Raw genomic sequence first — 56,941 nt, forward strand, 5'->3', positions numbered from 1 at the left:
GGCTGGCACTGCTTCTCGCGCGTGCTCTTCACCTTGGCGGCGAGGGGCGAGATGATGGCGTAGGACGAGTAGATGCCGACAAAGGTGCCGATGAGCGCCGAGCCGATATAGTGGCCGAGGATTTCCGGCGACTGGTCGATGGCGCCCATGGCCTTCACGATGCCGAGCACCGCGGCGCAGATGCCGAGCGCGGGCAGCGCCTCCGCCACCGTGCCGAGGGCGCCGGCGGCCTTGGTCTTATGCTTCTTGATGGTGGAGATCTCCTGCTCCATCAGCGCCTCGATCTCGTGCGACTTGGCGTTACCGATGAGGATGAGGCGGGCGTAATCGCAGATGTACTGGGTCAGTTCCTTGTCCTTGAGCAGGCTCGGGAAATGGCCGAACAACGCCGAGCTTGCCGGGTCGTCGATATGCGCCTCGATCTCGTTGCGCGGCTTCTGGCGCATGTCGCGCATCAGCGCGTAGAGGAGGCTGAGGAGGGCGAGGAAATCCTTGCGCTTCGGCCCGGTCCCCATGGCCGCCTGCATGATGCCCGAGCCCGTGTCCTTGATGACGGACAGGGGGTTCGCGATGATGAAGGTGGAGAAGGCGATGCCGCCGATGATGAGATACTCGAACGGCTGCCACACCACTTCCGGGTGTCCGCCCATGGCCATGAAGCCACCGAAGGTAGCAGCCAACCCCAATATAATTCCTATGATGACGGCCACGGCTTCCCCCGTTCTGTCCGGTGTCCGGTGGTAGGGGGCGAGGATTGTGCGAGGCTGTGCTGTGTCGAGCTTGGCAATGCGCCCGCTTTCACTCCATAATCATCGCCAAAATGGAGTGGATTCTTCTGCCATCCATGGGTTGTGCATGCTACACAACTCGCGTCTTGGCTCGCAGGCCTTTCTGGTTGCACGTACGGCCTTTGCGAAGCCTTCGATATCCCGTGCCAAGCCCTGACCGGCACGGGGTGGCCGGACCGGGGGGTGTCAGCGATGACGTCTTCCGGTCCGCGCTGGGCTCGCCCTTAAAAAATCTCACATATTCAATCGTTTGACGTTGCAAAGCCGGCGCAGGCAAGGCTCGCGCAAGGCAGCGCGGGCGAAATGGGACAGCCCGCGCGGCTCCCGCCGCACGTGCCCCTGCTCCTTGCCGTTGCGGATGCTCCCATGGAAAGCACGCTCCTCACCTACCGCCTGCTGGCGCGCGACATGACGCGCTCCTTGTCGACCAAGGCGGCCGAGAAGCCGGTGGCTTTGGAGTCAAGCTATTACCTCAAGCACATCGGCAAGGTGACGAGCATCGACGGCTTCCTGAAGGACACCCGGCTCTTCACCTTTGCCATGAAGGCGTTCGGCCTCGAGGACATGGCCTATGCCAAGGGCTACATGCGCAAGGTGCTGAAGGAGGGCGTGACCGATCCCAAGAGCTTCGCCAACAAGCTCAACGACGATCGCTTCAAGGCTTTCGCCAAAGTGTTCGATTTCAAGGGCCTCGGCGCCGCCGCCACCCAATCGGCCGAGGCCGGACAGAAGGTGGTGGACCGCTATGTGCGCCAGGCGTTGGAGGCGGACCAGGGCGCCAGCAACGAAGGCGTGCAGCTCGCGCTCTATTTCCAGCGCCAGGCGCCCACCGTGAAATCCGTCTACGGCCTGCTCGCCGATCCCGCGCTCTGGAAGGTGATGAAGACCATCTACGACTTTCCCGACGCCATGGCGGCCGCCCCCATCGAGAAGCAGGCCAAGGCGGTGAAGGCGCAGTTCAACATCGCGGACCTGAAGGAGCCGGCGAAGCTCGATGCGCTGCTGCGCCGCTTCACCGCCAAATGGGACGTGGCGCAGGGCGTGGATGCCGCCCCGGTGCTGGATCTCTTCTCGGTCCGCACGTCGAGCGCGGCATCCTTCTCCATCCTCAATCTGAAGTACGGGGGCTGAGATGGGCTCGGGTCTCTACGTCTCGCTTTCGGCGCAGCTCGCCGCCGACAAGCGCCTGACCACCATCGCCAACAACGTGGCCAACCTCAACACCGCCGGATACCGCGCCGAAGAGGTGCGGTTCGAGGAGATGGTCTCCAAGGCGGGGGGGCAGGACGTGTCCTTCACCTCCACGGGCGAGACCTACACCTCGCGCAAGTCGGGGCCGATCAACCCCACCGGGAATCCGCTGGACATCGCGGTGGAGGGGAAGGGCTGGTTCGCGGTGCGCGACGGCGCGACCACGGCCTATACCCGCGACGGGCGCATGAACATGAGCCCGGAGGGCGAATTGCGCACCCTCTCCGGCCGGCCGATCCTCGATGCCTCCGGTGCGCCGGTGGTCATCGATCCCACCGGCGGAACCGTGCGTATCGGCACCGATGGCTCGATCTCCCAGAACCGGCGCGCCATCGGCCGCATCGGCCTGTTCCTGATCCCGGAGGACGCGAAGCTGACCCGCCGCGACGGCGCGCTGGTGGTGCCGGACAAGCCCGCAGCGCTGGTGCAGAACTACAACCGCAACGTGGTGCGGCAGGGTTTCGTGGAAGGCGCGAACGTGGATGCCATCACCGAGATGACGCGTCTCATCGCCCTCCAGCGCGCCTTCGAGATGGCGGCCTCCGCCGTGTCGCAGACCGAGGACTCCACCTCGCAGACCATCCGCGAGCTCGGTCCGGGATGAGTGCGGCCCAGGTGAACACGTCCCCGATGAACGCCCTCCAGCGCCTGCGTTCCGCCGTGGAAAGCGGGATGGAGGAACACCCCCTCGTGCGCGTCGGCGGCATCGTACGGGAGGTGGCGCCGACCCATGTGCGGGTCTCCGGCCTCTCCAGCTTCGTCACGCTGGGCGAGCGGGTGGGCTTCGAGCAGGCGTCGGGCACCAGCATCGGCGAGGTCGTGCGCATCGATGCCGCCGGCGCGGTGGTGAAGCCGTTCGACGAGCGGGTGTCGGTGGGCATCGGCACGCCGGCCTTCCGCATCGGCCCCCTCGCGCTCAGCCCGGATCGTTCCTGGAAAGGCCGCGTCATCGACGCGCTGGGCCGCCCGCTGGACCGGCCCGAAACGCTGGCACATGGCCCCCGCCGCATGCCGCTCGATGCCGAGCCGCCGCCGGCCATGGCGCGCGGGCGGGTGCATCGGCCCCTCGTCACCGGGGTGCGCGCGGTGGATATCTTCACCCCCATCTGCGAGGGCCAGCGCATCGGCATCTTCGCCGGCTCGGGCGTGGGCAAGTCCACGCTGCTCTCCATGTTCGCGCGCTCGGCCGGCTTCGACACCGTCGTGGTGGCGCTGGTGGGCGAACGTGGACGCGAGGTGCGCGAATTCCTCGAAGGCCCGCTCGCCGCCAGCCGTGATCGAGCGGTGGTCATCGTCTCCACCTCCGACCAGAGCCCGATGATGCGCCGCCTCGCCCCGCAGGCGGCGCTGGCGGTGGCGGAATATTTCCGCGATGCCGGGGAGAGCGTGCTGCTCATCGTCGATTCCGTCACCCGCTATGCCCATGCCGCGCGCGACGTGGCTCTGGCGGCGGGCGAGCCGGCGGTGGCGCGGGGCTATGCGCCGAGCGTCTTCTCCACGCTGCCGAAGCTGCTGGAGCGGGCCGGGCCGGGGATGGAGGGGGAGGGGTCGATCACCGGCATCTTTTCGGTGCTGGTGGATGGCGACGACCACAACGACCCCGTCGCCGATGCCATCCGCGGCACGCTGGACGGCCACATCGTGCTCGACCGCGCCATCGCGGACCAGGGGCGCTTTCCGGCCATCAATTTGCTCGGCTCCATCTCGCGGCTGGCCGGCGAGGTGTGGAGCGAGCCGGAGCGCGATCTGGTGCGGCGGCTGAAGGCCATGATCGCCCGCTTCGAGGACACCAGCGACCTGCGCCTGATGGGTGGCTACCAGCCCGGCGCCGATGGCGAGCTGGACCAGGCGGTGGCCATCGTGCCGCGCATCTACGACGCGCTCCGGCAGGACCCCGGCGACCCGCCGAGCCTTGCCGCCTTCTCCGATCTCGCGGCCGCGCTGAAGGCCTGACTCCAGCCCCGCGCAAGCCATCCGCCCTCAGATGCGCTGATGACACTGGCGCAGGCTCCGCCCTCCGGCGGACGGCGCGCCCCCTCCAGACCGCGATGAGGACCGAGCCATGAGCCTTTACGGAATGCTGCGCACCAGCGTGTCGGGGATGACCGCGCAATCCAACCTGCTCGGCACGGTCTCCGACAACATCGCCAATGCCGGCACCGCAGGCTACAAGCGCGCCGACACGCAATTCTCCTCGCTTCTCTTGGAGACCGGCGGCACGGAATATCAATCCGGCTCGGTCAATACGGACGTGCGCTATGCCATCAGCCAGCAGGGCGCGCTGAACTACACGTCGTCCTCTACCGATCTCGCGGTGCAGGGCTCGGGCTTCTTCCTCGTCACCGACCCCTCCGGCCAGACCCAATTGACCCGCGCGGGCTCGTTCCAGGTTGACGCCAGCACCGGCAATCTCGTGAACAGCGCCGGCCTCACCCTGATGGGCTATGACGTCTCGGCCGGCGACCCCAACGTGGTGCTCAACGGCACGGCCGGCCTCGTGCCCATCAATTTGCAGAACACCAAGCTGGCGGCGACGCCCTCCACCGAGGGCACGTTCGCGGCCAACTTGCCGTCCAATGCGGCGGTCGCCGCCGCCCCCACCGCCGGTGCCAACGTTGCGGGTGCGAGCTTTTCGGAGAAGTCCTCGCTCGTCGCCTACGACAATCTCGGCAATGCGGTGACGCTCGATCTCTACCTGACCAAGACCGCGGCGAGCCCCGACACCTGGCAGCTCGCGGTCTATGACCGCGCTGGCGCCCCCGCCACGGGCACGTTCCCCTATGCATCCGGGCCGCTGTTTACGCAGACGCTGAGCTTCGACGCCACCGGCAAGCTCGCCTCGGGCAACAGCATCTCGCTTGCCGTGCCGAACGGGGCGACGCTGACGCTGGATCTTGCCGGCATGTCGCAGCTCGCGGCGCCCTACACGCCGTTCACTGCCAGCGTGAACGGCAATGCGCCGAGCGCCATTTCCGACTTCTCCATCGCCAAGGACGGCACCGTCTACGCCACCGATGCCAATGGCCGGAAATCCGCCATCTACCGCATCCCGCTCGGCACCGTTCAGAGCGCCGACCGGCTGGAGCCACTCACCGGAAATGCCTACACCACCACGCTGGAATCCGGTGCCATCCAGATCGGCTTTCCCAACGAGGGCGGGGTCGGCACGCTGCTCTCCGGAGCCACCGAGCAGTCCAACGTGGACATGGCCTCCGAACTCACCCGCATGATCGTGGCGCAGCGCGACTACACCGCCAATTCCAAGGTTTTCCAGACCGGCACCGAGCTGCTCGACGTGCTGATGAACCTGAAGCGCTGATCTGACGCCGCCGCGCCGCGCACGGGTGCATCATGAGCCTTTCCCTCGCCTTCAACACGGCGCAGTCCTCGCTCTCCGCCAATGCGGCGAAGATCGCCCTGTCCAGCCGCAACGTGGCAGGAGCGGGCGAGGCCTCCGCTTCGCGCAAGATCGCCGTCACCACCACGGCGGCGGATGGATCGGTACGGGTGGTTTCCATCACCCGCGCCACCGGCAGCGCGCTGTTCGACCGGATGCTCGGCGCCACCTCCGACAGCGCCGCGCAGCAGGCCCTCGCCAGTGGCCTCGACCGTCTCGCCCAGACCGTGGGCGACCCGCAGGACCCGACGTCGCCCGTTGCCCGCCTCGGCACGCTGAAGGATGCCCTGACCCGCGCCGCCGATACGCCGGACGACATGACGCTCGCCCAGGCGGCCGTGACCGCCGCGCAGGACCTCGCCTCTTCCCTCAACACCGCCACCGACACGGTGCAGCAGGTGCGCACGGATGCGGACGCGGCCATCGCCACCTCTGTCGGCAACGTCAACGACCTGCTCCACCAGTTCGAGGCGGAGAACAGCGGCATCGTGAAGGGCACCGCCGCCGGCGCCGACATGACCGATGCGCTGGACCGGCGCGATGCCATCCTCGCCAGGCTCTCCGAGGAGATCGGCATCTCCACGGTGACGCGCGCCAACAACGACATCGTCATCTACACCGAGGGCGGCGCCACCCTGTTCGAGACCACAGCCCGCGCGGTGGGCTTCACTCCGTCCCATACGCTCGATGCGAAGACGGACGGCGGCAGCGTGTTCGTGGACGGCGTGTCGGTGACGGGGCGCGATGCCACAATGCCGGTGCGCAGCGGCCGCATCGCCGGCCTCACCCAATTGCGCGACACGGCCGCGAGCACCTACCAGACGCAGCTGGACGAACTGGCCCGCGGGCTGGTGGATGCCTTCGCCGAGACTGACGGCGCCGGCACTGTCCGCGCCGGCCTGTTCGTGCCGGCTGCGGCGAGCGCCACCGTGCCCGGCGGTCTCGCGCGCGGCCTTGCGGGAACGCTGGCGGTGAATGCGGCCGTGGACGTCGCGCAGGGCGGCGACATCCGCCTGCTGCGCGACGGCGGCATGAACGGTGCGGCCTTCGCCTCCAACACCACGGGCGCCGCGAGCTTCGCCGGCCGGCTCAAGGAGATGGTGGCGGCGGTCGACGCCCCCCGCACCTATGATGGCGCCGCGCAGCTCTCCGACAACCAGAGCCTCGTCTCCTTCGGCACCGCCTCGGTGAGCTGGCTGCAGGGCGCGCGCAAGGCGGCGGACGCGCGCCTCGATTCCGAAAAGACGGTGCTGGCGCAGGCGTCCAACGCGCTCTCCGCCGCCACCGGCGTGAACCTCGACGACGAATATGCCAGCCAGCTCGAACTGGAGCGCGGCTATCAGGCCACCTCCAAGCTGATGGGCGTCGTGAACCAGCTTTATGACAGCCTCTTCCAGATGATCGGCTAAGCCATGCGCAGCACCTACATCTCCACCCTCGCCTGGACCTCCCCGTCCCGCGCGGCGCTGCCGAAGCTGCAATCGGACATCTCGAAGGCTACGACGGAGATCGCCACCGGCCGTCAGGCGGACGTGGGCCTGGCGCTGGGTGTCGTGACGGGGGAGAGCGTGGCGCTGCATTTGGCGCGCGGGGCCATTCGCTCCCAGAAGGAGGGCAACGCGCTTGCCACCAGCCTCATTGGTCACAGCCAGGCGGCGCTCTCCCAGATCAGCGATGATGCCAACCTCTTCCTGAAAGACATCCTCGCCGGGCAGGCGGGCAATTCATCCGGCGCCATCCTCGCGGATCAGGCCAAGTCGGCGCTGGATGCACTGACCGCCCATCTCAACGCCACCGACGGGCAGCGCTACCTGTTCGCGGGCATCAACAGCGCCGAGCCACCCATGGCGGACTATGCCACCGGCCCCAAGGCGGCGGTGAATGCCGCCTTCGCCGGCGCCTTCGGCCTCGATCCCGCCGATCCGCAGGGGGACCCGAAGGTGGCGGATATCTCTGCTGCCGACATGTCGTCCTTCCTCGATGGCGCGTTCGCGGACCTGTTCGCCGATCCCGCGTGGGGCGCGAACTGGTCCGGCGCGTCGGACGAGGCGCTGACCAGCCAGATCTCCGACACCGCGCGCGTTCCCGTCACCACCACCGCCAACACGAAAGCCATGCGCAACCTTGCCATGGCATTCACGATGGTGTCGGAGCTTGGCACGGCCACCCTCTCGGAGGCGACCCGCAAGGTGGTGCTCGGCAAGGCCGTCACCGTCGCCGGAGCGGCCGTGAGCGGCGTCATCTCCCTGTCGGCTCAGCTCGGGGTGTCCAAGTCCCGCGTGGATGCGGCGGAGGAGGCCCTCGCCAAGGTTTCCGATCTCGTCGACCAGAGGATCAACGTCCTCGAAGGGGTCGATCCCGCCGAGGCGAAGACCCGCCTCGACACCCTGACGACGCAGTTGCAGATGTCCTACGCGACCACCTCGAAGGTGATGCAGCTGAGCATCCTGAACTACATCTGACATGAGGGTGCGTGATGTACCGTTTCTCCTACGCGGAAATACTTGACGAGTCCGCGACGCTCAACCGCGAGCGTGAACGCCTCGCCCTCGACCAGGCGGTGAATCTGCTCACCCTCGCGGCCAAGGCGGAACCCGGCTCGTGCGAGGTGCTGGCAGCGGTCGCCTATCTGCAGAAGCTCTGGGGCTTCTTCATCACCGATCTCGCCGATGCCAACAACGAGCTGCCGCGCGAGCTGCGCGCGACGCTCGCCTCACTCGGCCTGTGGGTGATCCAGGAGTGCGACCGGCTGATCTCCGGCACCGGTGGCGACATCCCCATGCTCATCGACGTCAATATTGCCATCCGGGATGGTCTGAAATGACGAAGCCCATGCACATTTCCCTCAAGGCCGGCGAAAAGCTGTTTCTCAACGGCGCCGTCTTCCAGGTGGACCGCAAGGTGACGCTGGAACTGCTCAACGACGCGACCTTCCTGCTGGAGAGCCACGTGATGCAGCCGGAAGACACCACCACGCCGCTCCGCCAGCTCTATTTCGTGGCGCAGTCGCTGCTGGTGGACCCGGCCAATGCCGAAGCCGCCCGCCGGCTGTTCTTTCGCCAGCTGGCGTCGCTGATGACGACCTTCACCAAGGCCACGATCCTGATGAACCTCGACGAAGCGGGCCGCCTCGTCGGCGAGGGCCGGACGTTCGAGGCCCTGAAGGCGCTCAGGGGCATGTTCCCGCAGGAGGACGCGATCCTGAACTGCGCCGTTCCGCCGAAAGTCGCCTGACGCGTTCCGCGCGGTTACCCACAAGGCCGCCCGCAAGGTCGGCTTCGCGCAATCCTCGCGGGCGAGAAGGGTGGGAAAGGAGATCGCAGCATGACCCAGGTCCAGAGCGTCGCGTCCGCGGCCGGCGCCGCCGCAACCAGCAAGACGGCCTCGGCCGGCAAGGCGAACAGCATCGACTACAACGCCTTCCTCCAGCTCCTGGTGGCGCAGTTGCAGAACCAGGACCCGACCCAGCCCATGGATTCCACCGCCTACATGTCCCAGCTCGCCTCCTTCTCCCAGGTGGAGCAGCAGGTGGCGAGCAATTCCAAGCTCGAGTCCCTGCTCGCCGCCAGCGCCTTGCAGACCGCTAACCTTGCCTTGGGCCACACCGTGACCTCCGCCGACGGCAGCATCAGCGGCAAGGTTTCCTCGGTGGAGATCACCAGCGACGGGCCGCTGGCGCAGCTCTCCAACGGCAAGAGCCTGCTCATCGGTCCCGGCGTGACGGTGAGCTGAGATGAACGAGGCAGATGCGCTCGGCATTGTCCATTCGGCCATCTGGACCATCCTCGTCGCCGCCGGGCCGGCGGTCGCCGCGGCCATGCTCATCGGCATCCTCGTCGCCCTGTTCCAGGCGCTGACGCAGATCCAGGAAGTCACCCTCACCTTCGTGCCGAAAATCGTCGCGGTGCTGGTGGTCGCGGCAGTGACGGGCTCCTTCATGGGCGCCCAGATCATGGCCTTCACCGAGGAAATCTACGGCCGCATCGCCAGCGGCTTCTGAGCCGACGTTTGCGGGGGAGCCTGACGCATGTCCGATATCACGGTGCGCGAGGCGGCGCAGGGTTCGCGCCGCGACATCGGCTTCGCCATGGGCATGGTGGGGATCCTCGCCATCCTGTTCCTGCCCATTCCGCCCGCCCTTATCGATATCGGCCTCGCGCTGTCCATCGCGCTGTCGGTGCTGATCCTGATGGTGGCGCTGTGGATCGACAAGCCGCTGGAATTCTCCGCCTTTCCCACCGTCCTCCTCATCGCGACGCTGCTGCGCCTCGGCCTCGGCGTGGCGACGACGCGCCTCATCCTCGCCCACGGCTCCGAGGGGGTGAGCGCGGCCGGGCACATCATCCACGGCTTCTCGCAGCTCGTCATGAGCGGCGATTTCGTCATCGGCATCGTGGTGTTCCTGATCCTGGTGACGGTGAACTTCCTGGTCATCACCAAGGGTGCCACCCGCATCGCGGAGGTGGGCGCGCGCTTCACGCTCGATGCCATCCCCGGCAAGCAGATGGCCATCGACGCCGATCTCAACGCCGGCCTCATCGACGACAAGGAGGCGCAGCGCCGCCGCGCCGAGCTGGAGGAGGAGAGCGCCTTCTTCGGCTCGATGGACGGCGCCTCCAAATTCGTGCGCGGCGAGGCGGTGGCGAGCCTCATCATTATCGCGGTGAACATCTTCGGCGGCATCATCATCGGCGTCACGCGGCACAAGATGCCCATCGCCGACGCCGCCGACATCTTCACCCGCCTCTCCGTGGGCGACGGCCTGGTGTCGCAGATCCCGGCCCTCGTCGTCTCCCTCTCCGCCGGCCTGCTCGTCTCCAAGGGCGGCACGCGGGGGCGGGCGGAAAAGGCGGTTCTGGGCCAGCTCGGCGCCTATCCGCGCGCGCTGTTCGTGGCGGCCGGCCTGCTCTTCGCCCTCGCGCTGGTGCCCGGCCTTCCGTTCCTGCCCTTCGCGCTCATCGGCGGCATGATGGCCTTCGTCGGCTGGTCGGTGCCGCGCCAGCTCGCCAAAGAGAAGGCGGATGCCGACGCGCGCGAGGCCGATGCGAAGCAGCTGGCGGACCGCGAGGCGCGGGAGTCGGTGAAGGAGCAGCTGAAGACCGCCGAGATCGAGGTGTGCGTCGGCAAGCAACTGGCGACACAGGTGCTGCGGACGCCCTCGGAGCTCGGCAACCGGCTCGGCAAGATGCGGCGCAAGTTCGCCTTGCGCTACGGCTTCGTGGTGCCGGACATCCGCATGTCGGAGAGCCTCGCCGCGCCGGCCAAGGGCTACCAGATCAAGATGCACGGCACGGTCTTGGCGGCGCAGGAGATGCGCATCGGCGAACTGCTCGTGGTGGTGGGCGACGGCGCGCCGCCGGACGTGCCGGGCGACGAGGCGCGCGAGCCGGCGTTCGGCATGAAGGCCATGTGGATTCCGGAGGCCTACGCCACCGAGGTGAAGCGCGAGGGCTTCGCGCCGGTGGACAATCTCACCGTCATCCTCACCCACCTCTCCGAGGCCATCGCCAACAACCTGCCGCAGCTTTTGTCCTACAAGAGCATGCGGGCGCTGATCGACCGGCTCGACCCCGAATACAAGCGCCTCGTGGAGGACATCTGCCCGGCGCAGATCTCCTATTCCGGCCTGCAGGCGGTGCTGAAGCTGTTGCTGGCGGAGCGCGTCTCCATCCGCAACCTGCATCTCATCCTGGAAGCGGTCGCGGAAATCGTGCCCCACGCGCGGCGCTCCGAGCAGGTGGCCGAGCATGTGCGCATGCGCATGGCGCAGCAGATCTGCGGCGATCTCGCCGAGGGCGGCGTCTTGAACGTGCTGCGCCTCGGCAGCCGCTGGGATCTCGCCTTCCACCAGAGCCTCAAGCGCGACGCCAAGGGCGAGGTCATCGAGTTCGACATCGACCCGCGCCTCGTGGAGCAGTTCGGCACGGAAGCGGCGACCGCCGTGCGCGAGCGCATGAAGGCGGGCGCGCCCTTCGTGCTCGTCACCGCGCCGGATGCGCGGCCTTATGTGCGGATGATCGTGGAGCGCATGTTCCCCTCGCTGCCCGTGCTCTCCCATGTGGAGATCGCGCGCGGGGTGGAGATCAAGGCGCTGGGCGCCATCTCGTGACCTCCGGCGCCGTGAGCCTGCTCGCGCGCGAGGCGGTGCTCGACGCCTTCCTCGTCTTCTGCCGGGTGGGCGGCGCGCTGATGCTGATGCCGGGCATCGGCGGCCGGCACATTCCCATGCGCGTCAAGGTGTTCCTGGCGCTTGCCCTCTCCTTCGCTTTCCTGCCGCTGGTGCTGGACCAGGTGGCGCCGCGGGTGCGGACGGCGGGTTCGGGAGATTTCGTCTTCATGATCGCCGGCGAGCTTCTCACCGGCCTCCTCATCGGGCTTCTGGCGCGGCTCTATGTGACGGGGCTGCAGTTCGCCACCAGCTTCATCGCCCAGGCGGTTGGGGTCTCGCCCATGCCGGGCGTATCGGTGGAGGAGGACGAGCAATTGCCCATCCTCGCCACCCTCATCGTCTTCGCCGCCACCGCCCTCATCTTCGTCGCCGACCTGCATCTGGAGCTGGTGAAGGGGCTGGTGGACAGCTTTTCCCGCGTGCCGCCGGGCAGCCTGCTCGCGGTGCGGCCGGCGCTGGTGGATCTCGTGGACCAGATGACGGCGGTGTTCCTGGTGGCGGTGCGGCTCTGCGGCCCCTTCATCCTCTATTCGGTGATGGTGAATTTCGCCGTGGGGCTCATCAACAAGTTCACTCCGCAGATCCCGGTCTATTTCGTGGCGACGCCCTTCGTCACCGCCGGCGGGCTGCTGCTGCTCTATGTGAGCGTGGAGCCGCTGCTCTCGGCCTTCCTCGTCGCCTTCTCCCAATGGCTGAAGGCGGGCTGAGCATGGTCAAGGAGCGACATCGCAAAGCCGAGCGCCTCGTTGCCGTGCAACGGCAACTGAAACGTGCCGCCGAGACACGCCATGCGGAGGCGGTGCGCGAGGGGGTGAGGCTCGATGGCGAAACGGCGGACCTTGTGGCCGCCCTCGATGACGGGCGGTTCGCCCCGCTGATGCTGGAAAACGTGGCGCGGCGGCTCGAGCGCGTCGCCCTCGCCCGCCAGCAGGCGCACGCCGCCGAGGTGGCCGCCGCCGGTCAGGTGAAGGCGGAAAGCTTCACCCTGAAGCGCGCCGAGCGCCATGCCGAGACCACCGGACGGCTCGCCCGCGCCGAAGCCGAGCGCACCGCCACCGACGAGATCGCCGAGGCGAGCCTCGTATCCAGCGGACGTGCAAGCCTCGCATAAGCATGGCGGGGCAGGGTGGCGTCCGAACCGTTCTCGATGGAAGCCGCACCATGGGCATCTCACCGCCGACCGACCTCGTCTTCGACGTGATGCAGGCCGCCGATGCCGCCCGCGCACGGCAGGTGATGGGCAAGCTTCAGTCGCTCGCGCCCGCCCCTGACGGTGCCTTCCGCACCGAGCTGGACACGGTGGCCGAGGCGAAAGCCATTGCGCGGGCGGACAAGGCCACCGCCCGAGGCGACAAGGATGCGGCCGCCGCCGCTGCGGCGCTGATCCCGCCCGGGGTCGCCTTTTCCGGCGCCAGTCTCACGGGGCTGAAGAATGCCCACGCCCTCGGCCCGCACCACGCGGCCGGTGCCACCGGCGCCGCGCCGCTTGCCGGCACGCCGGGCGCCGCCTCGCTGCAGAAGTTCGAGGCCATGGTGCTCTCCCAATTCCTCGACACCATGATGCCGGCCAAGGGCGCCACCTCGAAGTCGTCCATGTTCGGCGCCGGCACGGCCGGCGACACCTGGAAATCGCTGCTGACCCAGAAGGTGGGCGAGGAGGCCGCCCGCGCCGGCGGCATCGGCCTCGCCGCGCGCCTCGGCCAATCCTCCGCCGTCTTCGCCAGGGCGAAGGGAGGTGCGGCATGAGCTTCGACAGTGCGCTGCATTTCGCCCGCCCGCCGGCGGTCGTCGCACTCATCAGCGCCCTCGACCGGCTGGAAGAGACCATCGATCTGGAGAATGCCGCGTTCGAGGAGCGCGGCGCCCTCGATCTCGTGGAGATCAACCGGCGCAAGAGCCGCGCCTTGCTGGAACTGAGCCGTGTCGCCCGCGGCCTGCCGGACCGCCTCGATGCGGCGACCGCCGGACGGCTGGCGCGGCTGAAGGCGAAGCTCGATCGCAACCAGTATGTCATCGCCCTGCGCATCACCGCCGCGCGAGAGGTGGGCGCCATCCTCGACCGGGCCCTGGCCGAGGCGGAGTCGGACGGCACCTATTCGGCTCACCCCGCGCGGTCGGGAGCGGGCGCATGATCCGCTTCGTCATCATCGGCGTGTGGGCCTGCCTCGTGGGGCTCGGCTCCAGCTACGCCGCGGCCTGGTATGCCGCGGGCGCCCCGCGCAAGAGCGAGGACCCCTATCTCGCCGGCCTCGAATATCGCCGCCTGCCCGCCATCACCGTGCCCATGATCGTGGACGGCAAGCTGCAGGGCTATGTGCTGGCGAAGTTCGTCATCACCGCCGACGCGGCCGAGCTGCGCAAGCTGCCCATGGAGCCCACCGTGTTCGCGGTGAACGCCGCCTTCAGTGAGATCTATGTGAATGGCCGCATCGAGAGCGGAAAGATCACCAAGTATAATCTTCCCGAGATGATGGGCCGTATCAAGTCCAGCACCAATACGTATCTCAAGGGCGAGGTGATCCGTGAAGTGCTCGTGGATTCCCTCAATTATATTGACAAGACCGACATGCGCACCGGCATCGGCGTCAACGTCGCGAGTTCCTCGGGCGAGAAGCCGGCAGGCAAATCCGGCGACAAGTCCGGCGACAAGTCCGGCCACGGCGAGGCCGATGCCAAGCCGGCCAAGGGCGGGCATTGACCATGCGCGCCCTCACCCTCGCCCTTCGCGCCCCGCGCCTCATCCCTCACATCAGCCGCGGCCCCGCCGCATCGCCCCGGAGCCAGGATCATGGATGATCTCTTGCGCGAGTTCCTGACCGAGACCAGCGAGAGCCTCGACGTCGCCGACGTGGAGCTCGTGAAGTTCGAGCAGGACCCGAACAACGCGCAGATTCTGAACAACATCTTCCGCCTGGTGCACACCATCAAGGGCACCTGCGGCTTCATCGGCCTGCCGCGCCTCGCCTCCCTCGCGCACGCCGCCGAGACGCTGATGGACCGCTTCCGCGAGGGCCGGCCCGTCACCACCGATGCGGTGGGGCTGGTGCTTTCCACCATCGATCGCATCAAGCTCCTGCTCCAGCACGTGGAGGAGACCGAGGGTTCCGAGCCCGAGGGTGAGGACCGCGATCTCATCTCCCTCCTTGAGGCCATGGCGGAGGCCGTGGACGCCCCCGCAGCTCCGCCCCCACCGGCGCCGCCACCCCAGCCGGCGCAGACGCTGGAGCGCCCGCTGCTGCCCGGCGAGCTGCCGCTGGACGAGCTGGATCGCATCTTCCGCGAGACCAAGGTGGACCCGATCACGCCCGCGCCCGCCGCCCCGGCCGCACCGCCCAAGCCGGCACCGGCCATGCCCAAGGCCGACGCCGATGCCACCCACGCCGCGGCTCAGGCCGGCGAGGCCCATGGCGTCGCCGCCCAGTCCATCCGCGTCCATGTGGGGGTGCTGGAACAGCTGATGACCATGGTGTCCGAGCTGGTGCTGACCCGCAACCAGCTGATGGAGATCGCCCGTCGCCACGACGAGCCGGAATACAAGGTCTCCCTGCAGCGCCTGTCCAATGTCACGGGCGAGCTGCAGGAAGCGGTGATGCGCACGCGCATGCAGCCCATCGGCAACGCCTGGCAGAAGCTGCCGCGCATCGTGCGTGACCTCGCGCAGGAGCTGGGCAAGCAGATCGAGCTGGAGCAGGTGGGCGCCGACACGGAACTGGACCGGCAGGTGCTGGACCAGATCAAGGACCCGCTCACCCACATGGTCCGCAACTCCGCCGACCACGGCCTGGAGATGCCCGAGCAGCGCCGCGCCGCGGGCAAGTCCGAGCGCGGCCTCATCCGCCTCTCCGCCTATCACGAGGGCGGCCATGTCATCGTGGAGATTTCCGACAATGGCCGCGGCCTCGACGTCGCGCGGATCAAGCAGAAGGCGCTGGAGAATGGCCTCGCCACCGAGGCCGAACTGGCGAAGATGCCGGACTCTCAAGTGTTCCGCTTCATCTTCCACGCCGGCTTTTCCACCGCGCAGAAGGTGACCAATGTCTCCGGCCGCGGCGTCGGCATGGACGTGGTGCGCTCCAACCTCGAATCCATCGGCGGCACCGTCGATGTGCGCTCGCGGCAGGGCGAGGGCTCCACCTTCGTCATCAAGATCCCGCTGACGCTCGCCATCGTCCCCGCCCTCATCGTGCGCGCCGCCGGCGAGCGCTTTGCCCTGCCGCAGAGCGCGGTGGAGGAACTGGTGCGGGTGCAGGCGGGCTCGGACCACGAGATCACCTGGCTGAACAACTCCCCCGTGCTCGGCCTGCGCGATCGTCTCCTGCCCATCGTCAGCCTCGGCGCCCTGCTCGGCCTCTCGCCGGAGCGCGACGGGCGCGACGAGGCGCTGTGGGAGCGGGCGCTCATCGTGGTGATGAAGGTGGGCCACCAGACCTTCGGCGTGGTGGTCGAGGCGGTGTCCCACACCGAGGAAATCGTGGTGAAGCCCATGGCCTCGGCCCTGCGCCAGCTGCCCATGGTCTCCGGCAGCACCATTCTCGGCGACGGGCGGGTCATCATGATCCTCGATCCCGCGGGCTTGGCCCAGCATGCGGCGGCGCGCGGCGGCGCTGCCGAGGAGGTCAGCCATCACGGCGCCGGCCGGCAGTCGCGCGCCAGCCAGAAGCGCTCGTCCCTGCTCCTGTTCCGCGCCGGCTCGCGCGATCTCAAGGCGGTGCCGCTCGGCCTCGTCACCCGCATCGAGGAGCTTGAGGTGGCGCGCATCGAGCGCGTCAACGGCTACCCGGTGCTGCAGTATCGCGGCGCGCTGATCCCGGTGCTCTACGCCAACGAGGAGGTCCAGCGCGTGGCCGCCGGCACCCAGCCCATGCTGGTGTTCGCCGATGGCGGGCGGGTCATGGGCCTCGTGGTGGACGAGATCGTCGACATCGTGGAGGCCGAGCTCGACATGGAGCTGTCGCCGTCCAACATGCCCGAGGTGCTCGGCGCGGCGGTGCTGTCGGGGCAGGCCACTGAGATCCTCGACGTCGCCTTCTACGTCCAGGTGGCCTTCGGCGAGCGCTTCCGCCATCTGGTGCGCTCGTCCGAGCGGCCGCGCCTGCTCCTGGTGGACGAGAGCCCGTTCCACCGCGACCTCTTGGCGCCCATGCTCAACGGCAACGGTTACGAGGTCACGGCCTGTGCCTCCGGCGGCGAGGCGCTGGCGCGGCTCGGCACGGAGGACGGCTTCGACGCCATCGTCAGCGACGTGGACCTGCCCGACATGGACGGCTTCGCCCTCGCCGCCGCCGTGCGTGGCGACCCGCGCATCCGCGAGGTGCCGATCATCGCGCTCGCCACCGCGCAGGACCGCGATGCGCTGGAGCGGGGCCGCGCCGTCGGCTTCACCGACTGCGTTGCCAAGTTCGATCGCTCCGGCCTCATCGCCGCGCTGAAGGAATTCACCGGCCGACAGGGAATTGCCGCATGAACGCCCATACGCCCCTGACCCACGAGGCAGCGCCGACTGCCGCGCACGACGTCGTCCAGTACGTCACGGTACGCATCGGGCCGCAGCTGTTCGGCCTGCCCATCGCGCTGGTGCACGAGGTGTTCGTGCCGGAGGCCATCACCCGCGTGCCGCTCGCCCCCGGCGAGATCGCCGGCGTGCTGAACCTGCGGGGACGCATCGTCACCATGGTGGCCATGCGGCGCCTGCTGTCGCTGCCCGACGCGGAAGGCGCGCCCATGGCAGTGGGCATCGAGCACCACGGCGAGGCCTTCGGCCTCATCATCGACGAGGTGGGCGAGGTGCTCTCCCTCGATGCGGCCCGCCGCGAAGCCAACCCGGCCAACCTCGACCCGCGCTGGGCGCAGGTGGCCGCCGGCGTCCATCGCCTCTCCGGCGATCTGATGCTGATCCTCAATGTGGACCTGGTGCTCGATCGGGCCGGCTCGGCCGTCGCCCGCCAGGATGCCGGCAAACGCGCGGAGCTTTGAATGAAGACCTGTCTCGTGGTGGACGACTCCAGCGTCGTCCGCAAGGTTGCCCGCGGCATCCTCGAAGATCTCGGCTTCTGCGTGGAGGAGGCGGCAGACGGCGCCCCGGCGCTGGAGATGTGCGCCCGCGCCATGCCGGACGCCATCCTGCTCGACTGGTCCATGCCGGTGACGGATGGCCTCGCCGTGCTCGAACAGCTCAGGTCGAGCGAGGCCGGGCGTGCGCCGAAGGTCATCTTCTGCACCGCCAAGAACGACATGGAGCACATCGCCCGCGCCGTCTCTCTTGGCGCGGACGAATACATCATGAAGCCCTTCGATTCCGAAATCCTGCGCGAGAAGCTCGAGGCCGTCGGCCTCCTGGACAGGGTGGACTGATGCCGCAATCGATCTCCCCGCCGGCGACGTCCGCGCTCGGCTCCGCCATCCGCGTGATGGTGGTGGACGACAGCGTGTTCGTGCGCGGCATCGTCTCGCGCTGGTTGTCGGAAGACCCCGCCTTCGAGCTTGTCGGCACCTTTTCCAACGGGAAGGCGGCGCTCGGCGATCTCGATCGGGTGCAGCCCGACGTGGTCATTCTTGACCTTGAAATGCCGGAGATGGACGGCCTCACCGCCCTGCCGCTGATCCTGAAGCAGCGCCGCAACACCACCGTCATCGTCGCCTCGGCGCTCTCCCGACGCGGCGCCGAGGTGAGCCTCAAGGCGCTCACGCTGGGCGCCGCGGACTATCTGCCGAAGCCCGACGCCACTAAGGGCACGTTTGCCACCGACGACTTCAAGCGCGAGCTGATGGAGAAGGTCCGCAGCCTCGGCCTGAAGGTGCTGCGGCAGGCGGGCCGCGCCCCGCTCGCGCCGCCGCCCACCGCCCAGCCGCAGGCGGCGGCATTGCCCAGCCAGCCGAGGGGGCCGATCCGCTTGCGACCCTATTCCGTGTCCGACGTCTCGCTGATCGCCGTGGGCAGCTCCACCGGAGGGCCGCAGGCGCTGACGCGCCTGTTCGCGGTGCTCGGGCCCTATATCGACCGCATCCCTGTGGTCATCACCCAGCATATGCCGCCCACCTTCACCGCGCTCCTCGCCGAGCATGTCACCCGCGCCGCGGGGCGGCAGGCGGCGGAGGGGCAGGATGGCGAGGCGCTGCGCGCCGGGCGCATCTACATCGCCCCCGGCGGCAAGCACATGCTGCTGGAGCGCGACGGGCCGCGCACCCTCATCCGCCTGTCCGACGGGCCGGCGGTGAATTTCTGCAAGCCGGCGGTGGACCCCATGTTCGACACCGTGGCGCAGATCTACCGCCGCAACGCGCTGGCCCTCGTGCTCACCGGCATGGGCAGCGACGGCGCGCGCGGGGCCGGTATCATCGCCGATGCGGGCGGCAGCGTCATCGTGCAGGACGAGGAGACGAGCGTGGTCTGGGGCATGCCCGGCGCCACCGCCAGCGCAGGGAACGCCAGCGAGGTGCTCCCCCTCCAGGCCATCGGTCCCAAGGTCATCGCCATGCTTGCCAGGAGGCGCGGATGATCCGCCCCGCGGACTACGAGTTCTTCGCCCGGTTCCTGAAAGAGAAGTCGGGGCTCATCCTCACCGACGACAAGCACTATCTCCTGGAAAGTCGCCTCATCCCGTTGCTCAACCGCTTCGCGATTCCTGACTTCGCGCGCTTGGCGGAAATCCTGAAGAGCAACGAGGCGCCCATCATCGCGGAGGCGGTGGTGGAGGCGATGACCACGAATGAGTCCTTGTTCTTCCGCGACAAGGTGCCGTTCGAGGACATGGCTCGCTCGCTGTTGCCGGCCCTGTGCGCGGCGCGGCTGAAGACCCACACGCTGCGCATCTGGTGCGCCGCCGCCTCCACGGGACAGGAGCCCTATTCCATTGCCATGCTGCTGGCGGAGCGGCCGGAGCTGACCGGCGGGCGGCGGGTGCAGATCCTCGGCACGGATATCTCAAGCGACGTGCTGGAGCGGGCCCGCGCCGGCCGCTACAACCAGTTCGAGGTGCAGCGCGGCCTCTCGGTGCAGCAGCTGCTCAAGTATTTCGTGAAGTCGGGCGACTGGTGGGAGGTCATCCCGCAGCTCAAGTCCGTCGTCGAGTATCGCAAGTTCAACCTCCTCGAACCCTTCGGCGGGCTCGGCACCTTCGATCTCATCATGTGCCGGAACGTGCTGATCTATTTCGACGTGCCCACCAAGGCCGACATCCTGCTGCGCATGTCGCGCCAGCTCGCGCCCGACGGCTTCCTCCAGCTCGGCGGGGCGGAGACGGCGATCGGCATCTGCGATGCCTTCCGTCCGCTGCCGGACCATCGCGGCACCTACGTCCACACCCGCGCGCCCTCGACGATCGTCGCCGCCCGGCGGTAGCACGAGCTTTCGCCGGCCGCCCGCGCCCAGCCCGCGGCGGGGATCGTTCCGGATCGGAGCCAATCCGGAGCGAGAATGCCCTCAAAACTCCAGAGCCGGCGCCGCGGATGCAGAATCCGCCGCCGGCTTTCGTCTTTCGTAGGGTGGCGAGGCCGCGACCACTCCGATCTGGCAATCAATTCGCTTCCAAACCCGTTCCTCTTCAGATTGCTCGCTCTCCCGCCTCGTCATAGGGATTTTGTGTCGTTCGGCCCGTCAATAAGTCATTAAGACATCGACGCCGACCGCGCGGAAATGCTGTGACATGATGGAGGGTATCATGTATGTGGTCGTTGATGAGCGTGCGTCTGTTGCTGAAAGCTATGTGTCGGCCTTCTCTCGTGAAGGATTTTCTTCGCAGAGCTTCTCGGGCAGCGAGTTTCGGGACTGGATTGAGACCACCTCGGATCAGGACCTCGGCGCGGTCGAAAGCTTCCTGATCGGGGAATCCGACGCGCGGATCACCTATCCCGACCTCATCCGCTCCCACAGCCAGGCCCCCATCATCGCGCTGGAGGACGTGAAGTCCCTCACCCAGACGCTGGAACTCTTCACCGCCGGCATTGACGACGTGGTGCGCAAGCCCGTCCATGTGCGTGAGATCGTGGCCCGCGCCGATGCGGTGTGGCGGCGGGTGCGCTCGGGCGACATCCAGATGCCGCTCGACGAGCGCCTGCGCGTGTTCTTCGATGGCCGCGACCCGGAAGTGGATGGCGAGCCGCTGGCCCTGCCGCGCCGCGAGCGGCACATCCTCGAATATCTGGTGAAGAACTCGAAGCGCCGGGTCACCAAGACCCAGATCTTCAACACCATCTACGGCATCTTCAACGAGGACGTGGACGAGAGCGTGGTCGAGGGTCACATGAGCAAGCTGCGCAAGAAGCTGCGCCTGAAGCTCGGCCGCGACGTGATCGATGCCCGCCGCTATCTCGGATACCAGTACGTCGGCTGATGAGCTGAACAACTCCCTGGGGCCGCAAGCTACAACCCAGCTTGAACAGCTAAGACGGGCCGGATCTTTGTCTATCAAAGACGAGACAAGTTCAAAACAGCCCTTATTGGGGAGACAAAAATGCGTCTGACCGTCAAGAGTACATTGATCGGCCTATATCTTGTCCTGGTCGCTCTGGCGGCCGGACAGGGAGCCCTCGCCCTGATCAAGCTCAGCCACCTCAACGACAATACGACGGAAATCACCACCAACTGGCTTCCGAGCGTGCGTGCCGTGGGCGAGGTCAAGTATACGATGACCCGAGTTCGCGTCGCAGCCATGCGCATGCTTCTGGTGTCTGATCCGAAGGAAAGCGCCGCGCTGCAATCGCGTATGACACGCCTCCTCGCCGAGAACGGCAAGGCGATGACCAATTATGAGAAGCTCATTTCCAGCCAGGAGGAGCGCAACCTCTGGAACTCGGTGATGGTGCATTGGGCTGACTACACGCAGGCTCAGTCGGAATTCCTCGGCAAGCATCAGTCCGGCATGACGGAAGAGGCCGTCGATCTGGCGAGCAAGACCCTTGCATTGTTCGATTCGGTCATAACGGGCCTCGACAAGAACGTCGAACTCAACGACCGCTCTGCCGAGGCGGCCGCTGCTGCATCCGTCGCGGATTACAATGAGGCGCGCTTCGTCCTTCTCGTGTCGATCGGCGTGCAGTTCGCGCTCGGTCTTGCCGCGGTGGCCTTCATCGTCATCGGCATCACCCGCCCGCTCAATCGTGTCACCGCCGCCATGGGCAAGATCGCCGGCGGCGCCCTCGATACCGACGTGCCGAACCGCGAGACGAAGAACGAGATCGGCGACATCGCCCGCACCCTCGAGGTGTTCCGCGACGGCCTCGCCGACAATGAGCGCCTGCGCGTCGAGCAGAAGCGCAAGGAAGAGGAGATGGCGCAGCAGCTCGTCGCCGAGCGGGCCAGCATCGCCAACTCGTTCCAGAGCCGCATGGGTGCCCTCGCCGAGCGCTTCTCCGGCTCGTCCGGCGAGGTGGCCGACGCCGCCCGCAACCTCTCCGCCACGGCGGAGGAGACCTCCCGCCAGGCCCAGTCGGTGACGCTCGCCGCCGAGGGTGCCTCCGACAACGTGCAGACGGTCGCCGCCTCCGCCGAGGAGCTGTCCGCCTCCATCCGCGAGATGAGCGACCAGGTGTCGAACTCGGCGGTCATCGCCCGCTCGGCGGCCGAGGAAGCCGAGCGCACCAACGAAAACATCCGCCAGCTCTCCGAGGCGGCCCAGTCCATCGGGCAGGTGCTGAACCTCATCAAGGAGATCGCGGAGCAGACCAACCTGCTCGCCCTCAACGCCACCATCGAGGCGGCGCGGGCGGGTGATGCGGGCCGCGGCTTCGCGGTGGTCGCTTCCGAGGTGAAGGAACTCGCCGCCCAGACGGCGAAGGCCACCGACGAGATCTCCATGAAGATCGGCGAGATCCAGCACGCCACCTCGGCCACGGTGACCTCCATCCAGAGCATCGTGACCACCATCAACAATGTGCGCGACCTGACCGCCATCATCGCCGGCGCGGTGGAGGAGCAGCGGGCCGCCACCAGCGAGATCGCCGCCAACACCCACCGTGCGGCCCAGGGCGCCACGCAGGTGACGAGCAACATGTCGGGCGTCGGCCAGGCCGCCGGCATGACCGGCTCCGCCGCGACCCAGCTCATGAGCCTGTCCTCGGCCCTCTCCGAGCAGTCCCAGGATCTCCAGCGCGAGGTGACGAGCTTCGTCTCCACCCTCCGGGCGGCCTGATCCAAGGCACGAAAAAGAAGGGCCGGTGTCGCGAGACACCGGCCCTTTTCATTTGCGGAAGCGCGTCAGTCGAGCTTGATGCCGAAACGGTCGGCCTGGCGCTGCACGAAGGCCTCCATGCGGCTGCGGCCCAGCTCGGTCAGCACCACAAGAATGCGCCGCCGGTCGCGGGCGTCCGGCACGCGCTTCACCAGCTCCGCTTCCTCCAGATCGTCGATGCGGCGCAGCGCCGTGGTGGTGGGCGCGCCGGAGGCGATGCACAGGCTGGTGACGGAGATGGGCCGGGCGCTCGCCTCGGCCACCGCGAGGTCGAGCATCATCTCCCACGCGGGATCGGAGAACAGGCCAGCCTGGAAGATGGCGTCGCGGTCAGCACGGGCGGCGACCAGCGCCTTCATGTAATTGGGCCGGGCGATGGTGGCGGGTGGATCGTCCTCACCGTTCGCGGCCAGCGCCTCGTCCTCGACGATGGCCAGCGCGCGGTGGATGGCATGGGCCACCTCCTCGGCGGCGAGCGGCTTCTGCAGGAAGTCCACCGCCTGGAGGCGCAGCGCGCCCACGGCGCGGTCGAGGGAGGCATGGCCGGTGATGACGATGGCGGCCATGGGGTGTTTGCGGCGCCGCACCGAGAGCTTCTGCAGCAGCTCGATGCCGTCGATGCGGGGCATCTGCAAATCGGTGACGATCACCTTCAGGGGATCGTTGCGCTGCACGAGATCCAGCGCTTCCACGGCCGTGGTGGCGGTGAGGGAGGGGATGCCGAGCATCGAGAGGCCGTCGTGCAGCTCTTCCAGCACGTCGGGGTCATCATCGACCAGAAGCACCTGCGGCTCGGCCATGGACGCTTCGCCCAGGCCCTGCTTGGAGCTGTCATTGCGCATTATCTGGCTTGGCGTCCTCGCGTTGGGCTTCCTCAGCCTTGACGTCCCCGGTTGTGGTGTCCGGTTTGTTCCATTCCTTGAACATCGCGATCAGTTCGGCAAGGGCAAGTTTGCGCGATATCAGATAACCTTGGACCAGATCGGCCCCCATCGCCTTGACCCGTGACAAATCCTCTTCGGTCTCAACGCCTTCGGCTACCACCTTCAGGCCGAGGCGATGGCCGAGCTGGATCAGCGCCTCAAGGATGCTGCGCGACTTCTCCGTGCCCCGGGACTGCACGATCAGCGCGCGGTCGACCTTCAGCTCGGTGATGGGCAGGCGGGCCAGCTGGAGCAGCCCGCTCTGCCGCTGGCCCACATCGTCCAGGGCGATGCCAAATCCCGCCAGGCGCATCTGGGCGATCGCCATCATGGCATCGCTGGAGGAGCCATAGAGCGCGTCCTCGGTCAGCTCCAGAATGACGTCGGCGGGGGAGAGCCCGGCATTGCGAACCGTGGTGGCGAGAAGGCTGGCGGCCTGGCGCTCGGTCAGAACGTCGATGGGCATGTTGATGCTGACGGGGCCGCGAAGGCCGGCCGCCTGCCATGCCGCGGCGCCTCGCGCGGCGGTCTCGACCACGCGGAGCGTGAGCCGTCGCATCAGATCCTGATTCACGCTTGCGGCCGCGATCACGGCAGATGGCGATATCCGGCCGAGGCCGGGCCACACGTCGCCGAGCAGCGCCTCGGCTCCCGCGAAGGTGCGGTGGTCCGGGTGGCACTTGGGCTGGAACATCACCGGGACGGTGTCGGCTGCAAGGGAAGCTTCCACCGAGGCGATCACCTGCGCCTCAGACGGCGCGCCGCCGGGGGTGCCGCGATCGAACTCCTGGGCCGCATCACCCCCGATGAGAGTCAGCAGCTCTTCGGGATCGAACGGCTTGTGCAGCGTGCCAAGGACACGGATGTTGCTCATGCGCCCGGCCTCCGCGGCGGCCGCAATCACATCTACGTCACTTCCGCTGATGAGGACCACTTGAGGGCTCAGCACGCAGCGACAGAGATTGCGCAGCACGTCCACGCCATCGATGCCCGGCATGTTCAGATCCAGCAGGAGAAGGTCGATCTGGCACATGAGGGCCGGGGTCACAGTCTCCGGGTGGGAGGTATGATCCACTTTGTGACCGGCGAATGTGAGGTATTCGGCTAAGTCTTCCCGGAAGGCGTCGTCATCGTCGAGGATGAGGATCCGCCGAAGCTTCGCGCGTCCGGCACGATGATTGACCGGATCGCGTTCGGCCGACATGGAATCCCTCTTTCGCGGCGCCTGAATCTTTTAGATTGCCCAAGGCGTTCCGCTCTTGTCTTTTATATTTCACTCCGGTTGTCACAATGCAAGGCGGCAACTGGTCCGGATTTCGCTCCAAAACGGAATGAGTTGGCCTTGACGATGGGGCGGGCGAAGCGTGGAGTGCGGCGCAGTTCCGATAACCGCCAATCAATACCGTCCGAACAGGTCCGACGGCAGATGAATCACGTTCTTATCGTCGATGACGAACCGGAATATCTCGACGAACTTGTCGAGGCGCTGGCCTTTCGCGGCTTGTCCACCCGCTCGGTGGGGCGCGGGGCGGATGCGCTCGACGTGCTCGCCCACGATCCCGATATCCGCGTGGTGCTCACTGATATGCGGATGCCGGACATGGACGGCGTCGCGCTGGTTGAAACGGTGCTCGGGCGATTCCCCACCCGCGATCTGCGCTTTCTGATGATGACGGGTCATGCCGCCGAGGCCGACATGGCGCGGGCCCGGGAGGTGGGCGTGTTGCAGTGTTTCCCGAAGCCGCTGGCCTTCGATGCCTTGTGCGATGCGCTGGTCGAGCTTGGAGGCGTCGCCGATGCCAACGCCTGACCTCCTCTCGCGCCCGGTCGGCCGGGGCTTCAACCGCGTCACGCTGATGCTGGGGGGGCTCGTCTTCCTCGTCGGCGTCATTCCGCTCGTCGCGGCGCTGGTGCTGTTCCAACTGCACAGCCAGGCCGAGATGGAGAAGGCGGAGATCACGGCGCACCGCATGGCGACGTTGCTGATGCGCAGTTTCGAGCAGGCGGTGGAGCCCATCGACGCCCTGCTGCAGAATTTCGCCAGCGGCCACGACACCACCGCCGCACCCTACCAGATCTACGAGCAACTGAAGGATTTCAACGTCCCGGCCTCGCTGGTCCAGCTCGCCGTCACGGACAAGAACGGGGTCATGGTCGCGACCAGCCTTGCTCCGCCCGGGCCGGAGAAGGTGGATCTCTCCGATCGCGAGCATATCCGCGTGCACATGGGCAAGGACCCGGCGAAGGGACAGCTCTTCATCAGCAAGCCCGTGCTCGGTCGCGTCTCCAAGAAATGGACCATCCAGCTCACCCGGCCGCTGAGCGACGCCCAGGGCCAGTTCGCCGGTGTGGTGGTCGCCTCCTATGCCATCAGCGACTTCATCGACTTCTACAAGCAACTGCGCACCGAGGAGGGCGAGCTGATTGCCCTGATGGGCACGGACGGCATCGCCCGCGCCCGCGCCACCAGCAAGACCAGCTTCGGCGACGACATCTCCAAATCCGCGGCCTTCATCGCCGCCATGCAGAATGGTGGCGGAACCTATCATCAGGCGAGCACCATCGACGGCGTGGAACGGGTTGGCTACACCGTGCGATCCGGAAAGTATCCGATCCTCGTCTCCGTCGCCTATTCCACCGATTTTGTCCGTGGCCAGACGGCGGACTTCAAGGCGGCGATCTGGAGCACGGCGGCCGGCCTCTCCATCGCCCTCCTGGTGATGGTCGCGGTGGGCGGCAGTTACCTGAACCTGCAGAAGCGGCTGGAGGCGCAGGAGGTACAGGCGCTCGCCCGACTGCGCGAAGCCAACGTTCTCGATGCCATCAGCCGGGTGCCCGGTGTCTCGGTGATGCATGTCACCCCGGACGGCGCCACCGAGATCGGCTCGCCGCCCGATGGCGCGCTCGGGTGCCTCATGCGCAACTATTTGGGCAGCCGACGCTTCCGCAACCTCGTTGAAGACCTGAGCGAGCCCCGCCACATCAACGAGCATCTCTCGGACGGCGAGACCGATGTCGAGGCCGAGATCGTCGTTGCACCCCTGCAGGGCATGGACAGGGGTGGCTCCGGTAGCCAGGAGGTGGTGGTCGTTGCGGTCGACCAGACCCAGCGGCGGATGGAGGAGCACAAGCTCTACCAGATGTCCAAGCTCGCCTCGCTGGGCGAGGTGGCGACGGGGCTCGCCCACGAGATCAACCAGCCGCTCGGCGTCATCCGCCTTGCCGCGTCCAACGCGCTCACCGGCATGAAGATGGGGCTGCCGCCGGAGCATCTCGTCTCCAAGCTCGACCGCATCGTGCAGCAGACCGTCCGCATGAGCCGCATCATCGACCATATGCGCATCTTCGGCCGCAAGAGCGATGAGCACCTCCAGCCCTCCCGGCCGATCGATGCGGTCGAGGGCGCGCTGCAGGTGGTGGGGGCGCATCTGCGCCTCGACAATGTCGAGGTCCGGACCACGCAGGGGCCGGACATCCCGCAGGTGCTGTGCCGGCAGGACCAGCTGGAACAGGTCATCATCAACCTGATCCAGAATGCCCGCGATGCCATCGTCGAGCGCCGCGCCCGCACCGGCAAGGACTTCCCCGGCCTCATCCACCTCACCGTCGGCTCCGAGCCCGGCAAGGCGGGCCGGGTGCTGCGCATCCGCGTGGAAGACAATGGCGGCGGCATCCCCGACGACGTGCGGGAGCGCATCTTCCAGCCATTCTTCACCACAAAGCCGCCCGGCAAGGGCACGGGGCTCGGCCTTTCCGTGAGCTTCGGCATCATCCGCGACCATGGCGGCTCGCTCGGCGTGGAAAATGGTGAGGGCGGCGCGGTCTTCACCATCGAGCTGCCCGCGCTCGAGGAGGAGCAGGCGGCGAAGGCCGTCTGAGGCCGCCCGGCGTGCCCTGTGCCGGGCATCCATGCCGGGCTGCAAGTACCTTACCCCGAAAGCTCATCTCCGCCGCGCTTTGCCGCGGATCCGACGGGCACGCTGCGGCCTGATCTGCGCGCTGCGCTGCACCATCGAAACGTGCATAATTAATCAGTGTTACATCCTTTATGGATTTTCGCCGATCAGCGAGGCGGCACGAATCTGCGCGATTTGCCAGCATTCAGCCCATATCGACGCCATTTTGCGGAATTCTGATGTGGCGCATTGACGGCCGAATTAATCAGTGTACTCCTATTAATGGAGTCCGCCGCAGGCGGGCGTCGCTGGAGCAGGCGTCGTCGGTCGCGTTGCGGTCGGGCTTGCCGTCTCCAGACGAAGAAGGGAGACAGGAATGGCTCAGGAGCCGCTTGCCACCAAGGGCAACTACCTTCACATCTACGACTTCACCATCAATCCCGGTGTGGAGGAAGAGTTCATCCGCGAGTTCGAGGACTTCGACTATTCGGATGGAAACCCCATGCACAAGTCGTGGGCGCAGGTGAAGGACGGCGTTCTGCTTCGTGATGAAGAAAATCCGCTGCGCTTCTATCTGATCGCCGAGTGGAAGGACATCGAGGAGCACGCCAAGATCCGCAAGATCCTGGCCGAGGAGATCAAGCCCTCCTTCATCCGCCACATCGTCGGCGGCAAGTTCGTGCCGCGCTACGCCAAGGTCGTGTCGTCCACGCCTGACGAAATCCTGGCCAAGGCCGCCGGCTGACGTTTCCGGGCGGCTTTGTGCCGCCCTCTCTCCGGCGATGGCTCCGCGCCGTCGCCGTTCCTTGCGTGTGAAGAAAAAACAAAACTTCCAGAGTGCGCAGATGGAACTCTACGGTTTCTTCCGGTCGTCCGCGTCCTACAGGGTGCGCATCGCGCTCGCCTTCAAGGGGCTGTCCGCGACGCCGCGCGCCGTCAGCCTGCCGAAGATGGAGCACAAGGCCGACGCCTTCGTGCGCCTCAATCCGCAGGGGCTGGTGCCGGCTCTGGTGGATGGCGCGCTGGTGCTCACCCAGTCGCTCGCCATCATGGAATATCTGGAGGAGACGCAGCCCGAGCCTGCGCTGCTGCCGAAGGATCCCATCGAGCGGGCCTATGTCCGCGCCTTCAGCCAGGCCATCTGCTGCGACATCCATCCGCTCAACAATGTGCGTGTGCTCAAGCATCTCGACCGGCTCGGCCATGACGAGGCCGCGCGCAACGCCTGGTACGCCCACTGGATCGCGGAAGGCTTCCGCAGCCTCGAGGCGACGCTCGCGACGCGGGGCCTTGGCGGCCGGTTCGTGCTGGGGGATGCGCCCGGCATGGCGGACATCTGCCTCGTGCCGCAGGTGTTCAACGCCCAGCGCTTCAATTGCGACGTGACGCCCTATCCGCTGGTGATGGGCATTTACGAGAACTGCATGGCCCTCGATCGCTTCGAGGCCACGCACCCAAAGTATCTGTCTGACGTCGCTTAGATTAGAATAGTTCTTGTTCCAGTTATAAAATTAATCGCCACTCACGTCCCCCTGCCCCGGGAGTAGAGGCATGAAAGCTCTATTGTCCTTGTCGCGCTCCATCGACGCGCTCAATGTTTTCGTCGGCCGGGTGGCCTGCTGGGCCATCTTCGTCGCCATCCTCGTCTCGGCGGCCAATGCGGTGGTCCGCAAGATGTTCGGCGTGTCGTCCAATGCCTGGCTGGAACTGCAATGGTACCTGTTCGGCGCAGTCTTCATGCTTTGCGCGCCGTGGACGCTCCAGCTCAACGAGCACATCCGCATCGATATCGTGGCCTCGCGCCTCAGCCGGCGGGTGACCAACATCATCGAGATCGTCTGCATCGTCCTGTTCCTGATGGTGTTCTCCACGCTGATGGTGTGGCTCTCGGTGCCGTTCGTGTTCGACTCGCTGAAGTCGGGCGAGACCTCCACCAATGCCGGCGGGCTCATCCTGTGGCCGGCCAAGGCGCTGATCCTCATCGGCTTTGTGCTCTTGCTGCTGCAGGGCGTGAGCGAACTCATCAAGCGCATCGCCATCATGCGCGGCGACCTCGCCGAGGCGGCCGGGGCGGACCTGCACGAGGCCGAGGCGGAGCGCATCCTTCATGAACTCGCCAAGGTGGACCCGCGGATATCGGAAGGCGGCATGAGGCCCTGAGGCCGCCACCCGACACGCCACCACCTTTCGCCCGCCCCGCCCGAGGCCGCCCCGATGATCGAGTTCATTGCCCATAACCTCGCCCCCATCATGTTTGCGACGCTGGTCGTATTCATGCTGCTGGGCTATCCCGTCGCCTTCGCGCTGGCCGCCAACGGGCTGCTGTTCTTCTTCATTGCCGTCGAGCTTTCGCCTTACGCGCCGGATGCGATTACCTTGTCCTGGCCGCTCCTCCAGGCGCTGCCGGAGCGGGTGTTCGGCACCATGGCCAACGAGGTGCTGCTCGCCATCCCCTTCTTCACGTTCATGGGGCTGGTGCTGGAACGCTCCGGCATGGCGGAAGACCTGCTGGAGACCATCGGCCAATTGTTCGGCACGGTGCGCGGCGGCCTTGCCTATGCGGTGATTTTCGTTGGCGCGCTCCTCGCCGCGACCACGGGCGTGGTGGCTGCCTCGGTGATCTCCATGGGGCTCATCTCGCTGCCCATCATGCTGCGCTACGGCTACGATCGGCGCCTCGCCTCCGGCGTCATCGCCGCCTCCGGCACGCTTGCGCAGATCATCCCGCCCTCCCTCGTGTTGATCGTGATGGCCGACCAGCTCGGCCGCTCGGTGGGCGACATGTATGAGGGGGCCTTCCTGCCCGGGCTCGTGCTCTCCGGCCTCTACGCGCTGTTCGTGTTCGTGGTGACGATCGTGTCGCCCAAGTCGGCCCCCGGCCTGCCGCGGGAGGCGCTCACCTGCTGCGAGCCGTCCGGGGCGCGCGGCGTGTGGCAGCTCGGCGTTCTGGTCGCCTATTCGGCCGCCGTCGCCACGGTGGTGATGCGCGACACCGGCATCAAGGCGGGCGCGGACTATGCGATCCTCGCCATCTGCGTGGCGGTGGTGGTGGCCCTCGTCAGTGCCCTGCTCAACCGCTTCCTCGGTGCGCGCCGGCTGGTGCTCTCCGCCGTCCTCACCGCAGCCTTCGCCGGCGCCTATGTGATGCTGCGCGAGAGCGGACATCCGACGGCGGGGCTGATGGCGGACATCGTCGCCGCCGGTGCGCTCTACGCCTTCATCGCCGGCGGCGTCGAGCGCTTCACCGGCATGCCGCTGGTCTCGCGCATGGCCGAGCGCGTCACCTTCGTGATGGTGCCGCCGCTCCTGCTCATCTTCCTGGTGCTCGGCACCATCTTCCTCGGCGTGGCGACGCCGACGGAGGGCGGCGCCATGGGTGCGGTGGGCGCCATGGTGCTTGCCGCGCTGAAGCGCCGTCTGGAGAAGAACCCCGCGCGCTTTTCGCTCTCCATCCTCACCCAGGCGACGCAGACGACGGCCAAGCTCTCCGCCTTCGCCATCTTCATCGTGGTCGGCGCGCGTGTGTTCTCGCTCACCTTCTACGGCATCAACGGCCATCTGTGGGTGGAGCACCTGCTCACCAGCCTGCCGGGCGGGCAGATGGGCTTCCTGCTGTTCATCAACGCGCTGATCTTCGTCCTCGCCTTCTTCCTCGATTTCTTCGAGCTCGCCTTTATCGTAGTGCCCCTGCTGGCGCCGGCGGCGGACAAGCTCGGCATCGACCTCATCTGGCTCGGGGTGATGCTGGGGGTGAACATGCAGACCTCCTTCATGCACCCTCCCTTCGGCTTCGCCCTCTTCTATTTGCGCTCGGTGGCGCCGAAGACTGCCTATCTCGACCGCCTCACCGGCAAGCGCATGGAGCCGGTGACCTCGGCGCAGATCTACTGGGGCGCCATCCCCTTCGTGGTGATCCAGCTGGTGATGGTCGGCCTCATCGCCGCCTTCCCCGGAATGGTGATGCACTACAAGTCGTCGGCCCCCACAGCCGATCCCGCCGCCGCCCAGCGCCAGCTCGACAGCCTCGATGCTCCCGCCAGCGGCCTCGGCCTGCCCTCCATGCCCGGCCTCGACGATTTGCCGAAGCCCGGAGCCGGGCTCTGACCCCGATTTGCCGACCGACGCCGACCAGTCAAAAATAAGGGGAATGACAATGAAGAGACGGACCTTCCTGACCCAGATCGCCGCCGGCTCCGCGGCGACCATGGTGGCCGCGCCGGCCATCGCCCAGAGCCAGCCCACGGTGAAGTGGCGCATGGCGACGAGCTGGCCGAAGAGCCTCGACACCATCTACGGCTCGGCCGTCGCCATGTGCCAGCGCATCGGCGAGCTGACCGAAGGCAAGTTCGAGGTGATGCCCTTCGCCGGCGGCGAGATCGTCGGCGCGACGCAGGTGTTCGACGCCACCAAGAACAAGACGGTGGAGTGCTCCCACACCCTCACCTCCTTCTTCACCGGCAAGAACCCGGCCTATGCCTTCGACGGCGGCATCGCCTTCGGCACCAATGCCCGGCAGCAGAATGCGTGGTATTATTACGGTGGCGGCAAGGCGCTGATCCAGGAGCTGTTCGGCAAGGAGAACATGGTCTCCTTCCCCTGTGGCAACACCGGCGTGCAGATGGGCGGCTGGTATCGCAAGGAGATCAAGACCGTCGAGGATCTGCAGGGCCTCAAGATGCGCATCGCCGGCCTCGGCGGCCGCATTCTGAGCAAGCTCGGCGCGGTGCCGCAGCAGATCGCGCCCGGCGACATCTATCCCTCGCTGGAGCGTGGCACCATCGACGCGGCCGAGTGGATCGGCCCCTATGACGACGAGAAGCTCGGCTTCAACAAGGTTGCGAAATACTACTACACGCCCGGCTGGTGGGAGGGCAGCGCCCAGATCACCACGCTGACCAACAAGGAAGCCTGGGACGCGCTGCCGCCCGGCTTCAAGGCCGCCTTCGAGACCGCCGCCACCGAGCAGAACCTGATGATGCTCGCGAACTACGACACCAAGAACCCCGAGGCGCTGCGCCGCCTCCTGGCCGCCGGCGTCGAGCTGCGCGCCTTCCCGCAGCCGGTGATGGAGGCTGTCTACAAGGCGACCCTCGACACCTTCGCGGAACTCGCCGCCTCGAACCCCGATTTCAAGAAGATCTACGAGCCGTGGAAGACCTTCCTGAACGAATCCAACGCCTGGATGCGCGTGGCGGACTTCCGCCTCGACTCCTTCCGCTTCTCCGCCCCCAAGTGGCCGTGAGCGGAGCCGTCGCGACCTGAGAACGATGCGGGGCGGCGGTCTCTGCCGCCCTGCCAGCCCAAGATTGAGGGGACGCCATGTCCGTCGACCAGGACACTCGGGATCATGAAACCCATCCCGCCGTCAGCGGCGAAGGCATCGGCGCCCGCGTCCGCCGCAAGGAGGATGCGCGCCACCTGATGGGCCGCGGCCGCTTCGCCGGCGACATCCGCATGCCCGGCATGAGCGACGTCGCCTTCCTGCGCAGCCCGGTGGCCCACGCGCGCATTCTCTCCGTCACCAAGCCGCAGGGGCGGGAGGGGGAGGTGTTCACCTCGGCCGACTGCGCTGATGTCGCCGACATCATCACCCGCTCCACCATCCCCGGCTACAAGCTCTCCGCCCATCCGCCGCTGGCGCGCGACAAGGTGCGCTTTGTCGGCGACATCGTCGCCATGGCCTATGCGCCCACCCGCGCCGAGGCGGAAGACATCTGCGAAGCCACCCTCTTCGACTATGAGGAACTGCCCGCCATCGTCGATTGCGACAGCGGCCGCGCCCCCGGCGCCGCGCTTCTGCATGAGGCGTGGGGCGACAACCTGTTCCTTGAAACCAGTTTCGATTCCGGTGGCATCGAGGAGGTCGCCCGCACCGCCGCGGTGAAGGTGGAGAAGCGCTTCCGCACCGGCCGCCAGTGCATGCACCCGATGGAGGGCAAGGGGCTGGTGGCGTGGTGGGATTTCCAGAACGACACGCTGGTGGTGAACACCTCCACCCAGGTGCCGCACATGATCCGCGCCGGCCTTGCCGAGACGCTGGGCCTGCCGGAAGCGCAGATCCGCATCGCCCCGCCGGACGTGGGCGGCGGCTTCGGCTACAAGTGCCTGCTCCAGCCAGAGGAAGTGCTGGTGGCGTGGCTGGCGATGACGCTGAAGCGGCCCTTCCGCTGGATCGAGGACCGACGCGAGCATCTCACCGCCGGTGCCAATGCCCGCGAGCATGAATATGTCATCACCGCCTATGCGGACGCGCGCGGCAAGCTGCTCGCCCTCGATGCGGAAGTGGCGGTGAATGTGGGCGCCTATTCGGTGTGGCCCTTCACCGCGTGCCTGGAGGCGGCGCAGGCGGGCGGCAATCTGCCGGGGCCGTACATCTGGCCCCACTATCGCTGCAAGACCTTTTCGGTGGCCACCAACAAGCCGCCCTTCGCCCCCTATCGCGGCGTGGCGCGGCCGGGCGTGTGCTTCGCCATGGAGCTGACCATCGATGCGGTTGCCGCCGCCGTGGGCCGCGAGGCGGTGGACGTGCGGGCGGAGAACCTCGTGCCCGCCTCGGCAATGCCCTATCTGAACATCACCAAGAAATTCTACGACAGCGGCGACTATCCGGCCTCGCTCGCCACCGCCCGTGAGATGATCGGCTTCGACGCCATCCGCGCCCGGCAGCAGGCGGGGGAAAAGGACGGCCGGCGCATCGGCGTCGGCTTCTCCACCTATACCGAGCAGTCCGCCCACGGCACCAAGGTGTTCGCCTCCTGGGGCACGCCGCTCGTGCCCGGCTACGAGCAGGCCACCATCCGCCTGAACCCGGACGGCAGCGCCGACGTGAAGGCGGGCATCCACACCATCGGCCAGGGGCTTGAGACGACGCTGGCGCAGGTGGCGAGCGAGATCCTCACGCTGCCCATCGCGCAGATCCGCGTGACGCTGGGCGACACCGCGACCACGCCCTTCTCCACCGGCGCCTATGCCTCGCGCGGCATGGTCATGGCCGGCGGGGCCGTCTCCAAGGCGGCGCAGAAGCTGGCGGAGAAGGTGAAGGCGCTGGCCGCCCACCTCATGCAATGCGCGGCCGAACAGGTGCGGTTCGAGGGCGGCGCCATCCACGGGCCAACCGGATCCGTGACCTTCTCCGAGATCGCCCGCGCCTGGTATCGCACCCCCGAGGTTCTGCCCGATGCAGTGGATACCGGCGGCCTGGAAGTGACCGAGGGCTACAAACCGGACGTGGACACGGGCCTCTTCTCCTACGCCACCCACGCCGCCCTCGTGGCCGTGGACGTGAAGACCGGCGCCACGGAAATCCTCGACTATGTGGTGGTGGAGGATTGCGGGCGCATGGTGAACCCCATGATCGTCGAGGGGCAGGCCTATGGTGGCGTCGCCCAGGGAATCGGCACGGCGCTGTTCGAGGAAAGCACCTACGATTCCGAGGGCCAGCCGCTCGCTTCCACCCTCGTGGACTATCTGCTGCCCGGCCCCACCGAGCTGCCCAAGGTGCGCATCGCCCACACCGAGACGCTGTCGCCCTTCTCCGCCCACGGCATCAAGGGCGTGGGAGAGGGCGGCGCCATCGCCCCGGCCGGCGCCATCGTGAACGCCATCAACGATGCGCTGAAGGGGCTCGGCGCCACCCTGTGCGAGATTCCCGCGACGCCGGAGCGGGTGCTCGCGGCCCTCGCCGAGGCGCGACGCACCACCTCCGGACGGAGCGCCGCATGAAGCCCGCCGCCTTCGACCTCACCCTCGCGACCTCCCTCGATCAGGCGCTCTCCGTGCTGGCAGGGGAGGGGACAAAGCTCGTCTCCGGCGGCTGCTCGCTGGGGCCGATGCTGAACCTGCGGCTGGCCCGCCCCGCCGCGCTCGTGGACCTGCGCCGCGTCAGCGAGCTGCGTACCCTTGAGGGCAGCGCGACCCATCTCGACATCGGCGCCGGCTGGACCCATGCGGAGATCGAGGACGGCGTGGTGCCGGACGTGACGGCCGGCCTCATGCGCCGCGTCGCGCACGGCATCGCCTATCGCGCGGTGCGCAATCGCGGGACCATAGGGGGCAGCATCGCCCATGCGGACCCGGCGGCGGACTGGATCAGCACCATGACCGTGCTGGGCGCGACGCTCCTCATTCGCGGGCGCAGCGGCACGCGGGCCTGCGCCATGGCCGACTTCATGCTGGCGGCCTACACCACCACGCTGGGGGCGGACGAGATCATCACCGCCATCCGCGTGCCGGTGCTCTCCGCCGGGGCGAAGACGGGCTACCACAAGGTGTGCCGCAAGACCGGCGAGTTTGCCCAGGCCATCGGCGCCGTTGTGGTGGATGCCGAGCGGGGCCTCGTCCGGGTGGTGGCGGGCGCCGTGGAGGCGCCGCCGCTGGTGCTGGCCGGGGCCGGTGAACGCCTCAAGGCCGGGGACATTGCGGGGGCGCGCGCCGCCGCCCAGGACGAAATCGAGGCCGTGCTGGCGGGCCATCCGGAGGCGTTCCGCGCGCTCCATCAGGTGGCCGTGGACCGCGCCTTCAGCGATGCGGGGCTCGCATGAACGCCATCACCCTCACCGTCAACGGCCAGCGCCTGTCCCGTCAGGTAGAGCCGCGCACCCATCTCGCCGATTTCCTGCGCGAGGAACTGAACCTCACCGGCACGCACCTCGGCTGCGAGCAGGGGGTGTGCGGCGCCTGCACCGTGCTCATCGACGGCAAGCCCCAGCGCTCCTGCATCGCCTCCGCCGCCGCCTGCGACGGGGCGGACATCCGCACCATCGAGGGGTTCGATGCCGATCCGCTGATGGCGGAACTGCGCGAGGCCTTCTCCGCCCACCATGCCCTGCAATGCGGCTTCTGCACGCCAGGCATGCTCATCTCCTCGCGGGACATCGTGAGCCGCCTCGGCGAAAGCTCCGAGCGCACGGTGCGTGAGGAACTGAGCGGCAATCTCTGCCGCTGCACCGGCTATGTGGGCATCGTGAACGCCGTGTGCGCCGTCTCGGCCGGCAAGTCTCCGGCGGCGCAGGCGGAAGTGGTCGGCATCGCGGCGGCTGCCGCGCCCGCCCCGGTGGTCGCAGCGGCGTCCGCTGTGAAAGCGGCGTCGGCGCCGGCGGCGGTTGGTGCCGGCGGCAGCGAGATCCGCCAGAGCCTCACCGTGGATGCCGCGCCGGAGGTGGTCTGGCCGGCGCTGAAGGACATCCACCTCATCGCCCGCTGCCTGCCCGGTGCCGAGGTCACGGCCTTCGACGGGGAGCGGCTGGAGGGCCGCATGGTCGTCACCTTCGGCCCCATCAAGGCGGCCTTCGGCGGCGACGCGACGGTGGCCTTCGACGATGCCGCCCGCACCGGCCTCGTCAACGGCTCAGGTCGCGACACCGGCTCCGGCTCAAAAGCCCACGGCGAGATCGCCTTCGCCCTGAAGCCGGCCGGCACGGGCAGCGCCATCGACCTCTCCCTGCGCTACCGCATCTCCGGCCCCCTCGCCCAGTTCTCGCGGGGGGCGCTGGTGCAGAACCTGGTCGCGCACCTGACAGGGGTGTTCGCCACCAATCTCGCCGCCGCCCTGAAGGGCGAGGCGCCGACCGCTCCGGCGGGGCTTTCGGCACTGGGCATTTTTAAAGTGGTGCTGGCAACGTGGGGTGAACGGGTGAAAACCTGGGTGAAACGCCCCCCGAACTGATACCGAACGTTTGAATGCCGGGTGCCTTGTCGCCCGAAAATAGAAAGTATACTGATTAAATTCGCCGGAAACGGTGGGAGGACGCGATGGGCTTCAGGAAGGTGGCGGAACTCGACGCGCTGCGCGACGGCGGCGTCACCGGCGTCGAGGTGGACGGTGTTCCTATCGCCTTGTTTCGTATGGGAAATGAGGTCCACGCCACCCACGGCATCTGCACCCACGCGCTGGCTTTCCTGAAGGACGGCTATGTGGAGGACGGCACCATCGAGTGCCCCCTCCACCAGGGCGTCTTCGACATCCGCACGGGCCGCGCTTTGTGCGCCCCCCTGACCCGAGACCTCGCCACCTACGCCGCCAAGGTGGAGGGCGGCGCGGTGCTCGTCGATCTCGACAGAGCCAGCGACAGCCCCGCTGCGGAGGGTGAGGCGGATGCCGACCAAGTGATTGAAATCAAAAGTGTCGAGCCACTTCCTCTGGTGATCGCCGGCGCTGGGCAGGCGGCGGCCGCTGCCATCCGCGCGGCCCGGGCGGCCGGCTTTTCCGCGCCGATCCACCTCGTCGGCGCCGAGCCGCATCTGCCCTATGAACGGCCTCCGCTCTCCAAGGAAGCGCTGGGCGACGCCTTCGATCCCGCGTCCGCCTGCCGCCTCCCGCCCGCCGACGTGGCGGCGCTGGGCGTGACCTTCCATCCCGGCGTGCGTGTCGCCGCCGTCGATGCGGAGGGACGTATCGCAACCCTCTCGGATGGAACGGAAATTCCCTACGCCGCCCTCCTCATCGCCACCGGTGGTGCGGCCCGGCGGCTCGGTGTTCCCGTCGACGATCTGCCCGGCGTGCATCACCTCAGAACTCTTGAGGATGCACAATCCATCGCCGCCTCCCTTGCATCCGCACGCACCGTTGCCGTGGTCGGCGGCGGCTTCATCGGGCTGGAGCTCGCCTCCGCAGCGCGTGCCCGCGGCCTTAAGGTGGTGCTGCTGGAGCGTGAGGACGAACTGATGTCGCGCCTCCTGCCGCCGGCCCTTGGCGCGGCCTTCCGCCGGCTCGCGCAAGCCAATGGCGTCGATGTCCGGCGCGATGTCGCGGTCGAGGCCATCACTGCGCGGGACGGGGCTCTGGCTCTCGCGACCACGGCGGGCGAAATCGTCGCTGACACTGTTCTGGTGGGCGTCGGCCTTGTGCCGGAGACCGAGCTTGCGGCCCTTGCCGGCTGCGAGGTGGCGGGCGGCATCGTGGTGGATTCTGCCGGCCGCACCTCCGTCGAGGGCATATGGGCGGCTGGCGATTGCGCGCTCCATCATGCGCCGCTCAACGGCCGGCGCGGGCGGCTCGAAAGCTGGCAGAATGCCGAGGAGCAGGGCGCCGCCGCCGGCCGCAGCATCGCCGGCGACGACACCATCCGCGCAGAGAAGGCGCCCTGGTTCTGGACTGACCAGTTCGGCCTCAATATCCAGATGCTGGGCGTGCCGGCCACCAGCGACGAGGTGGCCCTGAGCGGCACCGACGGCGCTGCCGGCGCTGTCTACCGCACCCTCGCGGACGGGCGCGTCACCGCCGTGATCGCTTTCTCTGATGCCGCCGCCATCCGCGCCGCCCGCGCGGAATTGGCGTCCGACACCCCCTTCGACCTTGCCGCCCACGGCGCGCGTCTTCTTGCGCCGGGAGAATTCGAACCCACGCCGATCGATCCCGAGGAGGACGACATGAGCGCGAGCCCCGACTTCCAGTTCGCCAAGAAATACGTATGGCCGCAGGAAGGCCTCTCCATCATCCCGGATTGGGTCTACACGGACGAGACCGTGTACCAGCGCGAGGTGGAGCGCATCTTCCACGGTCGCACATGGAATTTCGTCGCGCTGGAATGCGAGATCGAGAATCCCGGCGACTTCATCCGGTCCAATGTTGGCCCCACCCCCGTGGTGGTGGCCCGTGCGGAAGATGGGACGATCCACGTCTTCGAGAACCGCTGCGCCCATCGCGCGGCCGAGTTCTGCCGGGATTTGTCGGGCAATGCGAAGGAGTTCGTCTGCCCCTATCACCAGTGGTCCTACGACCTGAAGGGCAACCTCGTGGGCGTGCCCTTCCGCCGTGGGGTGGACGGCAAGGGCGGCATGCCGAAGGACTTCAAGCCGGCCGACCATGGCCTGAAGCAGCTTCACGTCACCACCCATCGCGGCGTCGTCTTCGCCTCCTATGCGGACGGCATGGAGAGCTTCCCGGACTATCTCGGCCCCGAGGTGCTGCGCGAGTTCGAGGCCACCTTCGACGGCCGCAAGCCCAAGTTGCTCGGCCATTACCGCCATAGCCTGCCGGGCAACTGGAAGCTCTATCACGAGAACCTCAAGGACCCCTATCACGCGACCCTTCTGCACACCTTCCTGGTCACGTTCGGCCTGCTGGTGGCGGGCAACAAGTCGCTGATGCTGGCGGACCCTTCCGGCCGGCACGGGGTGATGGCCTCCGCCAAGTCGGACACCACCCATATCGACGCCGACAAGAAGAAGGAAATGCGCGCCTACAAGGAGGGAATGACCCTCGAGGAGCCGCGCTTCATGGACTTCATCGACGAGTTCGACAGTCCCTGGTCCGTCACCATGGCGACCATCTGGCCGAACCTCATCGTGCAGCGGGAGATGAACACGCTGGGCATCCGCCATATCGTGCCGACCGGTCCGAACGAGTTCATCATGAAATGGACCATGTTCGGCTTCGAAGGGGACGACGAGGAGATGACCCGCCATCGCCTGCGCCAGGGCAACCTCATGGGGCCGGCCGGCTTCCTTGGGCTGGAGGACAACGAGGCCATCAAGTTTGTGCAGGATGGCATGCTCGGCGTGCCGGGCGGCGAGCATCTCGTAAAGCTCGATCCCGGCACCGAGGCGGGCACCGCCGATACGCTCATTTCGGAAGCGGCCATCCGTGCCATGTACCGCCACTGGCGCGACGCCATGGGCATCGCCTGAGGAGGTGCGAACATGCTGAACCCTGCAAGCGCCAACGCGCCTTCCCGTGACGATCTTATCGATGCGCTGCTGCTGAAGGCCGAGGTGGAGGCCTTCAACGAGGCCTATGCCTCCGCGCTCGACGAGCAGCGCCTCGCGGACTGGGCCGAGATGTTCACCGTCAATGGCTTCTACAACATCATCTCGCGCGAGAACTACGACCGGAAGCTGCCGGTGGGCCTCATCTATTGCGAGAACCGCGGCATGATCCGCGACCGCGCCTTCGCGCTGGAAAAGACCGCCATGTTCGCGCCGCGCTACCTGCGGCACATGGTCGGCAACATCAAGGTCGCGGAGGCCGCGGACGGCAGCATCGATGCCACGGCGAACTACGTGGTGTTCCAGGTGCTGTTCGACCGGCCGGATGCGACCATCCATCAGGTGGGGCGCTACATCGACCGCTTCGTGCGGGAGGAGGGGGGCCTCAAGCTCGCCTCGCGCATCTGCATCTATGACAGCCTGCTCATCGACAACGCCTTGTGCATCCCGGTGTGAGCATGGAACGGAACCGGGGAGAAGGCGAAGTCGTGCGCCTTGCTGCAGCTCATTCGGCCGGCACGCGGCGGGTGACGGAAACCGTGGAAGGGGCGCTGGCACGTGCGGAGGCGGCCCAGGCGGGCTTCAACTGCTTCGCCGCCATTGATGGCGCTGGGGCCCGCGCCGCTGCGGCGGATATGGACGCCCGCATCGCTGCTGGACAGGTGCCGGGGCCGCTCACCGGTGTGCCGGTCTCGGTCAAGGACATCCTGGACTGTGCCGGCCTGCCGACACGCTGGGGCTCGCTGCTGTTCGCCGAGGCGCAGCCCGCGGCCTCGGACATCGCGGCCGTGTCGCGGCTCAGGGCGGCCGGCGCCATCATCATCGGCAAGACGACGACGACGGAATTTGCCCATTCGCCAATCGGCTCGTCGCCCCTGACTGGACTGACGCTCAACCCCTTCGCGTCGGGGCTGACCTGCGGTGGCTCCTCCTCCGGCGCCGGGACGAGCGTCGCTCTGGGGGTGACGCCTGTATCGCTCGCCACCGATGCCGGCTGCTCCAGCCGCCTGCCGGCCGCCGCGACGGGGACCTATGGCTTCAAGCCCACCCTCGGCCTCGTGCCCCACGAGCGGGTGCCGGATGCGTTCGGCAGCTTCATCCATCTCGGGCTGATCGCCCGCAGCGTGGCCGACATCGCGGCGACGCTGCCGGTGATCGCAGGACCGTCGCCGGCTGACCCCTGGAGTCTGCGGGCGCCGCCACTCGCCCCGGCCGCGGCAGGTCTGGAGGGCTCCCGCGTGCTCCTGTGGATGCGCGCCGGCAATGCCCGCGTCTCGCGCGAGGTCGAGGCCGCGACCCGGGTGGCGGCGCAGGCGCTGGAGCGTCTCGGCGCAGAGGTGGTCGAGGAGGACTACGCCCTCGCCGCGCCCGATCCGATCTGGAGCACCCTGCAGCAGACCAACTGGGCGCTGCGTTTCGCCTCGACCTCCGCAGACGATTTCGCGCGGCTGTCGCCGGCGTTGCGGGCCGGGATCGAGGCCGCGCGGGGCTTCAGCGCGCTCGATCTGATGCGGGCGCAGGTGGCCCGTGCCCAGTTGTTCCGGGGCGTTCAGGCGAAGTTCGCGCAGTACGACTTCATCCTGACCCCCTGCCTGTCAGCCCCGCTGGTGGCGGCGGACTTCGACCTTTCGGAGCCGCTGGTGATCGACGGCGAGGCGGTCGGTCCGCTTCGGGCGGAATGGACATCGGCCCTGTCCCTGTTCGACCTGTCCGGCCACCCCGCGCTCGCCGTTCCCGTCGGGCTTGCGGAAAATGGCGGTCCGCTCGCCGTCCAACTGGTGGGACGGTGGAACGCCGACATGGCGCTGCTTTCGGCTGCTGCGGGACTTGCGGCTCAGATCCCCGCTCCGGTCTGTCCCGCCGCGGCGCTTTCCGTCTGAGACGTCCCGCAGCCGGGTGGCCGGCTGCGGGAGATGCGTCCTATTTCCCGGATGCGATCCGGCTCGACAGATTGGTATCGATCAAGTCGTTGGTGAAATAGCTGGGCGCAGCCTGACCTGCAGGCACCAGCCCGCCTTCCGCCAGCACGTCCAGCGCCTTGGTCCAATCGGCCTCGGCCATGATGCCCATGGGCTTGTCCTGGGTGGCCGGGGTGGAGACGAAGCCCTTCAGCACGTCGATCTGCTGACGCAGGATGGCCGGATTGAGCTTGGCGTTGGGTCGCGCCTCCACGATGGCGGCAACGGCCTCATCCTCGTGTCCGTTCATGATGTAGGTCCACATGCCGGCAACGATGCTCGAGAAGCGGCGCAGGGCGTCGGCCTTGGCCGCGATGCTCTTCTCCGTCGCGAACAGGCCGAAGCTGGGGAAGGCCAGTCCATAGGTCGTGAAATTGATGGTGTTGGACGGGCGCTGCGCATTCACCACCGGCAGGATGAAGGGCACGGTGGAGAAGACCCCGTCCGAGCGTCCCGCCATGTAGGTGCCGCCCTTTGCGGACGCATCCACGGCCACCAGTTCCACGTCCGAGCGCTTCAGGCCGCCCGCGGCCAGGAAGCGATCGATGAAGGGGGCCTCCAGCGAGCCCGCGGTGAAGGCGAGCTTCTTGCCCTTCAGGTCGGCCGGACCGTTGATGCCGCTGTCTTTCGGAACGAGGAGGCCGATGTCGTTCTGGCGTATGAAGCCGGCGATGGCCTTCACCGGCAATCCCTTGGCGCGGGCGATCGCCATGGGGGCGAGAGACGCATGGCCCACGTCATATTCGCCATTGCCGACGATCTGCACGGTGGACACGGAGCCGATACCATCCACCAGCTCCACGTCGAGCCCGTTCGCGGCGAACAGGCCTTTCTTTGCGGCAAGGTGGAACGGGGCATGGTTACCCCATGGCGTCCAGTCGAGCCGTACGCGGATCACATCTGCTGCATGTGCTGGGAGGGTAATCAGCATACAGCTCATAATTGATGCAAGGAGGGCCGGGGCAGACAGTCCAAACATCGGATTGATCCTTTTCTGATAGCGCTTCCAGTGTTCTTGCCTCACGGGAAAAGCCCGTATCGAGCGTGATACAATGTGGTACACTGCACGAAACGTGCCCTTGGTGGGAAGGCTCTTCCAGAGCGGGATTCGACGAGAGGTGCTGGCGCTTGCCGGCGTGGCGGTGGTTGTGCTCCCATCCTTTCCGGCCAAGGCGTTATGCAGCGCAGTGCAGTCTCGCGCCGCCGTTCGAGAAAGATGGAAGGTGAGGCCTTGAAGGGGAAGGACATGACGGCTTCCGGCGCCTTGGACGCAACCGCCGCCCGTGGTCGGGATGCGGGACGCCGGCGAAGGGGGGCGCAGAAGGCCCAGGAGATCGGACAGTCCCCCGAGCAGGAGCCGGCACGTGCGCGGAACAGAGCGGCTTCGTCCGTTCGCGCGGATGCTGAGCCCCGGGAGATGCCTGCCGCTCGCGATGGTTCTTCGCCGACCATGCCGCTCTGGGAGCGCCCTGGCTATCTCGTGCGCCGGCTGCACCAGATCCACTCCGCCATCTTCCTGGAGGAGTGCAAGGCCTTCAACATCACGCCCGTGCAGTACGGCCTGATGACCACGTTGCTCCAGCATTCCGGCAGCGACCAGCGCACCATCGGCGTCGAGGTGGGCATCGACCGCACCAACGTCGCTGACGTGCTGGAACGGCTTTCCGAGCGCGGCCTCGTCCGCCGCGAGCGGTCGGAGACGGACCGGCGCGCCATGAACGCCTTCCTCACCGAGCAGGGGCGGGCGCTAGTGGGCGAGATGTACAGCGCCATGGTTCGCGCCCAGCAGCGCCTGCTGGAGCCGCTTGATCCGGAGTATCGCTCGGCCTTCCTCGCCATGCTGACCCAGCTGGTGGAGGGCAACAATCACTACAGCCGCGCGGAGCTGAAGGCCGATTTCAAGGTCCGCCGCCGTCGCGGCCGGGAAGAGGATTGAACGGCAGGCCGAGGTCTGACCCGTTCGTCCCAAGTCGGGCAATGAAATCAGTGGGCGGGCCTCGTGCCATCGGCTCTTCTTGACACACCCCGAACGCTCAGCCCTTCCGTCGTCCGATCATCAGGTCGGCGACGAAGCGGGCGAAGCGGCCGTAGGGCGGTCCCAGCCATTCCAGCACGTTGACCGGGCCCGCGACATGCACCGCCCGTGCATGGGAGAGGCGCAGGAAGCCGTCGCGGCCATGATAGGCGCCCATGCCGCTCGGTCCGACGCCGCCGAAGGGCAGCCCCTCCTGCGCCACGTGCAGCAATGTGCCGTTCACTGTCACGCCGCCCGATGTCGCGCCGCCGAGCAGCTTTTCGCGCATGGCGCGGTCATGGGTGAAGCAATAGAGCGCCAGAGGCCGCTCCCGCGCGACGATGAAGGCCAGGGCGTCGTCGAGGTTCTGGTAGGGGACGATGGGTAAGACCGGACCGAAGATCTCCTCCCGCAGGAGCACGCTGTCCGGCGGGGCATCCAGCACGATGCTGGGCGGAAAGCGCCCCCTCTCTCCCTCGATCCCATGCACGAAGGTGCGCGCCCCGCCCACGCGGGCCTCCTCGACGGCTGCAGCAAGCCACTGGAAGTGTCGCGGCTCGATGACGGCGGTATAGTCGGTATTGTCCTCGATGGCCGGCCAGGCGCGCCGGACCTCTGCGAGGATGGCCTCAGCGAGTTCCTCGGTCTTGTCGTGGGGTGCCAGCACATAGTCCGGCGCCACGCAGGTCTGGCCCGCGTTCAGGAACTTGCCGAGCGCGATGCTGCGCGCGGCGGCGGCGAGGGGATAGTCCGGGCAGACGATGGCCGGTGACTTGCCGCCCAGCTCCAGCGTTACGGGCGTGAGGTTCGGTGCCGCAGCGGCCAGAACCTTGCGGGCGACAGCGCCGGAGCCGGTGAAGACGATATGATCGAACGGCAGGGCGCAGAAGGCCGACGCAACCTCCGGCCCTCCGGTGACGACCGCGACGCGATCCGCGGGAAAGGCCTCGCCTATCAGGCGCGCCAGCAGGGCGGAGAAGCAGGGCGTCAGCTCGGACGGCTTCAGCAGCGCCCGGTTGCCGGCGGCGAGCGCATCCACCAGCGGCGAGAGCGTGAGCAGCAGGGGATAGTTCCAGGGCGACAGGATGCCGACGACCCCCAGCGGCTCGTGCCGCACATAGGCGCGGGACGGCAGGAACTGCCATGCCACAAGCCGCCGCTCCGGACGCATCCAGCGGGCGAGATGGCGCCGGGCGTGGCGCACGGCGCCGAGCAGCGGCACCGCTTCGAGAAGTTCCGTCTCGGCAACCGCCCGCCCGCCGAAATCCTGCGAGATGGCCTGGGCGATCTCGGAAAGATGGCTGCGCACCATCGTTTCCAGCGCCGACAAGGCCTGCCGGCGGGCCTCGGCCGGTGGGGGAGGCTCTTGCCGCGAGGCGTGTCGCTGGGCGGCGAAGAGCTGAGCCATAAGGGCCAGCGGGGTGTCGCCCTGCGGCGGATGGGGCTCCGTCCCTTCCGTCGGGGTCTGCTCCGCCGTTCGGCCTGGCCCGCTCACGCCATTCTCCGGATTCTCGCCCCCGCAGGGTGCAGATTGTAGGCCCACAAGGCTCGAGATCAGCGACAAAATTTGCAGGTACGATTTTCCGCACACCGCCGCCTCGGAAGGGCATTTGACAGGTCACGTGTCGGACGTAACTATATGGTTAGATAATCGAGGCCGAACCCCTCCGCACGGTGGGGCGGCCGCCCGTTCCAACCACCCGCCAAGGTGGTGGAACGGAGACAATCAACAAGGCTCGCCAAGATGCGAGCGCGTGAGCGGGAGGATAGAATGGCGCTTGGGAAGACATTCGGCGCATGGGCTCTGGGTGCCGCGAGCATATTGCTGTGCAGCACCCTCTCAGCTGCCGCAGCGGACAAGGTGACGCTGCTGCTGAACTGGTACAATTACGGCGAACACGCCCCCTTCTATCTCGGTATCGAGAAAGGCTATTTCCCAGCGGAAGGCATTGAGCTTTCCGTGGAGGAGGGGCGCGGCTCCGGGGCGACCGTGCAGGCGGTGGCGGCGGGGTCGGCGACGTTCGGCTATGCGGATTTCGGCACCATGGTGAAGGCGGCCGTCAAGGGCGCCCCCATCAAGGCCGTGGGCATCATGCTGCAGAAAAGCCCCATGGCCGTGCAAGGTTTTGCGGACAAGAACATCCGCACTCCCAAGGACATGATTGGTAAGACTGTCGTCTATACGCCAGGCGACAGCTTTTCCCAGCTGTGGCCGGCCCTTCTGAAGGTTAACGGCATCCAGGACAACCAGGTGAAGGTCATCACCGGTGATGCCGCCACCAAGCGCAATGCTGTGATTTCCGGCCAGGCCGACTTCCTCCTCGGCAACGTCAACGACCAGAAACCGCTGATCGAGGAAGCCACCGGAAAGCCTGTCTACGCAATGCTTTTCGCCGATTTCGGCGTCAATACGGTGAACGGCTCCGTCATCGTGCGGCCGGATCTTCTGGAGAAAAACCCCGACCTGGCCAAGCGTTTCCTGCGCGCGCTGCAGAAGTCCATCGCCGAAGCCAAGTCAAATCCGCAGGCTGCCGTGGATGCCATGCTGAAGGTGAACCCCAAGGCCGGCAAACGCGAGACTCTTCTTGCCAGCTGGACTGTGACCCTGCCGCTTCTCCACACCGCCCTCACCGAGAAGAAGCCGCCCCTGTGGACGGACCCCAAGGATATTTCCGGCACGCTGGATATACTCAGCAAATACTCCGGCGTGGAGCTTGATCCCGCCCAGGGCGGCAAGTTCTACACCAACGATTTCCTGCCGAACTGACCGCGATGTCGGTGCTGTCAGGCCCCCTTTCACCGGGGGAATCGGTGCCGTTCGGCAGCCTGTCAGCTGAATCGAAACGGCCCCCGCCCGCAAGGCGGGGGCAGGCGCGCCTCAAATCGCGCTCCGAAAACCACCTAACCGGATAGTTACTGCAGGAGCCCCCATGGTCGCCGGCACCGCCCGCCTCTATGCCATCATCGGCGATCCCGTCGGCCATGTGCGCACGCCGCTCGTGTTCAATGCGTATTTCGCCGAGCACGGCATCGATGCCGTCTGCGTGCCCATCCACATCCGCCCGGACCAACTCGAAACCGCCATGGCGGGTCTCAAGGCCATCGCCAATCTGGATGGCTTCATCGTCACGGCGCCGCACAAGGCGCGGGTGGCGGGCATTGTAGACCGGCTGGTGGGGGACGGGGATAAGGTGGGCGCGGTGAACACGGTACGGCGGGAGGCGGATGGCACCTTCACCGGCACCATGCTGGATGGACACGGCTTCGTCGCCGGCCTCGCCAAGGCGGGCTGGGGGCCGCAGGGCAAATCCGTCTACATCGCCGGTGCCGGCGGGGCGGCGAGCGCCATTGCCTTCGCGCTGGCGGGGGCGGGCATGGCGCGGCTCACGATCTTCGATCGCACGCCCGCCATGGGGCAGGCGCTGCTTAAGCGGGTGAAGGCGGCCTACCCGCACATCGAGACGGCCTTCGGCACGCGCGACCCCTCCGGCCATGATCTGGCGGTGAATGCGACGCCGCTGGGCCTTGAGCCCTCCGATCCCTTCTCCTTCGATGTGGAGAAGGCGGACCCGGAAACCCTCGTCGCCGAGGTGCTGATGAAGCCGGAGACGACGGCCCTGCTCCACGCCGCCGCCGCGCGCGGCTGCGCCATCCACCAAGGCAAGCACATGCTGGATGGCCAGCGCGACCTGATGATGGCCTATTTCGGCCTCGCCCCGCAGACCACGCCATGAAGACGGAAGACGCCGCCCGCCTCGCCGGCCTGCTGCACGCGGCGCGGCAGGACGCGCGCCTTGTGGACCTCTTGGCGGAGCTGCCCGCCGACACCCTTCTGCCCGCGACGCCGGAGGAGGCCTATCAGGTGCAGGCCGAGATCGTCCGCCTGTCCGGCGAGACCATCCGCGGCTGGAAGGTCACGGCGCTGAAGGAAGAAGACCGCGCGGCCTATGGCGGCACGCGGCCGGTGGCCGGGCCGCTGCTCTCCGGCTGGGTGTTTCCGTCGCCTGCGGAGGTGCCGCTCTCCCGCTTCGTCGCGCCTCTCTTGGAATGCGAATTCGCCTTCCTGCTGGGCCGAGACCTGCCCCCGCGCGAAACGCCCTACACGCAGGAGGAGATCGCGGATGCGGTGGCCGCGCTGCTCCCCGCCTTCGAGATCGCCGATGGCCGCGTGCCCCCGGATGCCCCCGGCGCCCTGCGCCTCGCCGACAGCATGGGCAACGGCGCCTTCATCCCCGGCCCGCCGGTGACCGACTGGCGCGCCCTCGACCGCGCCGGCCCCGTCACGCTCTTCATCGATGGCATCGAGATCGAGACCGGCAGCGGCGTCCGCATCCTCGGCGACCCGCTCAAGGCCGTCCAGCACCTCGCCAACGCCCAGCCCTTGTGCGCGCCCTTGCGGGCGGGGCAGATCGTGACCACCGGCACGGCGACGGCGCCGGTGCGGTTGGAGCGCGCGGGCCGGGTGGAGGCGGATTTCGGGGCGGTGGGGAGGGTGGGGGCTGGTCTATGGTCAACAACTTAGGCTTGTATTTACGCGCAGACTCGGGCAGTTTTTTGCGCCATCTTCTGCTCGGATTCACGATGACTGAACGCGCAAACCCACTTCGTCGACTTGAATTGCCCCGCCGGTGGGAATTTCTTGCGGAGCGGGCCGCGAAGGCGGAGGTGGACCCTAGCGAGGTTGTAGAGCGTGTCGACGACGCGGCTCTTCGGATTGACGCTCTGCTTCGGCGCACGCGCGATGGCGGAGGAGGTGTCATCGAAGTGATATACGGTCTGTCCGGGTCAGGGAAGACAACGTTTCTACAAACTCTTCCTCGTTTTTTTGAGGGTGTCAGAGTGGTTAGTTTCCCCAAAGAGAGCCCTCTGTCTGATCTTCCAAAATTCGTAAAAAATGGCGTGATTCCGGGAGATGATAAGAGCAGGATTGTGTTGATAGATCGGCGCGATAACCCTACGGCTGCCGAGCTCGCAATGGTTGAGGAGGTGTTTGGAGAGCTTCTGAACACTTTTCGTGAGCCGGGGGGTGATGCGGTGGTTCTTTGGCCGATCACTAAGCCTGAAAGTGCAGATCATATCTCCACTACAGCATGGTCAGTCGGACGAGATTCGATGGCTGACGCCGATTCGAGCGGTCAATTCCATTTCAAAGGAATTGGAAAGAATCGATATTTTGATCTTGCTGACAATACTAGCCGTACTTTAACAGGCGATGGATTGGAGGCGTTTGGTATAACGCGGGAGGCGGCGGTAGAGGTTATTCCAAAGTGCGATACGATCTCCGATTTTTATTCAAAAGTAACGGCAATATCGAATCAAAATAGAGACGAAACTTGGTCAATTCTCAAGAAAAAATCAGTATCTCATCTTTGGATTGTGTTGCCGGGTGATGACGTGAAGATACTGAATGCAACCGCAGATGCGCTCACACAAGGAATTAAAAGCAAAATAGATATAGATAAAGTCGGAGAAATGATCGATCGACCGGATCAGGAGGCGCTATATGTGGCAGATTGGAAAAGTAGGCGCGGGCAATTAGCCCATTTATTGCGCGCAATCGATGTTCGACTTTTTGGGTTGCCACCGAATGTTTCGCTGGCGGCTGTTCGTTCTTTCGGCGATGATGCGTTGAAGGCTCGGTTGAAGCAGCCCGCTACAAATCTTGAGCAGTCGAAGCAAGCCATGAAATCCTGCCGATTGTACAAATCAATTTTGGATCAAGTTGGAATAGAGACATCCCCATATGCCGGCCCACGACAATTGAGCAAGGAAACCGTTGACGAATTCCTTCGGATTCAGGTCGCTGCGTCTAAGGATGATAAGCCGCTAAACAAGGCTCTTGGTCAATTAATAGCGGTTTGTCTTTCGGAAGACGCTCCATCATTGAAGGTAATAAGCGAAAAAAAATCGCTTCCGGGAAGCTCGTTGCAGCCAGATATCCAAATTGAGTTGGGCGATGGCGAGTACATATGCCTAGAGCCAACTTGGCGAACGAGCGGTGTTGGCGTGGCTGGTGAAATCAAGCAGGCGCAAAATACCCTTTCGGAGGCGCACTTGAAGAAGTATGTTCTCGAAAAGGCCACGCAGTACGTTAAAGATATGGGGCTGTAATTCTGCAGTTTCGGTTGAGCCACTCCAAGTGGTTAATCGTTGTCGGTTGAATGGCGTCCGACTTGCCATCAAGGTGGTTTTTGAGGAACCCCACCCCTCAAAACCGCCCCTCCCGCCCCTCCTGAAACGCCGCAATCCCCTCCTGCCGGCCCCGGTCGCTCATGCAGATCACGTGCAGTTCGTTCTCGTGGCGGATGCCGGCCTCCAGCGGCATGGAGAGGGCGGCGCGGGTGGCGGCTTTGACGGCCTGGGTGGCGAGGGGGCTGAAGGTGGCGATGCGCTGGGCCAGCGCCGTGGCGTGCGCGTCGAGGGCGTCGTCTTCAATCACCTCCTCCACGAGGCCGATGGCGCGCGCGCGCTCCGCATCGATGGTGTCGCCGGAGAGCAGCAGGCGCATGGCCTGCCCGTAGCCCACGAGGCGCGGCAGCATCTGGGAGGCGCCGCCGCCGCCCACCCAGCCGCGCGTCACCTCCGGCGCGCCGAATTTCGCGGATGTGCCGGCGATGCGGATGTCCGCCCCAAGCGCGATCTCCAGCCCCCCGCCCAGCACCCAGCCGCGCAGCAGCGCGATGACGGGCTTGCGCATGTCGCGCACCACGGCGGCATATTCCACGCGGTTGCGGAAGGCCCAGAGGTCGGTGATCTCGCCGAGGGCGTTCATGTCCGAGCCGGCGGAAAACGCCTTCTCCCCGCCGCCGGTCAGCAGCACCACCCGCACCTGTTCGTCCGCATCCAGCGCCGCGCAGGCCGCCGCGAGGTCGCGGGCCATGGCGGGGGTGATGGCATTGTGCTTGCGCGGCCGGTCGATGACGAGGCGCGCCACCGCCCCCTCGTGGGTGACGCGGATGGCGCCGTCCGTGCCGGGGTCGCTCATGCTTCTTCTCCCATGCGCGCGGGCGGCGGAGCGGCGCTCCACCTCCTCGAAGATGGCGGAGACATCGCGGTCCGTGCCGCCATGGGCCATCATGTCCGTGAACAGGCCGGCGAGCGTGTCGAGCAAGGTGAGGCTCAGCCCCATCTCGCCCGCCAGCGCCTGCGCGGTCTTCAGGTCCTTCAGCTGATACTGCGCCGGGGAGCCGGGCACGAAATCCCGCGCCGCCATGCGCGCGCCGTGGAGGTTCAGCACCTTGGAGTCGCCGAAGCCGCCCATCAGCGCCGTGCGCAGGTTTTTAAGGTCCGCACCGCCCTTCGCGGCGAAGGCGAACGCCTCGGCGACGCCGGCCATGGCCGCGCCGACGATGATCTGGTTGGCGAGCTTGGCGAGCTGCCCCGTCCCCACCGGCCCGATGCGCGTCGCCCGCCCCATGGGGGCGAAGAGGGGGGAGAGGTCCGCGATGGTGGCTTCATCGCCCCCCGCGAGGATGGCGAGGGTGCCCTCCCGCGCCCCCACCTCGCCACCGGAGACGGGCGCATCCACGTAAGAGATGCCCCGCGCGGCGGCTTGCGCGGCCTGCGCCCGGCAGGTCTCCACGGGAATGGAGCTCATCACCACCAGCGACGCGCCCGGTTTCAGGGCATCGAGGACGGCGCCGGAGAACAGCACCTCGTCGATCACCGCGCCGGTGGAGAGCATCACCACCGCCGCCTCCGCCCCCTTGAGCGCTTGGGCGGGCGTCTCGGCGATGGTGGCGCCGCAGGCGAGCAGCGGCTCCGCCTTCGCCCGGCTGCGGTTCCAGGCGGCGACATGGAAGCCGGCCTGCGCGAGCCGCCGCGCCATGTGCCCGCCCATGATGCCGGTGCCGAGGAAGGCGATCCGCGCCCCCGGTGCGATCTCCGCCATGGCGTCCTCCCGGATGACTTAAGCGGTCTTCGCCGCCTTCTTCACCGCCGCGAGCTGCTTGAACTCTTCGGATTTCTTGTAGAACGCATCCAGCGGATAGCAGCCGGAGACGATGCCGTTGCGCGGCGCCGAGGTGCAGTCGGAGAAGGTGCGGCACACCTTCTTCTTCTGGAAGGCGCGGCCGTGCAGCACGTCCAGCGGCAGATCGGGATAGGAGAGCACCATGCGGCCGAGGCCGACGAAATCCGTCCAGCCCTGCCGCACAACCGCCTGCGCCACGTTGGGCAGGAATTCCTGCAGATAGGTGTAGCCGGAGCCGATGAGGGTAAAGTCCGGGAAGCGTCCCTTCAGCGCCCGCACCACCTCCAGATGGCGCATCACGCCCAGCAGCGGGTCTTCCGGCGGCTGGTAGCCGTCGGAGGGCGGATAGCTCGCCGGCCGCGTGACATGGGGATTGTAATAGGGGCTGCCGAGCGTGACGTTGACGAGGTGGATGTCCAGCGCCCGCAGCACCTCGAACATCTCGAAGGTTTCGTTGAGGTCGTAGGCCGTGGGGTCGCCCGCATCGGTGCCGAAGCCGTAGACATAGGGCAAAGCGCCGGCCGCGTTCTCCGGCACGCCGGGGCCGAGGATGCCCGGCACGCTCGCCGCCGGATCGGGCCGGTAGGCGATGAGGTCGATGGCCGAGAGGCGCACGCCGAACTTCAGCCCCGGGCAGGCGGCGCGGATGCCGGCGGCCAGTTCGCGCAGGAAGCGGGTGCGGTTCTCCAGCGATCCGCCGAAGACGCCGGGACGGGTGCGGGCGGAGAGGAATTCGTGGCCGAGATAGCCGTGGCAGTGCTTCAGGTCCACGAAGTCGAAGCCGCAGGCTTGGGCGCGCTTCGCGGCGGTGATGTAATCGTCGATCAGCCGCCAGATGTCGTCGTCCGACATCACCGGATACTCCTCCGGAATGCCGAACTTCCGGTCGAGCACCGGGTGGCGGTAGAGGATCATCTGCTCGAACTTGCGATTGTCGTTCGGCTTGCAGAAGCGGCCGGAATGGGTGAGCTGGAGGCCGATGACGAGGTTGTCGTCATTGCCGGTGGCCTCCCTGTGGGCCTCGATCACCGTCTCGCGCAGACCGGCGATGGCCGGCTGCGTCGCCTCGGTCATCACCAGCTGGAGCGGGTTGGCGCGCCCGTCATGGCGCACGGCCACCGCCTCGCCGCCATAGATGAGCTTCGCCCCGCTCTCGCCGAACCGCCGCCAGCGCCGCTTCGTGTTCTCGGTGGGGGCGCCCTCGCGGGTGCCGTCCCAGCCCTCCATGGGGTGGATGGCGAAGCGGTTGCCGATGGTCATGCCGTCCACGGTCAGCGGCGCGGCCAGCGGCTGGTCGGGGCCGTGGGCGACGATGTCGTCGCAGGGCATGTTTGCGCCCAGCTCGGCGAGATGCGCGCGAAAGCCGGCGACGCCGGAGAAGGACGTGATCTTCGGGAAATCCCCATACTTCATGGAGGGCTCCTTGGGGTGTTTCTCGGGGCGTTTCGGATGCGAGCCTTGCGGCGGGCGTTCTTGTTTATGTAACTGGTTAGTTAATATGGGTAAGGCGGGGCTGTCAATGCGGGTGGCGTGGGGAGGATGCAGGCGGGAACGGTGCGGCGTGAGGCGCCAGCCGTGCTCCCTCTGCCCTTGCGGGAGAGGGTTGGGGTGAGGGGTGTTCCTGCCGCTTTCCCACTGTGGGGATTGCAGCGTCGGCCCCCTCACCCCCGGCCCCTCTCCCGCAAGGGGAGAGGGGAGATCGCTAGGGCATCGAGGGATGGCATTTCCCCTGAGGCGCCGTCATGCCCGGGCTTGTCCCGGGCATCCACGTCGGGCGGAGGGGACGATGCGTGGAAGGCGTTCCCGGCCGGTCCACGTGGATGGCCGGAACCCGCATGTTTGCGGGTTCGGTTCCCAGGGGCGGAAGTCGGCAACAGCCGACTTCCGGGACAAGACCGGCCATGACGGCTTGGGGGTCAACGAGGCCGAGCCGCACAACCGCAGGCGCTTCTACCCAGACGCTCCGAGGCCTCCCGCCCCCTCACACCCTCTCGATATACCGCGTCACCACATCCACCACGTGCCGGCGCCGCGCCGCGCGCTCGTCGGGGGTGGCGAGGTCGCGGCCGAAGGCGGTGGAGAGGGTGGGGTTGTTGGAGAAGTAGAAATAGCTGACGGCGGAGATGGTCAGATAGAGGTGCAGCGGGTCGATGCCGGCCCGCAGCGTGCCGTCGGCCGCGCCCCGCGCGAGGATGGCTTCCAGCCGGGCGATGAGGGAAATCTGCATCTCGCGCAGGCGAAGCGAGCGGCGCAGATATTCGCCGCCGAGCAAATTCTCGCTGTTGAGCAGCGGAATGAGGTGGGGGTGCTGGGCGGGATAGTCGAACTTGAATTCCGCGAGGCAGGTGATGGCCGCAAGCGGCGCCATGGCTTCCAGCGCCAGCTCGGCCTCCGCGACGCGCATGTCGGTATAGACGCGCTCCAGCACCGCCAGATAGAGGTCTTCCTTGCTGCCGAAGTAATAATAGATCATGCGCTTGTTGGCGCCGGCCTCCTCGGCCACCACGTCCACCCGCGCGCCGGCGAGGCCCTTGGCGGCGAATTCCGCCTCGGCGGCCTCAAGGATGTTCAGCCGCGTCTTGTCCGCATCCCGCGTCGCCGCCTCGCGCTGCGGGGCGGCGGTGGTGGAGCGGGCCGCCTTGCGGGCGGGAGGGGATGCGGGCATCGCAGGGTCCGGAACTGGCAACGAAACAGGAAACGTGACGAGCGCGCGCCCGCTCAAGCGCTGAGTCTTGCGCCGGGCCCGCGCGGCGAACGTTGCGACACGGCGAGCCGCTGTTCAAGTCCGATCGATTGCGGATGGAACAATGCCAGATCCATCAGTCGCAGATCGGGCGCGATATCAGGGCGGAAATCCATGTGCGCGAGCACGTCGCGCTCCAGATCGATGCCGGGGGCGATCTCGATCAGCTCCAGCCGGCCGGAGGCGCCGCGCCGGAACACCGCGCGCTCGGTGACATAGAGCGCCTCCTGCCCGATGCCGGCGGCATAGGCGCCGCTATAGGTGAGCTGCTGGAGGCGATCGACGAACTTCAAGTCCCGTCCCTCCTTGCGGATCACCGTCTGGCCGTCCGGCCAGGACATGTCGAGCCCGCCCGAGGTGAAGGTGCCGGAGAAGACCACCTTCTTGGCGTTCTGCGAGATGTTGATGAAGCCGCCGGGGCCGATGATGCGGTCCGAGAAGCGCGAGACGTTCACCGAGCCCTGCGCATCCACTTCGGCGAAGGACAGGAAGGCGATGTCCAGCCCGCCGCCGTCGTAGAAATCGAACTGGTAGGGCTGGTCGATCATGGCGTGGAAGTTGCGGCTGGCGCCCACCTCGTTGCCGCTCGCCGGCGCGCCGCCGATGAGGCCCTGCTCGTTGGTGAGGGTGATGGCATCGAGGCAGCCTTCCTCCGCCGCCACGGTGGCGATGCCGGTGGAGATGCCGGAGCCGAGATTGCACACCGCCCCCGCATAAAGCTCGAGCGCCGCGCGCCGGGCGATGACCTTGCGCGGATCGAACGGCAAGGGCGCGATGGCGGAGAGCGGGATCTTCAACTCGCCCGCATAGGCGGGATTGTAGTCCGAGACATAGGTCTGCATCTGGCCGGGATCGACCACCACGACGTCCACCAGGATGCCCGGGATCTTCACCATCTTGGGGTTCAGCGTGCCGCGCCGGGCGAGGCGCTTCACCTGCACGATGACGATGCCACCGGCGCGCTTGGTCGCCTGCGCCATGGAGATCATCTCGCCGAAGATGGCCTCCTGCTCCATGGAAATGTTGCCGTCCTCGTCCGCCGTGGTGCCGCGCAGGAAGGCGATGTTGGGTACGAAGGGCTTGTAGAACAGCCATTCCCGGCCGGCGAGCTGAACCACTTCCACCAGGTCTTCGGTGGCCGAGGGGCTTTGCCGTCCGCCGCCGAGGCGCGGGTCGATGAAGGTGTTGAGGCCCACATGGGTCACGAGGCCCGGGCGGCCGGAGGCCATCTCGCGGGTGAGCTGGGAGAGCGCGCCCTGCGGCAGGGTATAGGCCTCGACGCGGTCCTCCAGCGCCATCTTCTCCACCGGCGGGGAATCCACCAGCGTGCCGCAGACCACGCGCTTCAGCAGGCCGTCATGGGCGAGGTGGCCGACGCCGCGGGTCTTGCGGTCGCCGAGGCCCACGGGATGCACGGTGGTGATGCCGCGCGGCGCGCCTTCCTTCAGGAAGCGCTCGGCCACGGCTGCGATCAGGGTGTCCGGCACTGCATGGCCGCCGCCCGAGCCGCCGATGAGGAGGGTGTCGCCACTCTCCACGAGCCGCGCTGCCTCGTCCGCGCTGAGCACGCGCATCGCCATGCCGATCCTCCCCTGCCAGTCCTGCCCATGCCGCGGTGCCGCCGGGCCTTCTGGCGCTGAGCTCCGTCTTGCTTAACTCACTAGTTAGTTATATGTCTGGATCCGTCCATCGTCAATTCGCCCCGTGCCCCGCGGGCGCGCCCTTGCGCGCGTCCGGCGCCGTGCGCGTGGCCTTAAGCCATCGGATCGTCCATGAGCAATTTCGAGACGCAGGAAGTGCTCAGCGTCCATCACTGGACCGACACCCTGTTCAGCTTCCGCACCACCCGCAGCCCGGCGCTGCGCTTCATCAACGGCCAGTTCACCATGATCGGGCTGGAGGTGGAGGGCCGCCCGCTGGTGCGCGCCTATTCCATCGTCTCGCCCAACTATGACGAGGA

General features: G+C 67.1%; 51 protein-coding genes (2 of these 51 cut by a window edge). 42 read left to right on the top strand and 9 right to left on the bottom strand.

The window, feature by feature from the left end:
* Positions 1-710: the 5' portion of a flagellar motor stator protein MotA gene (motA, locus tag D7006_RS01115; protein WP_169124851.1), read on the bottom strand. Its footprint begins 178 nt before the window's first position; only the first 710 of its 888 coding nucleotides appear in the window; the start codon lies at positions 708-710; its stop codon lies off the left edge, out of view.
* 444 nt (positions 711-1,154) lie between these two features.
* Here motA and D7006_RS01120 point away from each other — a divergent pair, with 444 nt between their 5' ends.
* From D7006_RS01120 to D7006_RS01230, 23 genes are all read left to right on the top strand, one after another.
* Positions 1,155-1,919 (top strand): DUF1217 domain-containing protein, encoded by a 765-nt coding sequence (locus D7006_RS01120; RefSeq protein ID WP_237355238.1) that lies wholly within the window; start codon positions 1,155-1,157, stop codon positions 1,917-1,919.
* A 1-nt stretch (position 1,920) separates the two neighbouring features.
* Positions 1,921-2,643: a flagellar basal-body rod protein FlgF gene (flgF, locus tag D7006_RS01125; protein WP_237355239.1), complete on the top strand. Its 723-nt coding sequence runs from the start codon at positions 1,921-1,923 to the stop codon at positions 2,641-2,643.
* A 26-nt stretch (positions 2,644-2,669) separates the two neighbouring features.
* Entirely contained in the window at positions 2,670-3,992 is a 1,323-nt protein-coding gene (gene fliI, locus D7006_RS01130; protein WP_237356830.1) for a flagellar protein export ATPase FliI, read from the top strand.
* A gap of 109 nt (positions 3,993-4,101) precedes the next feature.
* Positions 4,102-5,358, top strand: a complete 1,257-nt coding sequence (locus tag D7006_RS01135) for a flagellar hook protein FlgE (RefSeq protein WP_237355240.1) — start codon at positions 4,102-4,104, stop codon at positions 5,356-5,358.
* A 32-nt stretch (positions 5,359-5,390) separates the two neighbouring features.
* Positions 5,391-6,845: a flagellar hook-associated protein FlgK gene (gene flgK / locus D7006_RS01140; RefSeq protein ID WP_237355241.1), complete on the top strand. Its 1,455-nt coding sequence runs from the start codon at positions 5,391-5,393 to the stop codon at positions 6,843-6,845.
* 3 nt (positions 6,846-6,848) lie between these two features.
* Entirely contained in the window at positions 6,849-7,898 is a 1,050-nt protein-coding gene (locus D7006_RS01145; RefSeq protein ID WP_237355242.1) for a flagellar hook-associated family protein, read from the top strand.
* A 14-nt stretch (positions 7,899-7,912) separates the two neighbouring features.
* The gene (flaF, locus tag D7006_RS01150) at positions 7,913-8,260 is read left to right on the top strand and encodes a flagellar biosynthesis regulator FlaF (RefSeq protein ID WP_169124845.1); all 348 of its coding nucleotides are present in this window, start codon (positions 7,913-7,915) and stop codon (positions 8,258-8,260) included.
* Positions 8,257-8,670, top strand: coding sequence for a flagellar biosynthesis repressor FlbT (gene flbT / locus D7006_RS01155; protein WP_237355243.1), 414 nt, complete (start codon positions 8,257-8,259; stop codon positions 8,668-8,670). The genes flaF and flbT overlap by 4 nt, the downstream gene beginning before the upstream one ends.
* 90 nt (positions 8,671-8,760) lie before the next feature.
* Positions 8,761-9,168: a flagellar hook assembly protein FlgD gene (gene flgD / locus D7006_RS01160; protein WP_237355244.1), complete on the top strand. Its 408-nt coding sequence runs from the start codon at positions 8,761-8,763 to the stop codon at positions 9,166-9,168.
* A gap of 1 nt (position 9,169) precedes the next feature.
* Complete coding sequence (fliQ, locus tag D7006_RS01165) at positions 9,170-9,436, top strand: flagellar biosynthesis protein FliQ (RefSeq protein WP_169124842.1); 267 nt, start codon at positions 9,170-9,172, stop codon at positions 9,434-9,436.
* A 27-nt stretch (positions 9,437-9,463) separates the two neighbouring features.
* Entirely contained in the window at positions 9,464-11,545 is a 2,082-nt protein-coding gene (gene flhA, locus D7006_RS01170; protein WP_237355245.1) for a flagellar biosynthesis protein FlhA, read from the top strand.
* Complete coding sequence (gene fliR / locus D7006_RS01175; protein ID WP_237355246.1) at positions 11,542-12,312, top strand: flagellar biosynthetic protein FliR; 771 nt, start codon at positions 11,542-11,544, stop codon at positions 12,310-12,312. The genes flhA and fliR overlap by 4 nt, the downstream gene beginning before the upstream one ends.
* Positions 12,313-12,314: 2 nt before the next feature.
* Positions 12,315-12,716: a hypothetical protein gene (locus D7006_RS01180; protein WP_237355247.1), complete on the top strand. Its 402-nt coding sequence runs from the start codon at positions 12,315-12,317 to the stop codon at positions 12,714-12,716.
* 50 nt (positions 12,717-12,766) lie between these two features.
* Positions 12,767-13,351 (top strand): rod-binding protein, encoded by a 585-nt coding sequence (locus D7006_RS01185; protein WP_237355248.1) that lies wholly within the window; start codon positions 12,767-12,769, stop codon positions 13,349-13,351.
* Positions 13,348-13,737, top strand: coding sequence for a hypothetical protein (locus D7006_RS01190; protein ID WP_237355249.1), 390 nt, complete (start codon positions 13,348-13,350; stop codon positions 13,735-13,737). The genes D7006_RS01185 and D7006_RS01190 overlap by 4 nt, the downstream gene beginning before the upstream one ends.
* Positions 13,734-14,303 carry a hypothetical protein gene (locus D7006_RS01195; RefSeq protein WP_237355250.1) on the top strand — a complete coding sequence of 190 codons (570 nt, stop codon included), beginning with the start codon at positions 13,734-13,736 and terminating at the stop codon, positions 14,301-14,303. Before D7006_RS01190 ends, D7006_RS01195 begins: the two co-directional genes overlap by 4 nt.
* 90 nt (positions 14,304-14,393) lie before the next feature.
* A complete protein-coding gene (locus D7006_RS01200; protein ID WP_237355251.1) occupies positions 14,394-17,069 on the top strand; it encodes a chemotaxis protein CheW in 2,676 nt (891 codons plus the stop codon).
* The gene (locus tag D7006_RS01205; RefSeq protein ID WP_169124834.1) at positions 17,066-17,578 is read left to right on the top strand and encodes a chemotaxis protein CheW; all 513 of its coding nucleotides are present in this window, start codon (positions 17,066-17,068) and stop codon (positions 17,576-17,578) included. Before D7006_RS01200 ends, D7006_RS01205 begins: the two co-directional genes overlap by 4 nt.
* A complete protein-coding gene (locus D7006_RS01210; protein ID WP_169124833.1) occupies positions 17,579-17,956 on the top strand; it encodes a response regulator in 378 nt (125 codons plus the stop codon).
* The gene (locus tag D7006_RS01215; RefSeq protein WP_210257952.1) at positions 17,956-19,101 is read left to right on the top strand and encodes a chemotaxis response regulator protein-glutamate methylesterase; all 1,146 of its coding nucleotides are present in this window, start codon (positions 17,956-17,958) and stop codon (positions 19,099-19,101) included. Before D7006_RS01210 ends, D7006_RS01215 begins: the two co-directional genes overlap by 1 nt.
* A complete protein-coding gene (locus D7006_RS01220) occupies positions 19,098-19,943 on the top strand; it encodes a protein-glutamate O-methyltransferase CheR (protein WP_169124832.1) in 846 nt (281 codons plus the stop codon). Before D7006_RS01215 ends, D7006_RS01220 begins: the two co-directional genes overlap by 4 nt.
* A 319-nt stretch (positions 19,944-20,262) precedes the next feature.
* Entirely contained in the window at positions 20,263-20,934 is a 672-nt protein-coding gene (locus D7006_RS01225) for a response regulator transcription factor (protein WP_169124831.1), read from the top strand.
* 120 nt (positions 20,935-21,054) lie between these two features.
* Positions 21,055-22,731 (top strand): methyl-accepting chemotaxis protein, encoded by a 1,677-nt coding sequence (locus D7006_RS01230; RefSeq protein ID WP_237355252.1) that lies wholly within the window; start codon positions 21,055-21,057, stop codon positions 22,729-22,731.
* A 65-nt stretch (positions 22,732-22,796) separates the two neighbouring features.
* Here D7006_RS01230 and D7006_RS01235 read toward each other — a convergent pair whose 3' ends face one another.
* Together D7006_RS01235 and D7006_RS01240 are read right to left on the bottom strand one after the other, a co-directional pair.
* Positions 22,797-23,612: a response regulator gene (locus tag D7006_RS01235; protein ID WP_237355253.1), complete on the bottom strand. Its 816-nt coding sequence runs from the start codon at positions 23,610-23,612 to the stop codon at positions 22,797-22,799.
* The gene (locus D7006_RS01240; RefSeq protein WP_237355254.1) at positions 23,602-24,897 is read right to left on the bottom strand and encodes an EAL domain-containing response regulator; all 1,296 of its coding nucleotides are present in this window, start codon (positions 24,895-24,897) and stop codon (positions 23,602-23,604) included. Before D7006_RS01240 ends, D7006_RS01235 begins: the two co-directional genes overlap by 11 nt.
* 222 nt (positions 24,898-25,119) lie before the next feature.
* Between D7006_RS01240 and D7006_RS01245 the strand changes: the two genes are divergently transcribed.
* From D7006_RS01245 to D7006_RS01305, 13 genes are all read left to right on the top strand, one after another.
* Positions 25,120-25,503, top strand: a complete 384-nt coding sequence (locus D7006_RS01245) for a response regulator (RefSeq protein WP_237355255.1) — start codon at positions 25,120-25,122, stop codon at positions 25,501-25,503.
* Complete coding sequence (locus D7006_RS01250; RefSeq protein ID WP_237355256.1) at positions 25,490-27,571, top strand: ATP-binding protein; 2,082 nt, start codon at positions 25,490-25,492, stop codon at positions 27,569-27,571. Before D7006_RS01245 ends, D7006_RS01250 begins: the two co-directional genes overlap by 14 nt.
* A gap of 394 nt (positions 27,572-27,965) precedes the next feature.
* Entirely contained in the window at positions 27,966-28,334 is a 369-nt protein-coding gene (locus tag D7006_RS01255; protein ID WP_024276908.1) for a hypothetical protein, read from the top strand.
* Between the two features lie 100 nt (positions 28,335-28,434).
* On the top strand, positions 28,435-29,070 hold the full coding sequence (gene maiA, locus D7006_RS01260) for a maleylacetoacetate isomerase (protein ID WP_237355257.1): 636 nt from the start codon (positions 28,435-28,437) through the stop codon (positions 29,068-29,070).
* 70 nt (positions 29,071-29,140) lie between these two features.
* The gene (locus D7006_RS01265) at positions 29,141-29,749 is read left to right on the top strand and encodes a TRAP transporter small permease subunit (protein ID WP_237355258.1); all 609 of its coding nucleotides are present in this window, start codon (positions 29,141-29,143) and stop codon (positions 29,747-29,749) included.
* Between the two features lie 54 nt (positions 29,750-29,803).
* Complete coding sequence (locus tag D7006_RS01270) at positions 29,804-31,693, top strand: TRAP transporter large permease subunit (RefSeq protein WP_237355259.1); 1,890 nt, start codon at positions 29,804-29,806, stop codon at positions 31,691-31,693.
* 49 nt (positions 31,694-31,742) lie between these two features.
* The gene (locus D7006_RS01275; protein WP_237355260.1) at positions 31,743-32,831 is read left to right on the top strand and encodes a TRAP transporter substrate-binding protein; all 1,089 of its coding nucleotides are present in this window, start codon (positions 31,743-31,745) and stop codon (positions 32,829-32,831) included.
* A gap of 77 nt (positions 32,832-32,908) precedes the next feature.
* Positions 32,909-35,311 carry a xanthine dehydrogenase family protein molybdopterin-binding subunit gene (locus D7006_RS01280; RefSeq protein WP_237355261.1) on the top strand — a complete coding sequence of 801 codons (2,403 nt, stop codon included), beginning with the start codon at positions 32,909-32,911 and terminating at the stop codon, positions 35,309-35,311.
* Complete coding sequence (locus D7006_RS01285; protein ID WP_237355262.1) at positions 35,308-36,129, top strand: xanthine dehydrogenase family protein subunit M; 822 nt, start codon at positions 35,308-35,310, stop codon at positions 36,127-36,129. Before D7006_RS01280 ends, D7006_RS01285 begins: the two co-directional genes overlap by 4 nt.
* Positions 36,126-37,253, top strand: coding sequence for a 2Fe-2S iron-sulfur cluster-binding protein (locus tag D7006_RS01290; protein ID WP_237355263.1), 1,128 nt, complete (start codon positions 36,126-36,128; stop codon positions 37,251-37,253). Before D7006_RS01285 ends, D7006_RS01290 begins: the two co-directional genes overlap by 4 nt.
* 86 nt (positions 37,254-37,339) lie before the next feature.
* A complete protein-coding gene (locus D7006_RS01295) occupies positions 37,340-40,216 on the top strand; it encodes an FAD-dependent oxidoreductase (protein WP_237355264.1) in 2,877 nt (958 codons plus the stop codon).
* 12 nt (positions 40,217-40,228) lie between these two features.
* A complete protein-coding gene (locus D7006_RS01300; RefSeq protein ID WP_229645515.1) occupies positions 40,229-40,750 on the top strand; it encodes an aromatic-ring-hydroxylating dioxygenase subunit beta in 522 nt (173 codons plus the stop codon).
* Between the two features lie 32 nt (positions 40,751-40,782).
* Positions 40,783-42,174 carry an amidase gene (locus D7006_RS01305; RefSeq protein WP_237355265.1) on the top strand — a complete coding sequence of 464 codons (1,392 nt, stop codon included), beginning with the start codon at positions 40,783-40,785 and terminating at the stop codon, positions 42,172-42,174.
* A 40-nt stretch (positions 42,175-42,214) separates the two neighbouring features.
* Here the strand turns inward: D7006_RS01305 and D7006_RS01310 are convergent, their stop codons facing one another.
* Positions 42,215-43,183 carry an ABC transporter substrate-binding protein gene (locus D7006_RS01310; RefSeq protein WP_237355266.1) on the bottom strand — a complete coding sequence of 323 codons (969 nt, stop codon included), beginning with the start codon at positions 43,181-43,183 and terminating at the stop codon, positions 42,215-42,217.
* 486 nt (positions 43,184-43,669) lie between these two features.
* On the opposite strand from D7006_RS01310, the gene D7006_RS01315 reads away from it, so the two are divergent.
* The gene (locus D7006_RS01315) at positions 43,670-44,188 is read left to right on the top strand and encodes a MarR family winged helix-turn-helix transcriptional regulator (protein ID WP_210257949.1); all 519 of its coding nucleotides are present in this window, start codon (positions 43,670-43,672) and stop codon (positions 44,186-44,188) included.
* Between the two features lie 97 nt (positions 44,189-44,285).
* On the opposite strand, the gene D7006_RS01320 is transcribed toward D7006_RS01315, so the two are convergent.
* The gene (locus tag D7006_RS01320; protein ID WP_237355267.1) at positions 44,286-45,761 is read right to left on the bottom strand and encodes a coniferyl aldehyde dehydrogenase; all 1,476 of its coding nucleotides are present in this window, start codon (positions 45,759-45,761) and stop codon (positions 44,286-44,288) included.
* 276 nt (positions 45,762-46,037) lie between these two features.
* Between D7006_RS01320 and D7006_RS01325 the strand changes: the two genes are divergently transcribed.
* The 4 genes from D7006_RS01325 (at position 46,038) to D7006_RS01340 (ending at position 50,377) form a co-directional block, all read left to right on the top strand.
* On the top strand, positions 46,038-47,033 hold the full coding sequence (locus D7006_RS01325) for an ABC transporter substrate-binding protein (protein WP_237355268.1): 996 nt from the start codon (positions 46,038-46,040) through the stop codon (positions 47,031-47,033).
* Between the two features lie 163 nt (positions 47,034-47,196).
* A complete protein-coding gene (locus D7006_RS01330; protein WP_237355269.1) occupies positions 47,197-48,000 on the top strand; it encodes a shikimate dehydrogenase in 804 nt (267 codons plus the stop codon).
* Positions 47,997-48,788, top strand: a complete 792-nt coding sequence (locus D7006_RS01335; RefSeq protein ID WP_237355270.1) for a 2-keto-4-pentenoate hydratase — start codon at positions 47,997-47,999, stop codon at positions 48,786-48,788. The genes D7006_RS01330 and D7006_RS01335 overlap by 4 nt, the downstream gene beginning before the upstream one ends.
* A gap of 59 nt (positions 48,789-48,847) precedes the next feature.
* Entirely contained in the window at positions 48,848-50,377 is a 1,530-nt protein-coding gene (locus tag D7006_RS01340) for an ATP-binding protein (protein ID WP_237355271.1), read from the top strand.
* Between the two features lie 97 nt (positions 50,378-50,474).
* On the opposite strand, the gene D7006_RS25365 is transcribed toward D7006_RS01340, so the two are convergent.
* From D7006_RS25365 to D7006_RS01365, 4 genes are all read right to left on the bottom strand, one after another.
* Complete coding sequence (locus D7006_RS25365; protein ID WP_371745016.1) at positions 50,475-52,157, bottom strand: enoyl-CoA hydratase-related protein; 1,683 nt, start codon at positions 52,155-52,157, stop codon at positions 50,475-50,477.
* Positions 52,158-52,175: 18 nt separating this feature from the next.
* Complete coding sequence (locus D7006_RS01355; protein ID WP_237355272.1) at positions 52,176-53,651, bottom strand: hypothetical protein; 1,476 nt, start codon at positions 53,649-53,651, stop codon at positions 52,176-52,178.
* 568 nt (positions 53,652-54,219) lie between these two features.
* Entirely contained in the window at positions 54,220-54,903 is a 684-nt protein-coding gene (locus D7006_RS01360; protein ID WP_237355273.1) for a TetR/AcrR family transcriptional regulator, read from the bottom strand.
* 53 nt (positions 54,904-54,956) lie between these two features.
* Positions 54,957-56,561, bottom strand: coding sequence for an acyl CoA:acetate/3-ketoacid CoA transferase (locus tag D7006_RS01365; RefSeq protein WP_237355274.1), 1,605 nt, complete (start codon positions 56,559-56,561; stop codon positions 54,957-54,959).
* A 192-nt stretch (positions 56,562-56,753) separates the two neighbouring features.
* On the opposite strand from D7006_RS01365, the gene D7006_RS01370 reads away from it, so the two are divergent.
* Positions 56,754-56,941, top strand: the 5' end (the start) of a protein-coding gene (locus D7006_RS01370; protein ID WP_237355275.1) for a ferredoxin--NADP reductase. Its footprint extends 586 nt past the window's final position; 188 of the gene's 774 nt are visible here — the first part of the coding sequence; its start codon is at positions 56,754-56,756; its stop codon lies off the right edge, out of view.

The organism is Xanthobacter sp. YC-JY1, assembly GCF_021730305.1.
Classification (GTDB): domain Bacteria; phylum Pseudomonadota; class Alphaproteobacteria; order Rhizobiales; family Xanthobacteraceae; genus Xanthobacter; species Xanthobacter flavus.

What these genes read in the sequence shown, in the direction of transcription:
- D7006_RS01120 (WP_237355238.1), top strand. Translation starts at nt 1,155, where the DNA reads ATGGAAAGCACGCTCCTCACCTACCGCCTGCTGGCGCGCGACATGACG.
- flgF (WP_237355239.1), top strand. Translation starts at nt 1,921, where the DNA reads ATGGGCTCGGGTCTCTACGTCTCGCTTTCGGCGCAGCTCGCCGCCGAC.
- fliI (WP_237356830.1), top strand. Translation starts at nt 2,670, where the DNA reads ATGAACGCCCTCCAGCGCCTGCGTTCCGCCGTGGAAAGCGGGATGGAG.
- D7006_RS01135 (WP_237355240.1), top strand. Translation starts at nt 4,102, where the DNA reads ATGAGCCTTTACGGAATGCTGCGCACCAGCGTGTCGGGGATGACCGCG.
- flgK (WP_237355241.1), top strand. Translation starts at nt 5,391, where the DNA reads ATGAGCCTTTCCCTCGCCTTCAACACGGCGCAGTCCTCGCTCTCCGCC.
- D7006_RS01145 (WP_237355242.1), top strand. Translation starts at nt 6,849, where the DNA reads ATGCGCAGCACCTACATCTCCACCCTCGCCTGGACCTCCCCGTCCCGC.
- flaF (WP_169124845.1), top strand. Translation starts at nt 7,913, where the DNA reads ATGTACCGTTTCTCCTACGCGGAAATACTTGACGAGTCCGCGACGCTC.
- flbT (WP_237355243.1), top strand. Translation starts at nt 8,257, where the DNA reads ATGACGAAGCCCATGCACATTTCCCTCAAGGCCGGCGAAAAGCTGTTT.
- flgD (WP_237355244.1), top strand. Translation starts at nt 8,761, where the DNA reads ATGACCCAGGTCCAGAGCGTCGCGTCCGCGGCCGGCGCCGCCGCAACC.
- fliQ (WP_169124842.1), top strand. Translation starts at nt 9,170, where the DNA reads ATGAACGAGGCAGATGCGCTCGGCATTGTCCATTCGGCCATCTGGACC.
- flhA (WP_237355245.1), top strand. Translation starts at nt 9,464, where the DNA reads ATGTCCGATATCACGGTGCGCGAGGCGGCGCAGGGTTCGCGCCGCGAC.
- D7006_RS01180 (WP_237355247.1), top strand. Translation starts at nt 12,315, where the DNA reads ATGGTCAAGGAGCGACATCGCAAAGCCGAGCGCCTCGTTGCCGTGCAA.
- D7006_RS01185 (WP_237355248.1), top strand. Translation starts at nt 12,767, where the DNA reads ATGGGCATCTCACCGCCGACCGACCTCGTCTTCGACGTGATGCAGGCC.
- D7006_RS01190 (WP_237355249.1), top strand. Translation starts at nt 13,348, where the DNA reads ATGAGCTTCGACAGTGCGCTGCATTTCGCCCGCCCGCCGGCGGTCGTC.
- D7006_RS01195 (WP_237355250.1), top strand. Translation starts at nt 13,734, where the DNA reads ATGATCCGCTTCGTCATCATCGGCGTGTGGGCCTGCCTCGTGGGGCTC.
- D7006_RS01200 (WP_237355251.1), top strand. Translation starts at nt 14,394, where the DNA reads ATGGATGATCTCTTGCGCGAGTTCCTGACCGAGACCAGCGAGAGCCTC.
- D7006_RS01205 (WP_169124834.1), top strand. Translation starts at nt 17,066, where the DNA reads ATGAACGCCCATACGCCCCTGACCCACGAGGCAGCGCCGACTGCCGCG.
- D7006_RS01210 (WP_169124833.1), top strand. Translation starts at nt 17,579, where the DNA reads ATGAAGACCTGTCTCGTGGTGGACGACTCCAGCGTCGTCCGCAAGGTT.
- D7006_RS01215 (WP_210257952.1), top strand. Translation starts at nt 17,956, where the DNA reads ATGCCGCAATCGATCTCCCCGCCGGCGACGTCCGCGCTCGGCTCCGCC.
- D7006_RS01220 (WP_169124832.1), top strand. Translation starts at nt 19,098, where the DNA reads ATGATCCGCCCCGCGGACTACGAGTTCTTCGCCCGGTTCCTGAAAGAG.
- D7006_RS01225 (WP_169124831.1), top strand. Translation starts at nt 20,263, where the DNA reads ATGTATGTGGTCGTTGATGAGCGTGCGTCTGTTGCTGAAAGCTATGTG.
- D7006_RS01230 (WP_237355252.1), top strand. Translation starts at nt 21,055, where the DNA reads ATGCGTCTGACCGTCAAGAGTACATTGATCGGCCTATATCTTGTCCTG.
- D7006_RS01235 (WP_237355253.1), bottom strand. Translation starts at nt 23,612, where the DNA reads ATGCGCAATGACAGCTCCAAGCAGGGCCTGGGCGAAGCGTCCATGGCC.
- D7006_RS01240 (WP_237355254.1), bottom strand. Translation starts at nt 24,897, where the DNA reads ATGTCGGCCGAACGCGATCCGGTCAATCATCGTGCCGGACGCGCGAAG.
- D7006_RS01245 (WP_237355255.1), top strand. Translation starts at nt 25,120, where the DNA reads ATGAATCACGTTCTTATCGTCGATGACGAACCGGAATATCTCGACGAA.
- D7006_RS01250 (WP_237355256.1), top strand. Translation starts at nt 25,490, where the DNA reads ATGCCAACGCCTGACCTCCTCTCGCGCCCGGTCGGCCGGGGCTTCAAC.
- D7006_RS01255 (WP_024276908.1), top strand. Translation starts at nt 27,966, where the DNA reads ATGGCTCAGGAGCCGCTTGCCACCAAGGGCAACTACCTTCACATCTAC.
- maiA (WP_237355257.1), top strand. Translation starts at nt 28,435, where the DNA reads ATGGAACTCTACGGTTTCTTCCGGTCGTCCGCGTCCTACAGGGTGCGC.
- D7006_RS01265 (WP_237355258.1), top strand. Translation starts at nt 29,141, where the DNA reads ATGAAAGCTCTATTGTCCTTGTCGCGCTCCATCGACGCGCTCAATGTT.
- D7006_RS01270 (WP_237355259.1), top strand. Translation starts at nt 29,804, where the DNA reads ATGATCGAGTTCATTGCCCATAACCTCGCCCCCATCATGTTTGCGACG.
- D7006_RS01275 (WP_237355260.1), top strand. Translation starts at nt 31,743, where the DNA reads ATGAAGAGACGGACCTTCCTGACCCAGATCGCCGCCGGCTCCGCGGCG.
- D7006_RS01280 (WP_237355261.1), top strand. Translation starts at nt 32,909, where the DNA reads ATGTCCGTCGACCAGGACACTCGGGATCATGAAACCCATCCCGCCGTC.
- D7006_RS01285 (WP_237355262.1), top strand. Translation starts at nt 35,308, where the DNA reads ATGAAGCCCGCCGCCTTCGACCTCACCCTCGCGACCTCCCTCGATCAG.
- D7006_RS01290 (WP_237355263.1), top strand. Translation starts at nt 36,126, where the DNA reads ATGAACGCCATCACCCTCACCGTCAACGGCCAGCGCCTGTCCCGTCAG.
- D7006_RS01295 (WP_237355264.1), top strand. Translation starts at nt 37,340, where the DNA reads ATGGGCTTCAGGAAGGTGGCGGAACTCGACGCGCTGCGCGACGGCGGC.
- D7006_RS01300 (WP_229645515.1), top strand. Translation starts at nt 40,229, where the DNA reads ATGCTGAACCCTGCAAGCGCCAACGCGCCTTCCCGTGACGATCTTATC.
- D7006_RS01310 (WP_237355266.1), bottom strand. Translation starts at nt 43,183, where the DNA reads ATGCTGATTACCCTCCCAGCACATGCAGCAGATGTGATCCGCGTACGG.
- D7006_RS01315 (WP_210257949.1), top strand. Translation starts at nt 43,670, where the DNA reads ATGCCTGCCGCTCGCGATGGTTCTTCGCCGACCATGCCGCTCTGGGAG.
- D7006_RS01325 (WP_237355268.1), top strand. Translation starts at nt 46,038, where the DNA reads ATGGCGCTTGGGAAGACATTCGGCGCATGGGCTCTGGGTGCCGCGAGC.
- D7006_RS01330 (WP_237355269.1), top strand. Translation starts at nt 47,197, where the DNA reads ATGGTCGCCGGCACCGCCCGCCTCTATGCCATCATCGGCGATCCCGTC.
- D7006_RS01335 (WP_237355270.1), top strand. Translation starts at nt 47,997, where the DNA reads ATGAAGACGGAAGACGCCGCCCGCCTCGCCGGCCTGCTGCACGCGGCG.
- D7006_RS01340 (WP_237355271.1), top strand. Translation starts at nt 48,848, where the DNA reads ATGACTGAACGCGCAAACCCACTTCGTCGACTTGAATTGCCCCGCCGG.
- D7006_RS25365 (WP_371745016.1), bottom strand. Translation starts at nt 52,157, where the DNA reads ATGGCGGAGATCGCACCGGGGGCGCGGATCGCCTTCCTCGGCACCGGC.
- D7006_RS01355 (WP_237355272.1), bottom strand. Translation starts at nt 53,651, where the DNA reads ATGAAGTATGGGGATTTCCCGAAGATCACGTCCTTCTCCGGCGTCGCC.
- D7006_RS01360 (WP_237355273.1), bottom strand. Translation starts at nt 54,903, where the DNA reads ATGCCCGCATCCCCTCCCGCCCGCAAGGCGGCCCGCTCCACCACCGCC.
- D7006_RS01365 (WP_237355274.1), bottom strand. Translation starts at nt 56,561, where the DNA reads ATGGCGATGCGCGTGCTCAGCGCGGACGAGGCAGCGCGGCTCGTGGAG.